This window comes from Pseudomonas soli (genome assembly GCF_900110655.1).
Classification (GTDB): Bacteria; Pseudomonadota; Gammaproteobacteria; order Pseudomonadales; family Pseudomonadaceae; genus Aquipseudomonas; species Aquipseudomonas soli.
The window spans coordinates 679,021-734,716 of sequence record NZ_FOEQ01000001.1 but is presented as its reverse complement, the minus strand read 5'-3'; the positions used below and the strand labels follow the sequence as shown (position 1 = coordinate 734,716).

Annotated in this window: 55 protein-coding genes and 1 other RNA gene (2 of these 56 running past the window's edge); 42 read left to right on the top strand and 14 right to left on the bottom strand. The window is 63.9% G+C overall.

What is annotated here, in order from left to right; all coding sequences use genetic code 11:
• Positions 1 to 426, bottom strand: the 5' end (the start) of a protein-coding gene (selD, locus tag BMY03_RS03420; RefSeq protein ID WP_038707400.1) for a selenide, water dikinase SelD. 609 nt of this gene lie to the left of the window's left edge; only the first 426 of its 1,035 coding nucleotides appear in the window; it begins with the start codon at positions 424 to 426; the stop codon falls past the left edge of the window.
• Positions 427 to 595: 169 nt separating this feature from the next.
• Between selD and BMY03_RS03415 the strand changes: the two genes are divergently transcribed.
• The 8 genes from BMY03_RS03415 to moaE all read left to right on the top strand — a co-directional run bounded on the left by BMY03_RS03415 (position 596) and on the right by moaE (position 6,804).
• A complete protein-coding gene (locus BMY03_RS03415) occupies positions 596 to 1,450 on the top strand; it encodes a putative selenate ABC transporter substrate-binding protein (RefSeq protein WP_094010237.1) in 855 nt (284 codons plus the stop codon).
• Positions 1,447 to 2,241, top strand: a complete 795-nt coding sequence (locus BMY03_RS03410) for a phosphonate ABC transporter ATP-binding protein (protein WP_094010236.1) — start codon at positions 1,447 to 1,449, stop codon at positions 2,239 to 2,241. The genes BMY03_RS03415 and BMY03_RS03410 overlap by 4 nt, the downstream gene beginning before the upstream one ends.
• Positions 2,235 to 3,062: a PhnE/PtxC family ABC transporter permease gene (locus BMY03_RS03405; protein WP_094010235.1), complete on the top strand. Its 828-nt coding sequence runs from the start codon at positions 2,235 to 2,237 to the stop codon at positions 3,060 to 3,062. The genes BMY03_RS03410 and BMY03_RS03405 overlap by 7 nt, the downstream gene beginning before the upstream one ends.
• Positions 3,059 to 3,826: a phosphonate ABC transporter, permease protein PhnE gene (phnE, locus tag BMY03_RS03400; RefSeq protein WP_094010234.1), complete on the top strand. Its 768-nt coding sequence runs from the start codon at positions 3,059 to 3,061 to the stop codon at positions 3,824 to 3,826. The genes BMY03_RS03405 and phnE overlap by 4 nt, the downstream gene beginning before the upstream one ends.
• A 292-nt stretch (positions 3,827 to 4,118) precedes the next feature.
• A complete protein-coding gene (locus BMY03_RS03395) occupies positions 4,119 to 5,513 on the top strand; it encodes a PhoH family protein (protein WP_023629387.1) in 1,395 nt (464 codons plus the stop codon).
• Positions 5,514 to 5,636: 123 nt separating this feature from the next.
• Positions 5,637 to 6,107 (top strand): cyclic pyranopterin monophosphate synthase MoaC, encoded by a 471-nt coding sequence (gene moaC, locus BMY03_RS03390; RefSeq protein WP_023629386.1) that lies wholly within the window; start codon positions 5,637 to 5,639, stop codon positions 6,105 to 6,107.
• On the top strand, positions 6,107 to 6,352 hold the full coding sequence (moaD, locus tag BMY03_RS03385; RefSeq protein WP_023629385.1) for a molybdopterin converting factor subunit 1: 246 nt from the start codon (positions 6,107 to 6,109) through the stop codon (positions 6,350 to 6,352). Before moaC ends, moaD begins: the two co-directional genes overlap by 1 nt.
• A gap of 2 nt (positions 6,353 to 6,354) precedes the next feature.
• The gene (gene moaE / locus BMY03_RS03380) at positions 6,355 to 6,804 is read left to right on the top strand and encodes a molybdopterin synthase catalytic subunit MoaE (protein WP_023629384.1); all 450 of its coding nucleotides are present in this window, start codon (positions 6,355 to 6,357) and stop codon (positions 6,802 to 6,804) included.
• A 49-nt stretch (positions 6,805 to 6,853) separates the two neighbouring features.
• Here the strand turns inward: moaE and rhlB are convergent, their stop codons facing one another.
• Both rhlB and BMY03_RS03370 read right to left on the bottom strand, forming a co-directional pair.
• Positions 6,854 to 8,326, bottom strand: coding sequence for an ATP-dependent RNA helicase RhlB (gene rhlB / locus BMY03_RS03375; RefSeq protein ID WP_038707404.1), 1,473 nt, complete (start codon positions 8,324 to 8,326; stop codon positions 6,854 to 6,856).
• 92 nt (positions 8,327 to 8,418) lie between these two features.
• Positions 8,419 to 9,075 (bottom strand): alpha/beta hydrolase, encoded by a 657-nt coding sequence (locus BMY03_RS03370; RefSeq protein ID WP_038707405.1) that lies wholly within the window; start codon positions 9,073 to 9,075, stop codon positions 8,419 to 8,421.
• A gap of 335 nt (positions 9,076 to 9,410) precedes the next feature.
• Between BMY03_RS03370 and BMY03_RS03365 the strand changes: the two genes are divergently transcribed.
• From BMY03_RS03365 to BMY03_RS03350, 4 genes are all read left to right on the top strand, one after another.
• The gene (locus BMY03_RS03365; protein WP_023629381.1) at positions 9,411 to 10,439 is read left to right on the top strand and encodes an amino acid ABC transporter substrate-binding protein; all 1,029 of its coding nucleotides are present in this window, start codon (positions 9,411 to 9,413) and stop codon (positions 10,437 to 10,439) included.
• Positions 10,440 to 10,506: 67 nt separating this feature from the next.
• A complete protein-coding gene (locus tag BMY03_RS03360) occupies positions 10,507 to 11,685 on the top strand; it encodes an amino acid ABC transporter permease (protein ID WP_094010233.1) in 1,179 nt (392 codons plus the stop codon).
• Positions 11,686 to 11,695: 10 nt separating this feature from the next.
• The gene (locus tag BMY03_RS03355) at positions 11,696 to 12,793 is read left to right on the top strand and encodes an amino acid ABC transporter permease (protein ID WP_023629379.1); all 1,098 of its coding nucleotides are present in this window, start codon (positions 11,696 to 11,698) and stop codon (positions 12,791 to 12,793) included.
• Between the two features lie 10 nt (positions 12,794 to 12,803).
• Positions 12,804 to 13,568, top strand: coding sequence for an amino acid ABC transporter ATP-binding protein (locus BMY03_RS03350; RefSeq protein ID WP_023629378.1), 765 nt, complete (start codon positions 12,804 to 12,806; stop codon positions 13,566 to 13,568).
• Positions 13,569 to 13,611: 43 nt separating this feature from the next.
• Here the strand turns inward: BMY03_RS03350 and BMY03_RS03345 are convergent, their stop codons facing one another.
• Both BMY03_RS03345 and algW read right to left on the bottom strand, forming a co-directional pair.
• A complete protein-coding gene (locus BMY03_RS03345; protein ID WP_094010232.1) occupies positions 13,612 to 15,282 on the bottom strand; it encodes a S8 family serine peptidase in 1,671 nt (556 codons plus the stop codon).
• A 157-nt stretch (positions 15,283 to 15,439) separates the two neighbouring features.
• Entirely contained in the window at positions 15,440 to 16,603 is a 1,164-nt protein-coding gene (gene algW / locus BMY03_RS03340; RefSeq protein WP_094010231.1) for a Do family serine endopeptidase AlgW, read from the bottom strand.
• 206 nt (positions 16,604 to 16,809) lie between these two features.
• Between algW and BMY03_RS03335 the strand changes: the two genes are divergently transcribed.
• The 3 genes from BMY03_RS03335 (at position 16,810) to cysN (ending at position 20,557) form a co-directional block, all read left to right on the top strand.
• The gene (locus tag BMY03_RS03335; RefSeq protein ID WP_094010230.1) at positions 16,810 to 17,568 is read left to right on the top strand and encodes a Nif3-like dinuclear metal center hexameric protein; all 759 of its coding nucleotides are present in this window, start codon (positions 16,810 to 16,812) and stop codon (positions 17,566 to 17,568) included.
• Between the two features lie 154 nt (positions 17,569 to 17,722).
• A complete protein-coding gene (gene cysD / locus BMY03_RS03330; RefSeq protein ID WP_094010229.1) occupies positions 17,723 to 18,640 on the top strand; it encodes a sulfate adenylyltransferase subunit CysD in 918 nt (305 codons plus the stop codon).
• Between the two features lie 15 nt (positions 18,641 to 18,655).
• Entirely contained in the window at positions 18,656 to 20,557 is a 1,902-nt protein-coding gene (gene cysN, locus BMY03_RS03325; protein WP_038707407.1) for a sulfate adenylyltransferase subunit CysN, read from the top strand.
• 89 nt (positions 20,558 to 20,646) lie between these two features.
• Here the strand turns inward: cysN and BMY03_RS03320 are convergent, their stop codons facing one another.
• Positions 20,647 to 21,126, bottom strand: coding sequence for an Lrp/AsnC family transcriptional regulator (locus BMY03_RS03320; RefSeq protein ID WP_094010228.1), 480 nt, complete (start codon positions 21,124 to 21,126; stop codon positions 20,647 to 20,649).
• 127 nt (positions 21,127 to 21,253) lie between these two features.
• Here BMY03_RS03320 and BMY03_RS03315 point away from each other — a divergent pair, with 127 nt between their 5' ends.
• The gene (locus BMY03_RS03315; protein ID WP_023632306.1) at positions 21,254 to 22,450 is read left to right on the top strand and encodes a methionine gamma-lyase; all 1,197 of its coding nucleotides are present in this window, start codon (positions 21,254 to 21,256) and stop codon (positions 22,448 to 22,450) included.
• Between the two features lie 24 nt (positions 22,451 to 22,474).
• Positions 22,475 to 25,165: an alpha-ketoglutarate dehydrogenase gene (mdeB, locus tag BMY03_RS03310; protein WP_094010227.1), complete on the top strand. Its 2,691-nt coding sequence runs from the start codon at positions 22,475 to 22,477 to the stop codon at positions 25,163 to 25,165.
• Positions 25,166 to 25,277: 112 nt separating this feature from the next.
• Here the strand turns inward: mdeB and BMY03_RS03305 are convergent, their stop codons facing one another.
• On the bottom strand, positions 25,278 to 25,715 hold the full coding sequence (locus BMY03_RS03305) for a Z-ring associated ZapG family protein (protein WP_023630140.1): 438 nt from the start codon (positions 25,713 to 25,715) through the stop codon (positions 25,278 to 25,280).
• Positions 25,716 to 25,850: 135 nt separating this feature from the next.
• Here BMY03_RS03305 and BMY03_RS03300 point away from each other — a divergent pair, with 135 nt between their 5' ends.
• From BMY03_RS03300 to zapE, 3 genes are all read left to right on the top strand, one after another.
• Positions 25,851 to 26,486: an alpha/beta hydrolase gene (locus BMY03_RS03300; protein WP_094010226.1), complete on the top strand. Its 636-nt coding sequence runs from the start codon at positions 25,851 to 25,853 to the stop codon at positions 26,484 to 26,486.
• A gap of 25 nt (positions 26,487 to 26,511) precedes the next feature.
• Positions 26,512 to 27,861: a tryptophan--tRNA ligase gene (locus BMY03_RS03295; protein ID WP_094010225.1), complete on the top strand. Its 1,350-nt coding sequence runs from the start codon at positions 26,512 to 26,514 to the stop codon at positions 27,859 to 27,861.
• Positions 27,862 to 27,946: 85 nt separating this feature from the next.
• Positions 27,947 to 29,041: a cell division protein ZapE gene (gene zapE / locus BMY03_RS03290; RefSeq protein WP_023630138.1), complete on the top strand. Its 1,095-nt coding sequence runs from the start codon at positions 27,947 to 27,949 to the stop codon at positions 29,039 to 29,041.
• A 49-nt stretch (positions 29,042 to 29,090) separates the two neighbouring features.
• Here the strand turns inward: zapE and BMY03_RS03285 are convergent, their stop codons facing one another.
• Positions 29,091 to 29,987: a GlxA family transcriptional regulator gene (locus BMY03_RS03285; protein WP_177182880.1), complete on the bottom strand. Its 897-nt coding sequence runs from the start codon at positions 29,985 to 29,987 to the stop codon at positions 29,091 to 29,093.
• A gap of 207 nt (positions 29,988 to 30,194) precedes the next feature.
• Positions 30,195 to 31,235, bottom strand: a complete 1,041-nt coding sequence (locus BMY03_RS03280) for an NADP(H)-dependent aldo-keto reductase (protein WP_094010224.1) — start codon at positions 31,233 to 31,235, stop codon at positions 30,195 to 30,197.
• A 256-nt stretch (positions 31,236 to 31,491) separates the two neighbouring features.
• On the opposite strand from BMY03_RS03280, the gene rplM reads away from it, so the two are divergent.
• The 7 genes from rplM (at position 31,492) to BMY03_RS03245 (ending at position 36,350) form a co-directional block, all read left to right on the top strand.
• Positions 31,492 to 31,920, top strand: a complete 429-nt coding sequence (gene rplM, locus BMY03_RS03275; RefSeq protein ID WP_008097538.1) for a 50S ribosomal protein L13 — start codon at positions 31,492 to 31,494, stop codon at positions 31,918 to 31,920.
• A 14-nt stretch (positions 31,921 to 31,934) separates the two neighbouring features.
• Entirely contained in the window at positions 31,935 to 32,327 is a 393-nt protein-coding gene (rpsI, locus tag BMY03_RS03270) for a 30S ribosomal protein S9 (RefSeq protein ID WP_003260797.1), read from the top strand.
• 265 nt (positions 32,328 to 32,592) lie between these two features.
• A complete protein-coding gene (petA, locus tag BMY03_RS03265; RefSeq protein ID WP_023628711.1) occupies positions 32,593 to 33,186 on the top strand; it encodes a ubiquinol-cytochrome c reductase iron-sulfur subunit in 594 nt (197 codons plus the stop codon).
• Positions 33,186 to 34,397 (top strand): cytochrome b, encoded by a 1,212-nt coding sequence (locus BMY03_RS03260; protein WP_023628712.1) that lies wholly within the window; start codon positions 33,186 to 33,188, stop codon positions 34,395 to 34,397. The genes petA and BMY03_RS03260 overlap by 1 nt, the downstream gene beginning before the upstream one ends.
• Positions 34,397 to 35,176, top strand: a complete 780-nt coding sequence (locus BMY03_RS03255; RefSeq protein WP_023628713.1) for a cytochrome c1 — start codon at positions 34,397 to 34,399, stop codon at positions 35,174 to 35,176. Before BMY03_RS03260 ends, BMY03_RS03255 begins: the two co-directional genes overlap by 1 nt.
• Positions 35,177 to 35,293: 117 nt before the next feature.
• Positions 35,294 to 35,917 carry a glutathione S-transferase N-terminal domain-containing protein gene (locus tag BMY03_RS03250; RefSeq protein ID WP_023630220.1) on the top strand — a complete coding sequence of 208 codons (624 nt, stop codon included), beginning with the start codon at positions 35,294 to 35,296 and terminating at the stop codon, positions 35,915 to 35,917.
• Positions 35,918 to 35,930: 13 nt separating this feature from the next.
• The gene (locus tag BMY03_RS03245) at positions 35,931 to 36,350 is read left to right on the top strand and encodes a ClpXP protease specificity-enhancing factor (protein ID WP_094010223.1); all 420 of its coding nucleotides are present in this window, start codon (positions 35,931 to 35,933) and stop codon (positions 36,348 to 36,350) included.
• A gap of 56 nt (positions 36,351 to 36,406) precedes the next feature.
• On the opposite strand, the gene BMY03_RS03240 is transcribed toward BMY03_RS03245, so the two are convergent.
• The 5 genes from BMY03_RS03240 to BMY03_RS03220 all read right to left on the bottom strand — a co-directional run bounded on the left by BMY03_RS03240 (position 36,407) and on the right by BMY03_RS03220 (position 40,129).
• Positions 36,407 to 36,625 (bottom strand): YgdI/YgdR family lipoprotein, encoded by a 219-nt coding sequence (locus BMY03_RS03240; protein WP_023630218.1) that lies wholly within the window; start codon positions 36,623 to 36,625, stop codon positions 36,407 to 36,409.
• Between the two features lie 59 nt (positions 36,626 to 36,684).
• The gene (locus BMY03_RS03235; RefSeq protein WP_023630217.1) at positions 36,685 to 37,263 is read right to left on the bottom strand and encodes a BON domain-containing protein; all 579 of its coding nucleotides are present in this window, start codon (positions 37,261 to 37,263) and stop codon (positions 36,685 to 36,687) included.
• On the bottom strand, positions 37,260 to 37,853 hold the full coding sequence (locus BMY03_RS03230; RefSeq protein WP_023630216.1) for a phosphoheptose isomerase: 594 nt from the start codon (positions 37,851 to 37,853) through the stop codon (positions 37,260 to 37,262). Before BMY03_RS03230 ends, BMY03_RS03235 begins: the two co-directional genes overlap by 4 nt.
• An 87-nt stretch (positions 37,854 to 37,940) precedes the next feature.
• Positions 37,941 to 38,312 carry a YraN family protein gene (locus BMY03_RS03225; RefSeq protein ID WP_094010222.1) on the bottom strand — a complete coding sequence of 124 codons (372 nt, stop codon included), beginning with the start codon at positions 38,310 to 38,312 and terminating at the stop codon, positions 37,941 to 37,943.
• Entirely contained in the window at positions 38,312 to 40,129 is a 1,818-nt protein-coding gene (locus tag BMY03_RS03220) for a penicillin-binding protein activator (protein WP_094010221.1), read from the bottom strand. Before BMY03_RS03220 ends, BMY03_RS03225 begins: the two co-directional genes overlap by 1 nt.
• 188 nt (positions 40,130 to 40,317) lie before the next feature.
• Here BMY03_RS03220 and rsmI point away from each other — a divergent pair, with 188 nt between their 5' ends.
• The 15 genes from rsmI to BMY03_RS03145 all read left to right on the top strand — a co-directional run.
• Entirely contained in the window at positions 40,318 to 41,193 is an 876-nt protein-coding gene (gene rsmI, locus BMY03_RS03215; protein ID WP_094010220.1) for a 16S rRNA (cytidine(1402)-2'-O)-methyltransferase, read from the top strand.
• 67 nt (positions 41,194 to 41,260) lie between these two features.
• Positions 41,261 to 41,620, top strand: an RNA gene (rnpB, locus tag BMY03_RS03210) — RNase P RNA component class A.
• A 309-nt stretch (positions 41,621 to 41,929) separates the two neighbouring features.
• Positions 41,930 to 42,385: a division/cell wall cluster transcriptional repressor MraZ gene (mraZ, locus tag BMY03_RS03205; RefSeq protein WP_011535546.1), complete on the top strand. Its 456-nt coding sequence runs from the start codon at positions 41,930 to 41,932 to the stop codon at positions 42,383 to 42,385.
• Positions 42,382 to 43,329, top strand: a complete 948-nt coding sequence (gene rsmH / locus BMY03_RS03200) for a 16S rRNA (cytosine(1402)-N(4))-methyltransferase RsmH (protein WP_371041614.1) — start codon at positions 42,382 to 42,384, stop codon at positions 43,327 to 43,329. Before mraZ ends, rsmH begins: the two co-directional genes overlap by 4 nt.
• Positions 43,326 to 43,619, top strand: a complete 294-nt coding sequence (gene ftsL, locus BMY03_RS03195) for a cell division protein FtsL (RefSeq protein WP_023630124.1) — start codon at positions 43,326 to 43,328, stop codon at positions 43,617 to 43,619. Before rsmH ends, ftsL begins: the two co-directional genes overlap by 4 nt.
• Positions 43,619 to 45,346: a peptidoglycan D,D-transpeptidase FtsI family protein gene (locus tag BMY03_RS03190; protein WP_172670937.1), complete on the top strand. Its 1,728-nt coding sequence runs from the start codon at positions 43,619 to 43,621 to the stop codon at positions 45,344 to 45,346. Before ftsL ends, BMY03_RS03190 begins: the two co-directional genes overlap by 1 nt.
• On the top strand, positions 45,346 to 46,833 hold the full coding sequence (murE, locus tag BMY03_RS03185; RefSeq protein WP_094010219.1) for a UDP-N-acetylmuramoyl-L-alanyl-D-glutamate--2,6-diaminopimelate ligase: 1,488 nt from the start codon (positions 45,346 to 45,348) through the stop codon (positions 46,831 to 46,833). Before BMY03_RS03190 ends, murE begins: the two co-directional genes overlap by 1 nt.
• Positions 46,826 to 48,193: a UDP-N-acetylmuramoyl-tripeptide--D-alanyl-D-alanine ligase gene (locus BMY03_RS03180; RefSeq protein ID WP_094010218.1), complete on the top strand. Its 1,368-nt coding sequence runs from the start codon at positions 46,826 to 46,828 to the stop codon at positions 48,191 to 48,193. Before murE ends, BMY03_RS03180 begins: the two co-directional genes overlap by 8 nt.
• Positions 48,193 to 49,275: a phospho-N-acetylmuramoyl-pentapeptide-transferase gene (gene mraY / locus BMY03_RS03175; protein ID WP_011535540.1), complete on the top strand. Its 1,083-nt coding sequence runs from the start codon at positions 48,193 to 48,195 to the stop codon at positions 49,273 to 49,275. Before BMY03_RS03180 ends, mraY begins: the two co-directional genes overlap by 1 nt.
• A gap of 6 nt (positions 49,276 to 49,281) precedes the next feature.
• Positions 49,282 to 50,628, top strand: coding sequence for a UDP-N-acetylmuramoyl-L-alanine--D-glutamate ligase (gene murD / locus BMY03_RS03170; RefSeq protein WP_038707414.1), 1,347 nt, complete (start codon positions 49,282 to 49,284; stop codon positions 50,626 to 50,628).
• Positions 50,625 to 51,839, top strand: a complete 1,215-nt coding sequence (gene ftsW, locus BMY03_RS03165) for a putative lipid II flippase FtsW (protein WP_023632511.1) — start codon at positions 50,625 to 50,627, stop codon at positions 51,837 to 51,839. The genes murD and ftsW overlap by 4 nt, the downstream gene beginning before the upstream one ends.
• On the top strand, positions 51,829 to 52,908 hold the full coding sequence (gene murG / locus BMY03_RS03160) for an undecaprenyldiphospho-muramoylpentapeptide beta-N-acetylglucosaminyltransferase (protein ID WP_094010217.1): 1,080 nt from the start codon (positions 51,829 to 51,831) through the stop codon (positions 52,906 to 52,908). Before ftsW ends, murG begins: the two co-directional genes overlap by 11 nt.
• Positions 52,901 to 54,349 carry a UDP-N-acetylmuramate--L-alanine ligase gene (gene murC / locus BMY03_RS03155; protein ID WP_038707416.1) on the top strand — a complete coding sequence of 483 codons (1,449 nt, stop codon included), beginning with the start codon at positions 52,901 to 52,903 and terminating at the stop codon, positions 54,347 to 54,349. The genes murG and murC overlap by 8 nt, the downstream gene beginning before the upstream one ends.
• Positions 54,346 to 55,302: a D-alanine--D-alanine ligase gene (locus tag BMY03_RS03150; protein WP_094010216.1), complete on the top strand. Its 957-nt coding sequence runs from the start codon at positions 54,346 to 54,348 to the stop codon at positions 55,300 to 55,302. Before murC ends, BMY03_RS03150 begins: the two co-directional genes overlap by 4 nt.
• 5 nt (positions 55,303 to 55,307) lie before the next feature.
• Positions 55,308 to 55,696, top strand: partial view of a cell division protein FtsQ/DivIB gene (locus tag BMY03_RS03145; protein WP_023629819.1) — the start only. The gene runs 481 nt beyond the window's last position; 389 of the gene's 870 nt are visible here — the first part of the coding sequence; it begins with the start codon at positions 55,308 to 55,310; its stop codon lies off the right edge, out of view.

Genomic DNA, 55,696 nt, shown 5'->3' with positions numbered 1-55,696 from the left:
GTCGATGGAGTGGCCACCGGCCAATGGGATGCCGGCCTCTGCGCAGACCGCGCGGCCACCGCGGATCACTTCGCGGGCGACCTCCGGCGGCAATACGTTGATCGGCCAGCCGAGGATGGCGATGGCCATCAGCGGGTCGCCGCCCATGGCGTAGATGTCGCTGATGGCGTTGGTGGCGGCGATGCGGCCGAAGTCGTACGGGTCGTCGACGATGGGCATGAAGAAGTCGGTGGTCGAGACCACGCCACGTTCGTCGTCCAGGGCGTAGACGGCAGCGTCGTCGCGCGAGGCGTTGCCGACCCAGAGGTTCGGGTCCAGCGCCTGGGTGCCGCTCTCGGCGAGGATTACATCCAGCACCTTGGGAGAAATCTTGCAGCCACAACCAGCGCCGTGGCTGTACTGTGTCAGACGAATCGGCTCGCTCATGTGCACCTCGACTTTTCGTGATGCGCGATTGTAGCAAAGCTGGCCTTTGTGCCTGCGGCTCTTATACTTCCCTCGTTTGCCAGCATCGCGGGGCAAGCCCGCTCCCACGCCGGGAAAACCCCGCGATGCGACATCGAACCATGTCCCGCTATCGAACCGGAGAATCCCCATGCTCAAACGCCCCCTGGCACTGTTTGCCGGTCTCGCGCTGTCCTGCTGCGCCGTGGTCGCCCAGGCCGCCGATGTGCTGCGCGTCAGCGCCATCCCCGACGAGGCGCCGACCGAACTGCTGCGCAAGTTCAAGCCACTGGGCGAATACCTCGAGCAGCAACTGGGCATAAAGGTGCAGTTCGTACCGGTGGCCGACTACCCGGCGGTGGTCGAGTCGCTGGCCAGCGATCGCCTGGACCTGGCCTGGCTGGGGGGCTTCACCTTCGTCCAGGTGCACCTGAAGGACCCCAAGGCCACGCCGCTGGTGCAGCGTGAGCAGGATGCCAAGTTCACCAGCAAGTTCATCACCGCCAACCCGGACGTGAAGAGTCTCAAGGACCTCAAGGGCAAGACCTTCGCCTTCGGTTCGATTTCGTCCACCTCGGGCAGCCTGATGCCGCGTTACTTCATGCTCAAGAACGACAACATCAAGCCTGAGGAATACTTCAGCCGCGTCGCCTATTCCGGCGCCCACGATGCCACCGCCGCCTGGGTCCAGGCCGGCAAGGCCGATGCCGGCGTGCTCAACGCCAGTGTCTGGGACAAGCTGGTCGCCGCCGGCAAGGTCGACACCAGCAAAGTGCGGGTGTTCGACACCACGCCGGAGTACTTCGACTACAACTGGACCGTGCGCGGCAACATGGACCCGGCGCTGAAAGAGAAGATCAAGCAGGCCTTCCTCGCCCTGGATCCGGCCAAGCCTGCGGACAAGGCGATCCTCGACCTGCAGGCCGCCAGCCGCTTCATCGAAACCAGGCCCGAGAATTACCAGGGCACCGAACAAGCCGCGCGCGAGGCCGGCCTGCTCAAGTGAGTATCCGTGTTCAGGGCGCCAGCGTGCGCCATGGCCAGGTCCAGGCCTTGAGCGCGCTGGACCTGCAGATCGGCCAGGGCGAGCGGGTGGCGATCATCGGTCCGTCCGGAGCCGGCAAGTCCAGCCTGCTGCACCTGATGGCCACTGCCGTGCCGCCCAGTGGCGGGCGCCTGGAGTTGTTGGGCGAGCAGCCCTGGGTTCTGTCTGCCCGCGCCCGCCAGCGCTTGCGTGCACGGGTCGGCCTGGTGCACCAGGCACCGCCCCTGCCGCCGCGCCAGCGGGTGGTAACCGCCGTGCTGGCGGGGCGCCTGGGACAGTGGGGCACCTTGCGCGGGCTGCTCAACCTGATTCACCCCGGAGATATTCCCGGTGCCCGCGCGGCACTGGCCGAGCTGGGCATGGCTGACAAGCTGTTTGCCCAGTGCGGGCAGTTGTCGGGGGGACAATTGCAACGGGTCGGCATCGCCCGCGCCTTGTACCAGCGACCTGAAGTGCTGCTGACCGACGAGCCTGTTTCGGCCATGGACCCGGTGCTCGCCGATCACAGCCTGGCGTTGCTCAATCGTCATGCCCAGGCCCATGGCGTGACGCTGGTCGCCAGCCTGCACGCGGTGGAGCTCGCCCTCGCGCACTTTCCGCGCATCGTCGGCATTCGCGCCGGGCAGGTGGCGTTCGACTGCCCGGCAGCGGCGGTCAGCGAAGCGATGCTCGATGCCTTGTACGCCAACGAGCAACTGGCCCCGCCTGTTGCCTCGACGGCCAGCCCGCAGGTGCAGATCCCGCGATGCTGAGCACTGACCAGCGAGATCCTGCTGCCATCCCACGTGTGCTGTTGACCCTGTTGTGCCTGGCGTTGCTGTGGCCGGGCCTGCGCCTGAGCGAGCTGGACCCCGGCGTGCTGTTACAGGCCGAGAACCGCCAACAGATGGCCGGCTTCGTCAGCGCGTTCTGGCCCCCGGCCTACGACGCCGGGTTTCTCGATTTGCTGCTCACCGCCACGGTGCAGACCCTGGCCGTGGCCACCGCGGGCATGAGCCTGGCACTGCTGCTGGCGGTACCGGCCAGCCTGTTGGCCAGCCGGGCGTTGTCGTTGCGGGCAGCCTCCAGCGCCGGGCGCCTGGGGCCATGGTCCCGGGCTTCGCGCCTGCCGGTGCGCGGCCTGCTGATTTTCCTGCGCAGCGTGCCCGAGATCGTCTGGGCGCTGCTGTTCGTCCGCGCCGTGGGCCTGGGCCCGACTGCCGGCGTGCTGGCCATCGCCATCACCTACAGCGGCATGCTCGGCAAGGTCTACGCGGAGATCTTCGAGTCGGTGGACCAGCGCCCGGCCCATGCCTTGCTGCAGGCCGGCAGTAGCCGCCTGTCGGCGTTTCTCTACGGCACTCTGCCCGAGGCCGCGAGCGAAGTGGTGTCCTACACCGTGTACCGCTGGGAGTGCGCGGTGCGCGCTTCGGTGGTGATGGGCTTCGTCGGTGCCGGTGGGCTGGGCCAGCAGATCGATCTGTCGATGCGCATGTTCGCCGGTGCCGAGGTGGCGAGCATGCTGCTGACTTTCCTGCTGCTGGTCGTGCTGGCCGACTTGCTCAGCCGTTTCCTGCGCGGGAGGCTGGCATGAACCGGGTGATCAATGGGCTGGTGATCGCCGCGATCCTGGCGGCGGTGCTGGCATCGTTCGCTTATCTGGAGCTGGACCTGGCAGCGGTCGTCGGCAGTGGCGGGCCGGCGCAGATGGGCGAATACGCGGCGCGTTTCCTGCACCCGGACCTGTCTGTGGCGCACCTGCGAGCGGTGGGGCAGGGGGCCTTGGAAACGCTGGCGATGTCAGGAATAGGGACAATCCTGGCGATGCTGCTCGGCCTGTTGCTGGCGCTGCCGGCCGCCGGGCGTTTCGGCTTGCCGTTGCAGGGCGCGGCGCGCCTGCTGCTCAATGCGCTGCGGGCGATTCCGGAGCTGGTCTGGGCGGCGCTGACCGTGTTGGCTGCGGGCCTGGGACCGAATGCCGGCACCCTGGCGTTGGCGCTGCATACCGCCGGGGTGTTGGGACGGTTGTTTGCAGAGGCACTGGAGAATGCACCGCCCGAGCCTGCGGCGGCGATCCGCCTGCAGGGCGGCAGCCAGGTGGCGGCCTTCTGCTTCGGCACCTTGCCCAACCTGTGGCCACAACTGCTGGCGTACAGCCTGTATCGCTGGGAGAACAACATCCGCATGGCCAGCGTGCTGGGCTTCGTGGGGGCGGGTGGGCTGGGGCAGATGCTCTACGCGACCCTGAGCCTGTTCCAGGAGGCCCAGGCCAGCACGGTGATCATCGCCATGCTGGTGCTGGTGTTGCTGGTGGATGCCCTGAGCGATGTGTTGCGCCAGCGTTTCGTACGCGCCTGAGGGCATTTCGCGGCACCTGATCCTTGACTGTAGTCCTGCTCCGGGCCCGCGCCAAGCCCTGTTCGTCAATCCGAAAAATAAACTTCACCAGAGCGTAAAAAGACTTTTTTCGGTCATGGTTTTTGCGGTATCAAGGAACCAGACAGCCGAACCCTGCAGCACAGGTGGCGTCATCCACGCCCTCCTTGCCAGGTGAGCTTCCCGCCCGTAACGACGCGGATACGGGGAGAACGGCAGTCACTTTGCGGCGCAGCCGTTCGCGCCGTGTGGCTTTCACATAAGGTGAACGAGTATGGATGACCAAGGACGCAACCCTTCCTCCAACCAGCCAATCCTGTATGTGCTCGATACCAACGTCCTGATTCACGACCCCAACGCCCTGCTCAACTTCGAGGAGCACCACGTCGCCATACCGATGACGGTGCTGGAGGAACTCGACAAGCTCAAGACCGGTAAACAGACCATCGCCGCAGAATGCCGCCAGGCCATCCGCCTGATCGACCAGACCCTCGGCGACGCCTCGCCCAGCGATGTCGAGCAGGGCGTACCGATCCAGCGCGGCAAGAGCGGGCCCAAGGGCTTCCTGTCCATCCTCATGAGCACGCGCAACGAGCCCAACCGCCTGCTCCCCGAGAACCTCGCCGACAACATCATCATCAACCAGCTGCTGGACCTGCGCGCCAAGCGCAAGGACCTCGACGTGGTGCTGGTGACCAAGGACATCAACATGCGCCTGAAGGCGCGTGCGTGCGGGATCGCCGCCGAGGACTACAGCACCGACCAGTTGGTCGACGATGTGTCCTTGCTGTCCAAGGGCTACCACTCGGTCACAGGGTCGTTCTGGGACCGCGTGAGCAAGGTCGACACGCGTCAGGAGCGTGGCCGTACCTGGCATCGGGTGCAATTGACGGACAACTTGCCCGCCGTGCACGTCAACGAGTTCATCATTGACGAACAGGGCTTCGTCGGCTGGATCAAGGGCATCCGCAACGACGAGCTGCTGCTGCTCGACCTGCACCAGGAACCGCTGCTGCACCAGGAAGCCTGGGGCCTCAAGCCACGGGACATCCACCAGAGCCTGGCGCTGTTCGCCTTGCTCGACCCGGATATCCACCTGGTCAACCTGACCGGCGCGGCGGGCTCGGGCAAGACCATCCTGGCGCTGGCCGCGGCCATCGAACAGACCATGGTCAGCAAGCGCTACCGGCGCATCATCGCCACCCGCAGCGTGCAGGGGCTGGACCAGGAGATCGGCTTCCTGCCGGGCACCGAGGCGGAGAAGATGGAGCCTTGGCTGGGTGCCATCACCGACAACCTCGAAGCCTTGCACATGGATGACGAGAGCACCCACGGCAGTGTCGAGTACATCCTCGAGCGGGTGCCGCTGCAGTTCAAATCGCTGAACTACATCCGTGGGCGCAGCTTCCAGCAGAGCCTGATCCTCATCGACGAGTGCCAGAACCTCACGCCGCACCAGATCAAGACCATCATCACCCGTGCCGGGACCGGCTCGAAGGTGGTCTGCCTGGGCAACCTGGCGCAGATCGACACCCCCTACCTGTCGGCCACCAGTTCCGGCCTGACCTACCTCACCGAGCGCTTCAAGGACTTCCCCCACGGCGTTCATATCACCCTGCAGGGCGTGCCACGCTCGGTACTGGCCGAGTACGCCGAGTCGCACCTGTAACCTGTCGCCGGCCATCCCGTTCCCACCGTGGGAGCGGGATGGCCCCGCGATGCGCTGTTCTGCCCTCTGCTCAAAGCTGACCGGCAGGTTTACACTCTGTTATCCCTTCCCAGGAGCAGAGCAGTGCTGACTCATCTTGATTCCCAGGGGCGCGCCAACATGGTCGACGTCACTGAAAAGGCCGTGACCGCCCGCGAGGCGATTGCCGAGGCACGTGTGCGCATGTTGCCGGACACCTTGCGCATGATCGTCGATGGCCAACACCCCAAGGGCGACGTGTTCGCGGTGGCGCGCATCGCCGGCATCCAGGCGGCGAAGAAGACCAGCGACCTGATCCCGCTGTGCCATCCGCTGATGCTCACCGGCGTCAAGGTCGAGCTGGCCTCCGAGGGCGAGAACGTGGTGCATATCGTCGCCCGCTGCAAGTTGGCCGGACAGACCGGCGTTGAAATGGAGGCGCTCACCGCCGCCAGCGTTGCCGCGCTGACGATCTACGACATGTGCAAGGCAGTGGACAAAGGCATGGTCATCGAGCACGTGCGCCTGCTGGAGAAGACCGGTGGCAAGAGCGGGCACTACAAGGTGGAGGGGTGATGAAGGTCAAGGTCATGTATTTCGCCCGCTACCGTGAGTTGCTGGGCATCGACGCCGAGCGCCTGGAAGGCGACTTCAAGGTGCTGGACGATGTGCGCCAGGCTTTGGCGGGCAAGGGTGGGCACTACGCGGTGCTGGCCGAGCAGAACCTGATGTGTGCCCGCAACGAAGAGCTGTGCCGGCTCGATGAACCATTGGAAGAGGGTGACGAGATCGCGTTCTTCCCACCCGTCACCGGAGGTTGACCATGGCCGTGCGCGTTCAGGAGGCGGCCTTCGACCCGGGCGCCGAAGTCAACGCCATGCACGCCGCCAATGTCGGCGTGGGCGCGGTGGTCGGGTTTGTCGGCTATGTGCGTGACTTCAACGATGGCCGGGAGGTGGCGGGGATGTTCCTCGAGCACTACCCAGGCATGACCGAGAAGGCCCTGGCCAAGATCGTGGTCGAGGCCGAGGGGCGCTGGCCGCTGCTCAAGGTCGAGGTGCTGCACCGTATCGGCGCCCTGGAACCGGGCGAGCCGATTGTCTTTGTCGGCGTGGCCAGCGCGCATCGGCAGGCGGCGTTCGATGCCTGCAACTTCATCATGGACTACCTGAAGACCCGGGCGCCGTTCTGGAAGAAGGAGAATACCCAGCAAGGGCCGCGCTGGGTGGAAGGCAAGCAGAGCGACCAGGATGCGGCAGGGCGCTGGGACTGAATGAGAGGGTGATCGTGGGAGCGGGCAAGCCCGCTCCTACAGAGGCCTGTCAGTGATGCTTGCGCGGCACGGGCTTTAACAGCTCGTCCGGCGGCATCTCGCACTTGATCTTGCGCCCCAGCAACTCTTCGATCGCCGGCAACTGGTACGAATCGTCCTCGCCGGCAAAGCTGATCGACACGCCGCTGGTGCCAGCGCGACCGGTGCGGCCGATGCGGTGCACGTAGTCGTCCGGGTCTTCCGGCAGGGTGAAGTTGATCACATGGCTGATGCCGTCGATGTGGATGCCACGGCCGGCCACGTCGGTGGCCACCAGCACGGTGATGCGCCCTTCACGGAAGCTCTCCAGGGTGCGGATACGCTTGTGCTGCGGCACGTCGCCCGAGAGCTGGGCGGCGTTGATGCCGTCACGCACCAGTTTTTCCTCGATGCGCCGCACCTCGTCCTTGCGGTTGGCGAACACCATCACCCGTTCCCACTTGTTCTGCGTGACCAGGTTGTACAGCAGCTTGTACTTGTCGCTGCCGGCCACGGCGTAGACGTGCTGTTCGACGGTTTCGCTGGCGACGTTCTCCGGCTCGATCTCGACAATGGCCGGGTTGGTGGTCCACTGCTTGGCCAGGTTCATCACATCGTCGGTGAAGGTGGCGGAGAACAGCAGGGTCTGGCGCTCGCTCTTGGGCGGAGTCTGGCGGATGATCTGGCGGACCTGGGGGATGAAGCCCATGTCGAGCATGCGGTCGGCCTCGTCCAGCACCATCACCTCGACCATGTCCAGGTGCACCTCGCCGCGCTGGTTGAAGTCCAGCAGGCGGCCCGGGGTGGCCACCAGGATGTCGCAATGGCGTGCTTCCAGCGACTTGAGCTGCTTGTCGAAGTCCATGCCGCCGACAAAGCTCATCACGTTCAGGCCGGTGTACTTGGTCAGTGCCTGGGCATCCTTGGCGATCTGCACCACCAGCTCGCGAGTCGGGGCGATGATCAGCGCCCGCGGCTCGCCCATGTAGCGTTCCTTGGGCGGTGGGGTCTGCTGCAGTTGCGAGATGATCGAGATCAGGAACGCGGCGGTCTTGCCGGTGCCGGTCTGGGCCCGGCCGATGGCGTCCTGGCCGCGCAGGGTGTAACCCAGGACCTGCGCCTGGATCGGCGTGCAATAGGGGAAGCCGAGGTCGTGGATGGCATGCATCAGCTCATTGGAGAGCTTGAAGTCGTGGAAACGCGTCTTGCCTTCCTGCGGCTCGACGACGAAATCCTCCGGCTTCCACAGGCTCGCCTGCGGCTTGGGCTTGCGTTCGCGGCGTGGTTTGTCCTTGGCGGGCGACTCGGCGCGCGGCGGTTGGGCGACCTGGACGGCGGCTTGTGGCTCGGCCTTGGCCTTGGGCGCAGGCTTTGGCCTGGGTTTGCCCGCCTGGCGCTCTGGCGCCTGGGCGGCGGCCGGCTGAGGAGCCGGCTCGGGTTGGGACGCGGCGATGGGCGGTGCGGCGTCACCTTTGGCGAATATTTTCTTGAGTGCCTTGAGCACGGTCGTCTCGTCAACTGGTTAAGGAATGTACGCCGGGCAGTGTAATGCAAGAATCGGGCGCGGCGTAGTGCAATGCGGGCTGGGCTACAGAATCACTGCAACTGGCGGCTCAGCCAGTCGTGGATGTCCTTCAGCTCCTCGACCACCACTTCGTGCTCCATCGGGTACTCATGCCACTGGGCGGCCACGCCCCAGGTATTGAGGTACTCGAACGCCGTGCGGCCCATCGAGGGGATCACCACCGGGTCGTGCACACCATGCAGGCACAGCGCCGGCGTGCGTTGCTGGCAGGCACTCAGTTGCTGCGCGTCGCTGAAAGTCGGCGCGTAGGTGGAGAGGGCGATCACCCCGCCCAGCGCTTCCTGCCACTTTATATAGGCAGTGTGCAGCACCACCGCACCGCCCTGGGAAAACCCGGCGAGGAAGATGCGCGACAGGTTGATGCCCTTGGCCTGTTCGGCCTTGATCAGGGCGATCACCTGGTCGGCCGACTCTTCCAGTTGCGCCTCGTCGATGGCCCGCGCCGGGGTCATGGCCTTGATGTCGTACCAGCTGGGCATCTGGTAGCCGCCGTTGATGGTCACCGGACGCGTCGGTGCCTGGGGCATGATGAAGCGGGTGCTCAGCAGGCGTTCCTGCATGAATTCCGCTACCGGTAGGAAGTCGTAACGGTCGGCCCCCAGGCCGTGCAACCAGATCACACAGGCGTCGGCGGTTTTCTGCGGTTCGAGAATCAGCGGTTGGGTCATGACTGCTCCGAAAGAGTGCTGGCGTACTGATGTAGTGCTTAAAAAGAAGGCATTGCAGGCTAATGCCAGAAAAAGATGTCGCAACTCTACAACTTTTCCCACTTGACTACCGCTTAATCGCTTAAGCCTTCGACTGTGGTACGCCCTTTGCTATGTCCTTGTCATGCGAAGAGGTGGACCGGTCCCGGTAACACCCCTCGTGTGGATCGAAGGCTGTCATAGAACAGCCCATTGCGCCAATTGACCCAAAAACAAGCCAACAAGGGGTCGGATGCGCCTCATAAGGGTGCGGTGCAATTCCGGCTCATACAACAAGAGCGATTTGGAGGTTGTTGATGAAGATGTTGAAAACCACCCTGGCAGTCCTGACCGCCGCCGCCGCGCTAGGCGCCACCAGTTTCGCCCAGGCCGGCGCCACCCTCGACGCGGTGAAGAAGAAGGGCTTCGTCCAGTGTGGCGTGAGCGATGGTCTTCCCGGCTTCTCCGTGCCTGACGCACAGGGCAAGATCGTCGGCATCGACGCCGATGTGTGCCGCGCCGTGGCCGCCGCCGTGTTCGGCGATGCGACCAAGGTCAAGTTCAGCCAGCTCAACGCCAAGGAGCGCTTCACCGCGCTGCAGTCCGGCGAAGTCGACGTGCTGTCGCGCAACACCACCTGGACCAGCTCTCGCGATGCCGGCATGGGCCTGGTGTTCGCCGGCGTCACCTATTATGACGGCGTCGGTTTCCTCGCCAACAAGAAGCTCGGTGTCTCCAGCGCCAAGGAGCTCGATGGCGCCACCATCTGCATCCAGGCCGGTACCACCACTGAACTGAACGTCTCCGACTACTTCCGTGCCAATGGCTTGAAATATACCCCGATCACCTTCGACACCTCCGACGAGAGCGCCAAGTCGCTGGAGTCTGGCCGTTGCGACGTGCTGACCTCGGACAAGTCGCAGCTGTTCGCCCAGCGCTCCAAGCTGGCCGCGCCGACCGAGTACGTGGTGCTGCCGGAAACCATCTCCAAGGAGCCCCTGGGCCCTGTGGTGCGCAAGGGCGACGAGGAATGGTTCAGCATCGTCAAGTGGACCCTGTTCGCCATGCTCAACGCGGAAGAAGCAGGGGTCACTTCGAAGAACGTCGAGGCCGAGGCCAAGTCCACCAAGAACCCTGACGTCGCCCGTCTGCTGGGCGCCGATGGCGAGTACGGCAAGGACCTCAAGCTGCCCAAGGACTGGGTAGTGCAGATCGTCAAGCAAGTCGGCAACTATGGCGAAGTGTTCGAGAAGAACCTGGGCCAGAGCACCGACCTGAAGATCGACCGTGGCATGAATGCCCTGTGGAACAACGGCGGCATCCAGTACGCGCCACCTGTGCGCTGATGGCTGCACCCCGCGGCGGCATCCTGCCGCCGCGGGTCGTTCGAATCCCTTCTTTTCGGGGCACTTCATGCAAAATCAAATCGGCGCACGGAAAGGGTTTTCCCTTAGTGATCCACGTGTGCGCGCGTGGCTGTTCCAGATCCTCACCGTAGTCTTCGTGGTGGGCCTGGGCTGGTACCTGTTCCATAACACCCAGACCAACCTGCAGCACCGGGGCATCACCTCCGGTTTCGATTTCCTCGAGCGCAGTGCCGGCTTCGGCATTGCCCAGCACCTGATTCCCTACGTGGAATCGGACAGCTACGCCCGGGTGTTCGTCATCGGCCTGCTCAACACCCTGCTGGTGACCTTCATCGGCATCATCCTGGCTACCTTGCTGGGCTTCGTCATCGGCGTGGCGCGGCTGTCGCCGAACTGGATGATCAACAAGCTGGCGACGGTGTACGTGGAGACCTTCCGCAACATTCCACCGCTGCTGCAGATCCTGTTCTGGTACTTCGCCGTGTTCCTGACCCTGCCGGGGCCGCGGGGCAGCATCAATATCGATGACACCTTCTTCATCAGCAACCGTGGCCTGAACATGCCCGGCGCCTCGATGGCCGAAGGCTTCTGGCCGTTCTTGATCGCGTTGGTGCTGGCGATCGTCGCCATCGTGTTGATGGTGCGCCTGGCCAACAAGCGTTTCGATGAAACCGGCCAGCCATTCCACAAGTTCTGGGTGGGCCTGCTGCTGTTGATCGGCATCCCCGGCGTGTGCGCGTTGCTGTTCGGCAGCCCGGTGCACTGGGAAGCGCCGCAGCTCAAGGGCTTCAATTTCGTCGGTGGCTGGGTGCTGATCCCCGAGCTGCTGGCGCTGACCCTGGCGCTGACCATCTACACCGCGGCGTTCATCGCCGAGATCGTGCGCTCGGGTATTCGTTCGGTCAGCCACGGCCAGACCGAGGCAGCTCGTTCGCTGGGCCTGCGCGAAGGCCCGACGCTGCGCAAGGTGATCATTCCCCAGGCGTTGCGGGTGATCATCCCGCCGCTGACCAGCCAGTACCTCAATCTGGCGAAGAACTCGTCGCTGGCCGCCGGTATCGGCTACCCGGAGATGGTCTCGCTGTTCGCCGGTACCGTGCTCAACCAGACCGGCCAGGCCATCGAGGTGATCGCCATCACCATGAGCGTCTATCTCGCCATCAGCATCAGCATTTCGCTGTTGATGAACTGGTACAACAAGCGCATTGCGCTGATCGAACGGTGAGGGTCCTTCCGTGACAGCCCATGTTTTCAAACCCGACATGCCGCCACCGGTGAAGACCGTTGGCGTGCTCGCCTGGATGCGGGCCAACCTGTTCTCCAGCTGGCTCAACACCTTGCTGACACTGTTCGCCCTATACCTGGTATGGCTGATCGTGCCGCCGCTGGTGCAGTGGGCGTTCATCGACGCCAACTGGGTCGGCACCACCCGCGCCGACTGCACCAAGGAGGGCGCCTGCTGGGTGTTCATCCAGCAGCGCTTTGGCCAGTTCATGTATGGCTACTACCCGACGGAACTGCGCTGGCGCGTCGACCTGACGGTGTGGCTCGCCGTGCTCGGCGCGGCCCCGCTGTTCATCAAGCGCTTCCCGCGCAAAGCGGTGTACGGCCTGGGCTTCCTGGTGCTGTATCCGATCCTGGCCTACATCCTTCTGCACGGTGGCACGCTGGGCCTGGACACAGTGCCCACCAGCCAATGGGGCGGCCTGATGCTGACCCTGGTGATCGCCACGGTCGGTATTGTCGGTGCGTTGCCGCTGGGCATCCTCCTGGCGTTGGGGCGACGCTCGAACATGCCGGCGGTGAAGGTGGTCTGCGTGACCTTCATCGAGTTCTGGCGCGGCGTACCGCTGATCACCGTGCTGTTCATGTCATCGGTGATGCTGCCGCTGTTCCTGCCCGAAGGCATGAGCTTCGACAAGCTGCTGCGGGCGATGATCGGCGTGATCCTGTTCCAGTCGGCGTACATCGCCGAGGTGGTGCGTGGGGGCCTGCAGGCCATCCCCAAGGGTCAGTACGAAGCCGCCGCGGCCATGGGCCTGGGCTACTGGCGCGCAATGGGCCTGGTGATCCTGCCCCAGGCGCTCAAGCTGGTGATCCCCGGCATCGTCAACACCTTCATTGCCCTGTTCAAGGACACCAGCCTTGTGATCATCATCGGCCTGTTCGACCTGCTCAATAGCGTCAAGCAGGCCGCGGCCGACCCGGCCTGGCTGGGCATGGCGACCGAGGGCTATGTGTTCGCTGCCCTGGTGTTCTGGATTTTCTGTTTCGGTATGTCCCGCTACTCCATGCATTTGGAGCGCAAGCTGGACACTGGCCACAAGCGTTAGGAGTTTCGAAATGAGTGAAGCGATCAAGCAGCCTGCCGGCCCCGAAGGCATCATCCAGATGCAGGGCGTGAACAAGTGGTACGGCCAGTTCCATGTGCTCAAGGACATCAACCTCAACGTGCGCCAGGGCGAGCGCATCGTGCTGTGCGGGCCGTCGGGCTCGGGCAAGTCCACCACCATCCGCTGCCTCAACCGGCTTGAGGAACACCAGCAGGGACGTATCGTCGTCGACGGTGTCGAGCTGACCAACGACCTCAAGCAGATCGAGGCGATCCGCCGCGAAGTGGGCATGGTGTTCCAGCACTTCAACCTGTTCCCGCACCTGACTATCCTCGAGAACTGCACCCTGGCGCCCATGTGGGTGCGTAAGCTGCCACGGCGCAAGGCCGAGGAAATCGCCATGCATTTCCTCGAGCGTGTGCGCATCCCTGAGCAAGCACACAAGTACCCCGGGCAGTTGTCCGGCGGTCAGCAGCAGCGGGTGGCGATTGCCCGGGCGCTGTGCATGAAACCGAAGATCATGCTGTTTGACGAACCGACTTCGGCGCTGGACCCTGAGATGGTCAAGGAGGTGCTCGACACCATGGTCAGCCTGGCCGAGGATGGCATGACCATGCTCTGCGTGACCCACGAGATGGGCTTTGCCCGCACCGTGGCCAACCGGGTGATCTTCATGGACAAAGGGGAGATCGTCGAGCAGGCGGCGCCGGACGACTTCTTCGACCGGCCGCGCAGTGACCGGACCAGGTTGTTCCTGAGCCAGATCCTGCACTGATGCACTCGGCCAGCCACCTTGCAAGCAAGGGCGGTTGGCCAGTTCAGGCGCGTCTGCCACCTATGATTTGATCAAGCAGGTCAAGCGTTGCCTTGATGTTCGGGCGCGCACCGATCTGCTGTACTTGCGCCTCTTTGTAGCCCGCCTCGGTGACCAGCGCATGCATATGCGCCGTGTCCAGGCACAAGTTGTACCGACGGATGGCGTAGCCCTGGACAACCGCCAATGCCGCGGCCGTGAGTGGGGTAGCGCTCGAGGTACCGCCGAAGTACATGTACCTGGTCTCGGGCGTTCCGCCATCCCACAGGTCTGCGCCGTCCCCGTTTTGCCGCAGCGTGCCGGTTGTCGCGACGTTGTCGCCCCATGAGTTGAGGGTGGCGTGAAGGTTGTAGTTGGAGGTGCTGTGGCGCTTGCCATCGTTATGGTTGCAAGAGCCGACCATGATGCCGCCCGAGTCGCCATAGTTATTGAAGTCGGAATGCGTGGCGAGGTCCAGGCCACCATTGCCTGCGGCGAAGAGCACGATCGCACCTGCATCCACCAGGGCCCGCACCGCATCCCAGTAGCGTTTGTCGTGGACCGCCGGTGCATAGGGCAAACCACCGGAGCCCTGGATGTTGAACGCGATGATATCGCCGGGGCAGTAATCAGCCAGGATGCGTTGCCACGAGGTATTGTCATACATGTACAGGCGGGCCCCCCAGGCAACCCCCGTGACCCCCTTGCCGTTGTTACCGGCGGCAATGCACCCCGCCGACGCGCTGCCGTGGTTCTTGGCGTAGCCTGCGTTGGTGACCACGTCGATGTAGCCCTTCAGGTCCTCATGGTCCTCGAAAACCCCAAAATCCAGGAAGCGCACACTTGCCTGTTCGCCGTTTGCGTCTTGTTCCCAGGCGTTCCGTGCATTCATTCCCAAGTTGTCGTCGAGGTAGTCCTGATGCACGGTGAGGTCGGGTGTTTGTTCCGGGCGCGGTGCGACTTTAGCGGTCTCTAGCGCTTTTTGTAGTGGGTAGACTGGCAGGTCGAATACGACGTATTTGACGATGTCAAGTCGCTCCAGCCTCTGGGCCAAGTCCAGCTTCTGCTGACTATCCTGCATCTGCGTCTTCACGCGGTACAGATTGCAGAAACGGTTGAGGTTGGCGGCCCGGCCAGTGTGGGACCATCGAGTCGCTACCCAGACCGGCTCGAAGGTGATTTGCGGGAAGCCCTCGAGCGTGAGAGGAGGACGGTTCTTTACGGTTTCATTCCCGCAGTCGTGAAACATCACTTGCAAGTCGTAGTCTTTGCCGTTGGGAGGCAACCGCAGGAAGCCTTTCAAATTTTGGCTCGCGCGGGGCGCGGGAGCCTTACTTAAACTTATGCGCTCTTTTAGGTGCTCTTGGAAAGCGCGGCTTGGCCAAGAGTCATCGGAATAGCGGGTGGTGTCGATCTCCAGGTCGCTTATCCTGGATACAGGCCAATCGTTACTGTGCAGTTCCACCTCTAGCTTGTAGCGCCCCGGTTTTTGCTTCGTGAAGGTCTGCCGTTGCGTGGGAGGCTGCGAAGTCAGGGAGTCAAGAATGTAGCCGTCGGCGCTTTTCAGTATGAACGTCGCCTTGTCGACGTGCCGCAGATCTTGCTCGGGGCATATGCACTTCAGATAAACGTGAATTTCCTGGTTGTAGTCGACGCTGGTGAAATAGCCGCTACGGATGGGGGCTTGCGTTGCCATGATTGCCTCCTGCTGATCGACACTTCCGTTTAGCGTCCGCTATCCGGGTAAAGGACAATCTACATCGGTCATGGCATGGCAACACCTGACATAAATGCCAGTGGCGCAGCGGGCTGAGGGAAACCAAAGGAGCCGCAAAGCGGCCCCGGGGATATCGTCAGCGTTCTTCCTTGCCGGCGGGCACCGGCGCAGGCGGCGGTCGCAGCCCTACTTCGGCCACCAGCTTCAGTTGCTTGCCGTTGCGCATTACTTCGATCGCGACCTTGTCGGTGGGCTTGATCCGCGCCACCTGGTTCATCGACTTGCGCCCGTCGCCGGCCGGCTCGCCATTGATGCTCAGGATCACGTCGCCCAGTTGCAGGCCGGCGCGCGCTGCCGGGCCATCGCGGAAGATCCCCGCCACGACGATGCCGGGGCGGCCCTGCATGCCGAACGAGTCGGCCAGCTCCTGGCTCAATGGCTGCACTTCGATGCCCAGCCAGCCACGGATTACCTGGCCATGCTCGACGATCGACTTCATCACCTCCAGCGCCAGCTTGACCGGGATGGCGAAGCCGATGCCCTGGGAACCTCCGGACTTGGAGAAGATTGCGGTGTTGATGCCCACCAGGTTGCCGTTGGCATCCACCAACGCACCGCCGGAGTTACCCGGGTTGATCGCCGCATCGGTCTGGATGAAGTCTTCGTAGTTGTTCAGGCCCAGTTGGTTGCGGCCGGTGGCGCTGATGATGCCCATGGTCACGGTCTGGCCGACACCGAAGGGGTTGCCGATGGCCAGGGTCACGTCACCGATATGGATGTTGTCAGAGCGGCCGATGGTGATCGCCGGCAGGCTCTTGAGGTCGATCTTCAGTACCGCCAGGTCGGTTTCCGGGTCGCTGCCGATCACTCGGGCAAGGGTTTCGCGGCCATCTTTGAGGGCCACGACGATCTGGTCGGCGCCGCTGGTGACGTGGTTGTTGGTCAGCAGGTAGCCTTCCGGGCTCATGATTACCGCCGAGCCCAGGCTCGATTCCCAGCGCCGCTGCTTGGGCAGGTTGTCACCGAAGAAGCGGCGGAACTGCGGATCCTCGAACAGCGGATGCGCGCTCTTGTTCACCACCTTGGTGGTGTAGAGGTTGACCACTGCAGGCGCTGCCAGGGTCACGGCATCGGCATAGGAGACCGGTCCCTGCATGATTTTGGTGGTTTGCGGAGCTTGTTGCAGGTTGACGTCCTGGCTGGGCAGGCCGACCCATTCGGGGAAGCGCTGGATGACCAGCATGGCGATCAGCACACCGGTGAGCAGGGGCCAGCCGAAGTAACGCAGAGCCTTGAACATGAATGGATCCTGGGAGTAGGGCGGGGGCCGTGACAATGTGGCCCGGGGCGCGAGCGGGCGCGATCATACACCTGATAAAACCGAACGGCGATGGCCGGACACCCCGAGCGCCCGCCAGCGGTTTCCCCCACGCCGGCGACGGCCCATAATGGCGGCCATTATAGAGCCTGACGCCCGCCGCAACGCCGAATTCGAGGAGATTTTTCATGGCAGTCGCCCTAAACACCCTGGTCGAGGAAGCCGAGCGCTACCTGGTCAGCGCCAGGATCCAGGATTACTGCCCCAACGGCCTGCAGGTCGAGGGCCGCCCCCAGGTCAGCCGCATCGTCAGTGGCGTAACCGCCAGCCAGGCGTTGCTGGACGCGGCGGTCGAGGCCGAGGCCGACTTGGTGCTGGTGCACCACGGCTACTTCTGGAAGGGCGAAAGCCCCTGCATCACCGGCATCAAACAGCGCAGATTGAAGACCTTGCTCAAGCACGACATCAGCTTGCTGGCCTTCCACCTGCCGCTGGACGTGCACCCGGAGGTGGGCAACAACGTCCAACTGGCGCGCCAGCTGGACATCACTGTCGAAGGCCCGCTGGATCCGAACAATCCCAAGGTGGTGGGCTTGGTCGGTTCGCTGGCCGAACCAGTCTCGGCGCGGGATTTTGCCCGCCGAGTGCAAGAGGCACTGGGGCGCGAACCGCTGGTGGTCGAGGGTGAGCGGATGATCCGTCGAGTCGGTTGGTGTACCGGAGGCGGGCAGGGCTACATCGACACAGCCATTGCCGCCGGAGTCGACCTGTTCCTCAGTGGCGAGGCATCGGAGCAGACCTTTCACAGTGCCCGCGAAAACGGCATCAGCTTCATCGCCGCCGGCCATCACGCCACCGAGCGCTACGGCGTGCAGGCGTTGGGTGATTACCTGGCGCGGCGCTTCGCGGTCGAGCATCTGTTCATTGATTGCCCAAACCCGATCTGATCGGCTTTTCGCCAGGCAAGGCCCAAACCCGCAGTCATATCATTAGACCTTTTCGATCTAGTCGCACGCCTAAATAGAATCAGGCGCTGTGATAAAGTGGCTCGCTCGAACACGGCCCGCAGGCCGTCCATAAGATCGTTTTTCGTGAGTAGCCATGGTCGACAATCTGACGCACTTGAAACAGCTGGAGGCGGAGAGCATCCACATCATCCGCGAGGTGGCCGCCGAGTTCGACAACCCGGTGATGCTGTACTCGATCGGCAAGGATTCCGCGGTCATGCTGCACCTGGCGCGCAAGGCGTTCTTCCCGGGCAAGCTGCCGTTCCCGGTGATGCACGTCGACACCCAGTGGAAGTTCCAGGAGATGTACCGCTTCCGCGACAAGATGGTCGAAGAGATGGGCCTGGAGCTGATCACCCACGTCAACCCCGAGGGTGTGGCGCAGGGCATCAACCCGTTCACCCATGGCAGCTCCAAGCATACCGATATCATGAAGACCCAGGGCCTGAAGCAGGCGCTGGACAAGCACGGCTTCGACGCCGCCTTCGGTGGGGCGCGCCGCGACGAAGAGAAGTCGCGAGCCAAAGAGCGCGTCTACTCGTTCCGTGACTGCAAGCACCGCTGGGACCCGAAGAACCAGCGCCCGGAGCTGTGGAACATCTACAACGGCAAGGTCAACAAGGGCGAGTCGATCCGCGTGTTCCCGCTGTCGAACTGGACCGAGCTGGACATCTGGCAGTACATCTACCTCGAAGGCATCCCGATCGTGCCGCTGTACTTCGCCGCCGAGCGTGAAGTGATCGAGAAGAACGGCACCCTGATCATGATCGACGACGAGCGCATCCTCGAGCACCTCTCCGAGGAAGAGAAGGCGCGCATCGTCAAGAAGAAGGTGCGTTTCCGTACCCTGGGCTGCTACCCGTTGACGGGTGCGGTCGAGTCCGAAGCCGAGACCCTGACGGACATCATCCAGGAAATGCTCCTGACCCGGACGTCCGAACGCCAGGGCCGTGTCATCGACCACGATGGCGCCGGTTCCATGGAAGACAAAAAACGCCAAGGCTACTTCTAATTTCAGGGTTCCAGCATGTCGCACCAATCTGATCTGATCAGCGAGGACATCCTCGCCTACCTGGCCCAGCACGAGCGCAAGGAACTGCTGCGCTTCCTCACCTGCGGCAACGTGGACGACGGCAAGAGCACCCTGATCGGGCGCCTGCTGCACGATTCGAAGATGATCTACGAGGACCACCTCGAGGCCATCACCCGTGACTCGAAGAAGTCCGGCACCACTGGCGAGGAAGTCGACCTGGCGCTGCTGGTCGACGGCCTGCAGGCCGAGCGCGAGCAGGGCATCACCATTGATGTCGCCTACCGCTACTTCTCCACCGCCAAGCGCAAGTTCATCATCGCCGACACCCCGGGCCACGAGCAGTACACCCGCAACATGGCCACCGGCGCCTCGACCTGCGACCTGGCCATCATCCTGGTCGATGCCCGCTACGGCGTGCAGACCCAGACCCGCCGGCACAGCTATATCGCATCCCTGCTGGGCATCAAGCACATCGTCGTTGCGGTCAACAAGATGGACCTCAAGGGCTTCGACGAGCAGGTCTTCGAGTCGATCAAGGCCGACTACCTGAAGTTCGCCGAGGGCATCGACCTCAAGCCGAGCAGCCTGCACTTCGTGCCGATGTCGGCGCTCAAGGGTGACAACGTGGTCAACCGCAGCGAGCGTTCGCCGTGGTACACGGGCCCTGCGTTGATGGAGATCCTCGAGACTGTCGAGATCGCCGCCGACCGCAATGTCACCGACCTGCGTTTCCCGGTGCAGTACGTCAACCGCCCGAACCTCAACTTCCGCGGCTTCGCCGGCACCATCGCCGGTGGCGTGGTGCACAAGGGCGACGAGATCGTCGTGCTGCCGTCGGGCAAGAGCAGCCGGGTCAAGTCCATCGTCACCTATGAAGGTGAACTGGAGAACGCCGGGCCTGGCCAGGCGGTGACCCTGACCATGGAAGACGAGATCGACATCTCCCGTGGCGACCTGCTGGTGCATGCCGACAATGTTCCAACGGTGGCCGACCAGTTCGACGCCATGCTGGTGTGGATGGCCGAGGAGCCGATGCTCCCGGGCAAGAAGTACGACATCAAGCGCGCCACCAGCTATGTGCCGGGCTCGATCGCCAGCATCACCCACAAGGTCGATGTGAATACCCTGGAGCAGGGCGCCGCCAGCGCGCTGCAACTCAACGAGATCGGCCGGGTCAAGGTCGCCCTGGACAGCGCCATCGCCCTGGACGGTTACGAGAGCAACCGCACCACCGGCGCATTCATCGTCATCGACCGCCTGACCAACGGCACCGTCGGCGCCGGCATGATCATCGCCCCGCCGGTCCTGCCACACGGCGGCACTGGCCAGCACGGCAAGCTGGCCCATGTGTCCACCGAAGAGCGCGCCCTGCGCTTCGGCCAGCAGCCAGCCACCGTGCTGTTCAGTGGCCTGTCGGGCGCCGGCAAGAGCACCCTGGCCTATGCCGTGGAGCGCAAGCTGTTCGACATGGGCCGTGCAGTCTACGTGCTCGACGGCCAGAACCTGCGTCACGACCTGAACAAAGGCCTGCCGCAGGACCGCGCCGGGCGCACCGAGAACTGGCGCCGCGCCGCCCATGTGGCGCGCCAGTTCAACGAAGCCGGCCTGCTGACCCTGGCCGCCTTCGTCGCCCCTGATGCCGAGGGCCGCGAGCAGGCCAAGGCGCTGATCGGCAAGGAGCGTCTGGTTACGGTGTATGTCCAGGCCTCGCCTATGGTGTGCCGCGAGCGTGACCCGCAGGGCCTGTATGCCGCCGGTGGCGACAACATCCCGGGCGAGAGCTTCCCATTCGATGTGCCGCTGGATGCGGACCTGGTGATCGACACCCAGTCGGTCAGCGTCGATGAAGGCGTTAAGCTGGTGCTGGATGTGCTGCGTCAGCGTGGGGCGATCTGATTGATTGCCTGATGTGAAAAACCCCGCTTCGGCGGGGTTTTTCATTTGTACGGCGTTTGTTGGCAGGATTTTGGGTCTGCTTTGCGACCCTAGATATGCTTCTCCGACACCGGAATCACCCGTCGCTCTTTCACCGCCTTGTACGAAAAGCTCGAATAGATCTCCTTCACCCCCGGCAACCGCTGCAGCACCTCCCGGGTGAATTCGCCAAACGATTCCAGGTCCCGTGCCAGGATCTCCAGCAAAAAATCATAGCGCCCGGAGATATTGTGGCAGGCGACGATCTCGGGGATCTCCATCAGCCGTTTCTCGAACGCCAGGGCCATTTCCTTGGTGTGCGAGTCCATCATGATGCTGACGAACGCGGTCACCCCGAAGCCCAGCGACTTGGGCGAAAGAATGGCCTGGTAGCCGGTGATGTAGCCGTTGTCCTCGAGCAATTTGACCCGCCGCCAGCAGGGCGAGGTGGTCAGGGCGACCTGGTCGGCGAGTTCGGAAACGGTCAGGCGGGCGTTGTCCTGCAGGGCGGCGAGCAGGGCGCGGTCGGTACGGTCGAGCGTTGAAGGCATATCTTGCCCTCCTGGTTCTATTTTTGTTGTTTTTCTTTCAAAACATGCCCGATTGCGTGGGCAAGTTTGGAAAAAGCGCGGCAGCTTGGTGGCATAAGCTTATAACAAACCACAAGAGACTGTTGCCATGCGCGACTCCAACAACAACACCGGTTTCTCCACGCGGGCCATCCACCATGGCTATGACCCGATGTCCCATGGCGGCGCCCTGGTGCCGCCGGTCTACCAGACCGCCACCTACGCTTTCCCGACTGTCGAGTATGGCGCCGCCTGCTTCGCCGGCGAAGAGCCGGGGCACTTCTACAGCCGTATTTCCAACCCGACGCTGGCCCTGCTGGAGCAACGCATGGCGTCGCTCGAAGGCGGCGAGGCAGGGCTGGCGCTGGCCTCCGGGATGGGCGCCATCACCGCCACGCTATGGACCCTGCTACGCCCGGGTGACGAGCTGATCGTCGGCAGCACCCTGTATGGCTGCACCTTCGCCTACCTGCACCACGGCATCGGCGAGTTCGGCGTGAAGATCCGCCATGTGGACCTCAACGACATCCCGGCACTCAAGGCCGCGATCACCGCAAAGACGCGGATGATCTACTTCGAGTCGCCGGCTAACCCCAACATGCAGTTGGTGGATATCGTTGCCGTCGTCGAGGCTGCAAAGGGCCATGACCTGAGCATCGTGGTCGACAACACCTACTGCACGCCCTACCTGCAGCGCCCGCTGGAACTGGGCGTCGACCTGGTGGTGCATTCGGCCACCAAGTACCTGTCCGGACATGGCGATATCACCGCCGGGCTGGTAGTCGGGCGCAAGGCGCTGGTCGACCGCATCCGCCTGGAAGGGCTCAAGGACATGACCGGCGCCGTGCTCTCGCCCCACGACGCCTCGCTGTTGATGCGCGGCATCAAGACCCTGGCCCTGCGCATGGACCGCCACTGCGCCAATGCCCAGCAGGTGGCCGAGTTTCTCGCCGAACAACCTCAGGTTGAGCTGCTGCACTACCCGGGCCTGCCATCCTTCCCGCAGTACGCGCTGGCCCAACGGCAGATGCGCCTGCCGGGCGGGATGATCGCCTTCGAGCTGAAGGGCGGGATCGAAGCCGGGCGCCGTTTCATGAACGCCCTGCAGCTGTTCAGCCGCGCGGTGAGCCTGGGCGATGCCGAGTCGCTGGCCCAGCACCCGGCGAGCATGACTCACTCCAGCTATACCCAGCAGGAGCGTGCCGAGCATGGCATCTCGGAAGGGCTGGTGCGTCTGTCGGTGGGGCTGGAAGACATCGACGACCTGCTTGCCGACATTGCCCAGGCCCTGAAGGCCTGCGCCTGAATCGCCACGGACGAGGCCTGCGCGATGGTAGCGATGATGAACCCGAACGAGCCGTTGACGGCCCTTGATGCCGCCCTGGACAGCGACCCAGCGGAAACCGCCGAGTGGTGCGAGGCGCTGGCCTCGACCCTGGCTCACTGCGGCCCGGCGCGGGCCCGCTACCTGCTGCAGCGCCTGCAGGCCCATGCCCTCGAGCTGGGCCTGGAGCGCGAGGCCCAGGCCTTCTCGGCCTACCGCAACACTGTGCCGGTGGAACAGCAGGGCGCTTACCCCGGTGATCTCGAGCTGGACGAGCGTATTACCGGCATCCTGCGCTGGAACGCCCTGGCCATGGTGGTACGGGCCAACCACGCCTATGGCGAGCTGGGCGGGCATATCGCCAGCTACGCCTCGGCGGCGGAAATCTTCGAGGTCGGCTTCCAGCATTTCTTTCGCGGCGAGGGCGGTGGCGTGCAGCGCAGCGGCGACCTGGTGTTCTTCCAGCCGCACTCGGCGCCTGGCATCTATGCCCGCGCATTTCTTGAAGGGCGCCTGAGCGAGGAACAGCTGGCCAACTACCGGCAGGAGGTCGGCGGCAACGGGCTGTGCTCCTATCCGCACCCTTGGCTGATGCCGGACTTCTGGCAGTTTCCCACAGGTTCCATGGGCATCGGCCCGCTCAATGCGATCTATCAGGCGCGCTTCATGCGCTACCTGCATCATCGCGGGCTGCTCGACACCTCTGCCCGGCATGTCTGGGGAGTGTTTGGCGATGGCGAGATGGACGAGCCGGAGTCGACCGCCGGCCTGACCCTGGCTGCCCGTGAAGGCTTGGACAACCTGACCTTCATCGTCAACTGCAACCTGCAGCGCCTGGACGGCCCGGTACGCGGCAATGGCCAGATCATCCAGGAGCTCGAAGCGTTGTTCAGCGGTGCCGGCTGGAACGTGATCAAGGTGCTGTGGGGTTCGGAGTGGGACGCCCTGTTCGCCCGTGATCACGAACACGCGCTGCTGCGCCAGTTGGCGGCGACGCCCGACGGTCAGTTCCAGACCCTCGGCGCCAAGGACGGCAGCTACAACCTCGAACACTTCTTCAAGCAGAACCCGGCCTTGCAGCGCCTGGTGGCGCACATGAGCACCGAAGAGATCAACGCCCTCAAGCGCGGTGGTCATGATTTTCGCAAGCTGCATGCCGCCTATGCCGCCGCCAGGGCCTGCAAGGGCCGGCCGACGGTGATCCTGGCCAAGACCAAGAAAGGCTATGGCATGAGCAGTGCCGGCGAGTCGCGGATGACCGCGCACCAGGCCAAGAAACTCGACGTGCAGGCACTGCTGGCCTTCCGCGACCGTTTCCATTTGCCGTTGTCGGATGAGGCGGTGGAGCAACTGCGTTTCTATCGCCCGGCCGAAGACAGCCCGGAGATGGTCTATCTGCGCCAGCGCCGCCAGGCACTGGGTGGGCCGCTGCCGCTTCGGCGCAACGACTGTGCCACCTTGCCTGTGCCCGAGCTGGAGGCATTCGGCGGTTTCGCTCTGCACGCCGAGGGCAAGGAGATGTCCACCACCATGGCCGCGGTGCGCTTGCTGGGCAACTGGCTCAAGGCGCCGGGGTTGGGGCCACGAGTGGTGCCGATCGTCGCCGACGAGGCGCGCACCTTCGGCATGGCCAGCCTGTTCCGCCAGATCGGTATCTATTCGCCCCACGGGCAACGCTACGAGCCGGAGGACGCAGGCTCGCTGCTGGTCTACAAGGAGGCGCGGGACGGCCAGCTGCTGGAGGAGGGCATCACCGAGGCCGGGGCGATCTCTTCATGGGTCGCGGCAGCGACCGCCTACGCGGTGCATGGCGAGCCGATGCTGCCGGTGTACATCTACTATTCAATGTTCGGCTTTCAGCGGGTCGGCGACCTGATCTGGGCCGCCGCCGACCAGCGTGCCCGGGGCCTGTTGCTGGGCGCCACGGCGGGGCGCACCACGTTGGGCGGCGAGGGCTTGCAGCACCAGGACGGATCGAGCCTGGTAATGGCATCGATGGTGCCCAACTGCCGGGCCTGGGATCCGTGCTTTGCCGGCGAGCTGGCGGTGATCCTCGACCATGCCGCGCGGCGCATGCTGGTGGAGCAGCAGGATGAGTTCCACTATGTGGCGGTGATGAATGAAAACTACCCGCAGCCGTCGTTGCCCGAAGACATGCACGACGATGTACTGCGAGGCATGTATCGCTTTGCCCGGCATTCCTCGGCCGCACCCCGTGGCCAGGTGCGCTTGTTGGGTTCGGGCACCATCCTGCGCGAGGTGATTGCCGCCGGCGAGTTGCTGGCCAGTGACTGGCAGGTCGACAGCGAGGTGTTCAGCGTCACCAGCTTCAGCGAACTGGCGCGTGGGGCCAGGGATGCGCAACGCTTGGCGATAGCCGGGGAGCAGGCGGATTGCCATGTGCGTCGTTGCCTGCCCGGCGCCGCCCCGGTGATCGCGGCCAGCGACTATGTGCGCGCCTGGCCGCAATTGATCGCCGAGTATGTGCAGGCGCCCTATGCCACCCTGGGCACCGATGGTTTCGGGCGCAGCGATACGCGCCAGCAGTTGCGACGGTTTTTCGAGGTGGACCGGTATGCCGTGGTGCTGGCGGCCTTGCATGGGCTGGTATGCCAGGGCGTATTGCCGAGGGATGTACTGGGGCAGGCGCGGGCGCTTTATGACATCGGCGAGGAGGGCGCGGCCTGGTATCGCTGAGGTGATCCGGGCCGGCTCTATCGCGGCCCAAGCCCGCTCCCACGGAGTGTTAGGGCGAGTAGACAGCGCCCACAAAAAAGGCCTCTTGCGAGGCCTTCTTCATGTCATCGATTCAGCGCTTGAGCCCGTAGCTCTCATCGAGCATGCCCGGCGAGTTCGGCGACTTCGGTGCGTAGTCGCGTGGCACTTCGGCGGTATCCTTCGGCGGCGTCAGGCGATCACGCGGGCCTTGCGCGGCTTCGGAGTGCAGCGCGGCCAGCAGGCGTTGGCGGGTCAGCTCGTCCAGGGCCAGGCGGTTGGCGCCGTCGGCCAGGTGATCCTGCACGTCCTGGTAGCTCTGGGTCAGTTTCTTGACCAGCGATGCAGTGCTGTTGAAGTGGGTTACCACTTCGTTCTGGTAATTGTCGAAGCGCTGCTGGATGTCATCCAGCTGGCGTTGGGTGTTGCTTGGTGCCGCGTTGGGCAGCAGGCGGGCCAGCGCGAAACCGACGACGACACCGACAACCAGGGCCAGGGTCGGCAGCAACCAAACAAGGAGCGAGTGTTCCACGAGTCCTTCCTCTATAAACGGCTTTGCTTTACGTTAACGGCTCAGACCTGCGCTGTATACCGCGAGCGATCGCAAATCAGAACAGAATTCCTTTGCTAGACGAGTCGACCCTTCACGAGGTCACGGAGTAGTACCTTGCTTATCCGCGAAACCCCCTTGTTCATTGATGGCCCGACCGGCCAGCTCGAGGCTTTGTACCTGGACGTGGCCGATGCCCGCGGCGCGGTGCTGATCTGCCACCCCAACCCGGTCCAGGGCGGCACCATGCTCAACAAGGTGGTCTCGACCCTGCAGCGTACCGCCCGTGATGCAGGTTACGTCACCCTGCGCTTCAACTACCGCGGCGTTGGCCAGAGCGCCGGCAGCCATGACATGGGCGCTGGCGAGGTAGCGGATGCCGAGGCTGCCGCAGCCTGGTTGCGCCAGCAGCATCCCGAGCTGCCGTTGGTGCTGATGGGCTTCTCCTTCGGCGGCTTCGTTGCCGCCAGCCTGGCCGGTCGCCTGGAGGCGGCGGATGTCGAGCTGCAACAGCTGTTCATGATCGCCCCGGCGGTGATGCGCCTGAACGCGCAGTTCCCGCTGCCCGAGCGCGTCGCGCTGATCGTCGTGCAGCCGGACACCGACGAAGTGGTCGATCCGCAACTGGTCTACGATTGGTCCGCCGCCCTGTCGCGCCCCCACGAGCTGCTGAAAGTGGCAGAATGCGGACACTTTTTCCATGGCAAGCTGACCGATCTGAAGGATCTGCTGCTGCCGCGCCTTTCGAACTGAGCCAAGCCTGAATAAGCGAACCCCCATGACCACGCGCATCCTCACCGGTATCACCACCACCGGCACCCCGCACCTGGGCAACTACGCCGGCGCCATCCGTCCGGCCATCCTCGCCAGCCAGCAGCCCGGCGTCGACTCGTTCTACTTCCTGGCCGACTACCACGCCCTGATCAAGTGCGACGACCCGCAGCGCATCCAGCGTTCGCGCCTGGAGATCGCCGCCACCTGGCTCGCCGGTGGCCTGGACCCGGCCAAGGTGACCTTCTATCGCCAGTCGGACATCCCCGAGATCCCGGAGCTTACCTGGCTGCTGACCTGCGTCGCCGCCAAGGGCCTGCTCAACCGCGCTCACGCCTACAAGGCGTCGGTGGACAAGAATGTCGAGGCCGGCGAAGACCCGGACGCCGGCGTGACCATGGGCCTGTTCAGCTACCCGGTGCTGATGGCTGCTGACATCCTGATGTTCAATGCCAACAAGGTGCCGGTTGGCCGCGACCAGATCCAGCACGTGGAGATGGCGCGTGACATCGGCCAGCGTTTCAACCACCTGTTCGGCCAGGGCAAGGACTTCTTCGCACTGCCCGAGGCGGTGATCGAGGAGAGCGTGGCCACGCTCCCGGGCCTGGACGGTCGCAAGATGTCCAAGAGCTACGACAACACCATCCCGCTGTTCACCAGCGCCAAGGACATGAAGGATGCGATCTCGCGCATCGTCACCGACTCCAAGGCCCCCGGCGAGGCCAAGGATCCGGACAATTCGCACCTGTTCACCCTGTTCCAGGCCTTCTCCTCGCCGGCGCAATGCGCCGAGTTCCGCGAAGAGCTGCTGCAGGGCCTGGGCTGGGGTGATGCCAAGCAGCGCCTGTTCCAGCTGCTCGACGGCCAGTTGGCCGAAAAGCGCGAGCACTATCACCAGCTGATCGCGCGCCCGTCTGAGCTCGAGGACATCCTTCTGGCCGGCGCCGCCAAGGCCCGCAAGATCGCCACGCCGTTCCTCGAGCAACTGCGCGAGGCAGTTGGCCTGCGTTCGTTCCGCACCACCGTGCAGGCCAGCACCGAGGTGAAGAAGAAGGCCGCCAAGAGCGCCCGCTTCGTCAGCTTCCGTGACGAGGATGGCAGCTTCCGCTTCCGCCTGCTGGCCGCTGATGGCGAGCAATTGCTGCTGTCGCGCAGCTTCGCCGATGGCAAGAGCGCTGGGGCGGTGAGCAAGCAGCTGCAACAGGGCGGCGAGGCCGATGTGCGAGTCGAGGGCCTGGGCTTCTCGCTGTGGCTGAACGGTGAGCAAGTTGCCGACGGGCCGCAGTTCGAGGCCGCCGAGGCCCGTGACGCGGCCATCACCAGCCTGCGCGAGGCCCTGGCGCCACAGGCGGACTGAGTCACTTTGACGCAAGTCTGATTGCCATTAAGCGGGCCGGTCGCTACAGTGACGGCCCGTTTTTTGTTGCCTCGCTAACGAAATCATGACGCCCCTAGAACGATACCAAGCCGATCTGAAACGCCCCGACTTCTTCCATGACGCGGCGCAGGAAACTGCGGTGCGTCACCTGCAGCGCCTGTACGACGACCTGGTACACGCGCAGAACAACAAGCCGGGCGTGTTCGGCAAGCTGTTCGGCAAGAAGGAGCAGACGCCGGTCAAGGGCCTGTACTTCTGGGGCGGCGTGGGCCGGGGCAAGACCTACCTGGTCGACACCTTCTATGAAGCGCTGCCGTTCAAGCAGAAGATGCGCACGCACTTCCACCGCTTCATGAAGCGCGTCCACGAGGAGATGAAGACCCTCAAGGGCGAGAAGAACCCGCTGACCATCATCGCCAAGCGCTTCAGCGACGAAGCCAAGGTGATCTGCTTCGACGAGTTCTTCGTCTCCGATATCACCGATGCCATGATCCTCGGCACCCTGATGGAAGAGCTGTTCAAGAACGGCGTGTCGCTGGTGGCCACTTCCAACATCGTCCCGGACGGCCTGTACAAGGACGGCCTGCAGCGCGCGCGCTTCCTGCCGGCCATCGCCATGATCAAGCAGTACACCGATGTGGTGAACGTCGACAGCGGCGTGGACTACCGTCTGCGCCACCTGGAGCAGGCAGAGCTGTTCCACTTCCCGCTCGACGACGCGGCGCATGAAAGCCTGCGCGCCAGCTTCAAGGCGTTGACCCCAGAGTGCACCCAGGCAGTCGAGAACGACGTGCTGATGATCGAGAACCGCGAGATCCATGCCCTGCGCACCTGCGATGACGTTGCCTGGTTCGACTTCCGCGCCCTGTGCGACGGGCCGCGCAGCCAGAACGACTACATCGAGCTGGGCAAGATCTTCCATGCCGTGCTGCTGAGCAACGTCGAGCAGATGGGCGTGACCACCGACGACATCGCCCGGCGCTTCATCAACATGGTCGACGAGTTCTACGACCGCAACGTGAAGCTGATCATCTCGGCCGAGGTGGAGCTCAAGGACCTGTACACCGGCGGGCGCCTGAGCTTCGAGTTCCAGCGCACGCTCAGCCGCCTGCTGGAGATGCAGTCCCACGAGTTCCTGTCGCGGGCGCACAAGCCGTAAGCCATTCCTTTCGTGGGAGCGGGGCAAGCCCGCTCCCACGATAGAAGATTCATGCCTCTTGCATGAACTGCTGCCGATACTGGTTCGGCGACAACTCCGTGTGCTGGCGGAACAGCCGGGCGAAGAAGCTCGCGTCGTCGTAGCCCACCTCGTAGCTGATGGTCTTGATGCTCTTGCGCGTGCTCGACAGCAGGCCCTTGGCGGTCTCGATGCGCAGGCGCTGCAGGTAGTGTAGGGGCTTGTCGCCGGTGGCGCTCTGGAAGCGGCGCATGAAGTTGCGGATGCTCATGCCGTGGTTTCGCGCCACATCCTCGAAGCGGAACTTGTCGGCGAAGTGCTCTTCTAGCCAGTGCTGGATCTGCAGGATGATCAGGTCCTGGTGCAGCTTCTGGCCGCCGAAGCCCATGCGCCCCGGGGTATAGTTGCGCTGCACCTCGTAGAGGATGTCGCGGGCCACCGCGCGGGCCACGTTGGCGCCACAGAAGCGTTCGATCAGGTAGATGTACAGGTCGCAGGCCGAGGTGGTGCCGCCGGCGCAGTAGAGATTGTCGGCGTCGGTCAGGTGCTTGTCCTGGTTCAGGCGGATCTTCGGGAAGCGCTCGGCGAAGCTGCTGAAGAAGCGCCAGTAGGTGGTTGCCTCCTTGCCGTCGAGCAGCCCCGACTCGGCCAGCCAGAACACGCCGCTGGCCTCGGCGCACAGCACCGCGCCACGGGCATGCTGCGCGCGCAGCCAGGGCAGCACCTGCGGATAGCGTTGCAGCAGGTTGTCGAAGTCATCCCAGAAGGCCGGCAGGATGATCACGTCGGCATCATTGAGGCCGCTGTCGACCGGCAACTGCACGTTGCTGAAGCTGTCCACGGGCAAACCGTCCGGGCTCACCAGGCCGATCTCGAACATCGGTTGCAGGCCCAGGCCCAGCTGCTTGCTGTAGCGCAGGCTGGCCAGGTGGAAGAAGTCCTTGGCCTGCATCAGTGTCGAAGCGAACACTTTATCAACGGCCAGGATGCTGACGCGCCGCAGCGACGCCGGGGGTTGGGTAAACATCATTGTCATTGTTCTTATAGGGTAGAGTGGTCAATCACCGGCTGGATCGTCTTATTTTTTGGCGATTGTGTCTACCCCACGAAAGAGCAGTGCAGCGTCTGTGTTGCATCAAGGCGCGGGGTTCGGCTGCTCCTGATGGACCGCCTCGATCGCCGCCAGCAGTTCATCGCCCAGGTTCAACGCCTGGCTGTCGATGTTGCTGCGCAGTTGCTCGAGGTTCGTCGCGCCGATGATGTTGCTGGTCACGAACGGCTGCCGGGTCACGAACGCCAGCGCCATCTGCGCCGGGTCCAGCCCGTGTTCGCGGGCCAGCTGCACATAGCGGCCGCAGGCGGCCACGGTCTGCGGATTGGAGTAGCGGGCAAAGCGGCTGAACAGGGTCAGGCGAGCGTGTTCGGGGCGGGCGCCGTTTTCGTACTTGCCTGACAGCATGCCGAAGGCCAGCGGCGAATAGGCCAGCAAACCACACTGCTCGCGGATTGCCACCTCCGCCAGGCCCACCTCGAAGCTGCGATTGAGCAGGTTGTAGGGGTTCTGGATCGACACCGCGCGGGGCCAGCCGCGGGTTTCGGCCAGGTGCAGGAATTTCAGGGTGCCCCACGGGGTTTCGTTGGACAGGCCGATGTGGCGGATCTTGCCGGCGCGCACCTGTTCATCGAGCACCTCCAGGGTTTCCTCCAGCGGGGTGAAAATGTCCTGGGGCAGGTGCTGGTAGCCGAGCTTGCCGAAGAAGTTGGTGCTGCGCTCGGGCCAGTGCAACTGGTAGAGGTCGATGCGGTCGGTCTGCAGGCGTTTGAGGCTCTCGTCCAGCGCGGCGACGATGTGCTGGCGGTTGTGCTTGAGCTGGCCGTCGCGGATGTGGCTGATGCCGTTGCCGGGGCCGGCGACCTTGCTGGCAAGGATCCAGTCGTCACGGTCGCCGTTGGCGGCGAACCAGTTGCCGATGATGCGTTCGGTGGCGGCGTAGGTCTCCGGGCGCGGTGGCACTGGGTACATCTCGGCGGTGTCGATGAAGTTGATGCCGCTGGCCTTGGCCAGGGCGATCTGGGCGAAGGCCTGGTCCTGGGTGTTCTGTTCGCCCCAGGTCATGGTGCCCAGGCACAGGGCGCTGACGTCGAGGTCGGTACGGCCGAGCTTACGGTATTCCATCGGGTATACGCTCCATGGCAAAGATGAGCATAAAAGCAGGTTGAAATTTTTCCTGCAATCTGGATAATTCTGCCCCTCTCCGTGTGGCGGAAGTGATGCACCACCATGCAGGGAACCCTTGTCGAACATTGGCGTGCCCGACCCGAGCCCCCAAAAGCGTCAGCGTTCGGCTGCGCGCTTGCCCTTGGCAAGCTGTGCACTATCCAGTAAGATTCGCCGTCTATTTTTCGCTGGGCGGCCTCTGAGGCTTTAGAGAATGAAAACTTTTACTGCTAAACCGGAAACAGTAAAGCGCGAGTGGTTCGTAGTCGACGCCGCTGGTCAGACCCTGGGTCGTCTGGCTACCGAAATCGCTAGCCGCCTGCGTGGCAAGCACAAGCCAGAATACACCCCTCACGTTGACACCGGCGACTACATCGTCGTCATCAACGCCGAGCAAATCCGTGTGACTGGTGCCAAGTCTTCCGACAAGATGTACTACTCCCACTCCGGCTTCCCGGGCGGTATCAAGGAAATCAACTTCGAGAAGTTGATCGCCAAGGCCCCTGAGCGTGTTATCGAAACCGCGGTCAAAGGCATGCTGCCGAAGAACCCGCTGGGTCGCGACATGTACCGCAAGCTGAAAGTGTACGCGGGTGCTGCTCACCCACACACTGCTCAGCAGCCTCAAGAACTGAAGATCTAACGGGATAGTTCATTATGTCGGCGACTCAAAACTACGGCACTGGCCGTCGCAAGACCGCAACCGCTCGCGTTTTCCTGCGTCCAGGTACCGGTAACATCTCCATCAACAACCGTTCTCTGGACGTGTTCTTCGGCCGCGAAACCGCTCGCATGGTTGTTCGCCAGCCGCTGGAACTGACCGAAACCGTTGAGAAGTTCGACATCTACGTCACCGTTTCCGGTGGTGGTGTCAGCGGTCAGGCCGGTGCAATCCGCCACGGCATCACCCGCGCCCTGATGGAATACGACGAAACCCTGCGTGGCGCTCTGCGTCGTGCTGGCTACGTCACCCGCGACGCTCGTGAAGTTGAGCGTAAGAAAGTGGGTCTGCGTAAAGCGCGTAAGCGTCCTCAGTACTCCAAGCGTTAATACCGCTTCGGCAGTCGAAAAAAGCCCGGTTCCTTTTTGGAACCGGGCTTTTTTTATGTCTTCAACTAACCTGTCTGCTAGTCCGTGGCCGTTTGTCGCATAGACGCAGATCAAGCAAAGCGAGGGTAGTGGCCCGACGAGCGGGTAATCACCTTGTCAGCGTGTGGATTTGTTCCTTACCATTGCGGCCAATTTTTAGTGCCACAGACGTACCTAAGTAGATGCCTGTTCAAACAGGCCAAGCAAGCTGATGGGAGAGGACTGAATGAGCAATGACGGCGTCAACGCAGGCCGGCGCCGCTTCCTCGTAGCCGCGACATCCGTGGTCGGGGCAGCGGGGGCAGTGGGGGCAGCGGTACCGTTCGTGGGGTCATGGTTTCCCAGTGCCAAGGCGAAAGCCGCAGGGGCACCGGTGAAGGTCAATATCGCCAAGGTCGAGCCCGGTCAGCAGATGGTAGCTGAATGGCGTGGGCAACCTGTATTCATCGTGCGGCGAACGGAGGAGATCCTCGGTAATCTGAAAAAGATCACCGGCGAGCTGTCCGACCCTGAATCCAAGGCGTCGGTGCAGCCTACCTACGTCGACCCGCAAGTCCGCTCGATCAAGCCCGAGATTCTCATCCTGGTGGGCCTGTGCACACACCTGGGTTGTTCGCCGACCTTCCGCCCTGAGGTCGCCCCGGCTGACCTCGGGCCGAAGTGGGTCGGTGGCTATTTCTGCCCCTGCCACGGTTCGCACTACGACCTTGCCGGGCGTGTCTACAAATCCCAGCCAGCGCCTCTAAACCTGCCAGTGCCACCGCACTCGTACGAGTCGGACGAAATCATCGTCATCGGCGTCGATCAGGAGAACGCATGATGAGCAAGTTCATGGAGTGGATCGATGCGCGCTTCCCCGCGACGAAGATGTGGGAAGACCATCTAAGCAAGTATTACGCGCCCAAGAACTTCAACTTCCTGTACTTCTTCGGCTCGCTGGCGTTGCTGGTGCTGGTCAACCAGATCGTCACCGGCGTGTGGCTGACCATGAGTTTCACCCCCTCGGCGGAAGAGGCCTTCGCCTCGGTCGAGTACATCATGCGCGACGTCGAGTACGGCTGGATCCTGCGCTACCTGCACTCCACCGGCGCCTCGGCGTTCTTCATCGTGGTCTACCTGCACATGTTCCGCGGGCTGCTCTACGGCTCCTACCAGAAGCCCCGCGAGCTGGTCTGGCTGTTCGGCATGCTGATCTACCTGGCGCTGATGGCCGAGGCGTTCATGGGCTACCTGCTGCCCTGGGGGCAGATGTCGTACTGGGGTGCCCAGGTGATCATCTCGCTGTTCGGCGCGATCCCGGTGATCGGTGATGACCTGACCCAGTGGATTCGTGGTGACTACCTGATCTCCGGCATCACCCTGAACCGCTTCTTCGCCCTGCACGTGGTGGCCTTGCCGATCGTGATCCTGGGCCTGGTGGTGCTGCATATCCTGGCGCTGCACGAAGTGGGTTCGAACAATCCCGATGGCGTGGACATCAAGAAGAAGAAGGACGAGAACGGCATTCCGCTGGATGGCATCCCGTTCCACCCGTACTACACCGTCAAGGATATCGCCGGGGTCGTGGTGTTCCTCTTCGTGTTCTGTGCCGTGGTGTTCTTCTTCCCGGAAATGGGTGGCTACTTCCTGGAAAAACCGAACTTCGAGCAGGCCAACGCTTTCAAGACCCCTGAGCACATCGCGCCTGTCTGGTACTTCACACCGTTCTACGCGATCCTGCGCGCGGTGCCCGACAAACTGTTCGGGGTAATTGCCATGGGCGCGGCAATCGCGGTGCTGTTCGTGTTGCCCTGGCTTGACCGCAGTCCGGTGCGCTCGATGCGCTACAAGGGCTGGCTGAGCAAGATCTGGTTGCTGGTGTTCTGCGTGGCCTTCGTCATCCTTGGCGTGCTGGGCGTGCTGGCGCCGACCCCGGGGCGTACCTTGCTGTCGCAGGTGTGCACCGTGTTGTACTTCGCCTACTTCCTGCTGATGCCGTTCTACACAAGGCTCGAGAAGACCAAACCGGTTCCGGAAAGGGTGACTGGCTGATGAAAAAGTTTATTGCAGTATGCTTGCTGGCATTGATGCCTGGCCTTTCGTTCGCCGCCGAGCACGGCCTGGAGCTGGACAAGGTCGATATCGACCTGACCGACAAGGCCGCGATGCAGGATGGGGCGCGTACCTTCGCCAACTATTGCATGGGGTGCCATAGCGCCAAGTTCCAGCGTTACGAGCGTGTCGCCGATGACCTGGGGATTCCCCACGAGCTTATGCTCGAAAACCTGGTGTTCACCGGCGCCAAGATCGGCGATCACATGAAAATCGGCATGCAGCCGAACGATGCCAAGACCTGGTTCGGCGCCGCGCCGCCCGACCTCACCCTGGTTGCCCGGGTGCGTGGCAACGACTGGTTGTACACCTACCTGCGCAGTTTCTATGAGGACAAGGCGCGGCCATATGGGGTGAACAACAAGGTCTTCCCCAACGTCGGCATGCCTAACGTACTGGTTGGTCTGCAGGGCAACCAAGTGATTGGTTGCAAGCAGGTGCAAAGCGTGGTCGATGGCAAGAAGCAATACGACCCGCTGACCGGCAGCCCATTGACCCATGAAGCGTGTGACCAGCTGACCGTCGAAGAGAAATCCGGTACCCTGACGACCGAGCAGTTCGACGAGAAGGTCAAGAACCTGGTGACCTTCCTGGCCTATTCGGCCAACCCGGTCAAACTGGAAAGCCAGCGCATCGGTACCTACGTGTTGCTGTACCTGGCTTTCTTCTTCGTGTTCGCCTACTTGCTCAAGCGCGAATACTGGAAGGACGTGCACTGATCACGCAGTAGTTTCTGGTAGTTGAACGCGCCCGGGGTGCCCCAGCGATGTCGCTGGGGCACCCCGGGCGCGTTTTCATTTGCAGTATTACAAGCATCCCGTACGAGGAGGCGCTACATGGGCGCAACCAACAGGTTAGCCTGCTATTCCGACCCCGCTGACCATTACTCCCACCGGGTACGCCTGGTGCTCGCGGAGAAAGGCGTTACGGTGCAGATTATCGATGTCGACCGCAATCGCCTGCCACCCAAGCTGGTCGAAGTGAACCCTTACGGCAGTCTGCCGACCCTGGTCGATCGCGATCTGGCGCTGTACGAGTCGAGCGTGGTGATGGAGTACCTCGAGGAGCGTTACCCGCACCCGCCGCTGATGCCGGTCTATCCGGTGGCTCGCGGCAACAGCCGCCTGCTGATGCACCGCATCCAGCGCGACTGGTGCAGCCTGGCCGACACCGTGCTGGACCCGCGCAGCAGCGAGCCGGCACGTACCCAGGCGCGCAAGGAGTTGCGCGAGAGCCTGACGGGCGTGGCTCCGCTATTCGCTGAAATGGCCTGCTTCATGAGCGAGGAGCAGAGTCTGGTCGATTGCTGTCTACTGCCCATACTCTGGCGCTTGCCGGTGATGGGTATCGAGTTGCCGCGGCAGGCCAAGCCGCTGCTGGATTACATGGAGCGACAGTTCGCCCGCGAGCCTTTCCAGGCGAGCCTGTCTGCTACTGAACGTGAAATGCGCAAGGTTTAAAGAGGAGCCGTTGATGAACTCCAGTCGCCCCTATCTGGTTCGTGCGCTGTACGAGTGGATCGTCGACAACGATTGCACGCCCCATATGCTGGTCAACGCCGAGTACCCGGCGGTCCAGGTGCCACAAGGTTTCGCCAGCGATGGCCAGATCGTCCTGAACATCTCCCCCAGTGCCGTGCGTAGCCTGCATATGGACAACGAGGCGGTGAGCTTCGAAGGGCGCTTCGGTGGCGTGGCGCATACGCTGTATGTGCCGATTGGTGCCATCCTGGGGATCTACGCCCGGGAGAATGGCCAGGGCATGGTCTTCGAGCTGGAGCCGCCGCTCGCGGACGAGGATGACCTTGAGGACGGCGGTGTCGAACCGGATGATGATGGTCCGCCCGAGCCGCCGCGTCCGAGTGGTCGTCCGAGCCTGAAAGTCGTGAAGTAACAGGCAGAAACGAAAAAGGCGATCCGCAGGGATCGCCTTTTTCATTACTGCCGCAATTACAGGTCCTTGATGCTCTGCACCTGGTCCTTGTTGATGCGGGTCGGCTTGCCATCCAGTTGCTTGAACTCGTAGAAGCCGGAGTTGCGGTCGAAGTGCGGCGTGTCGGTGGTCTGCAGTTCGCGGCCATCGTTGAGGGTGATCACGCTCGGAGTGGAGCAGCCGGCCAGGGTGGCGAAGGTGCCGATCAGCAGAGCGGGCAGCAGCAGCTTTTTCATGGGGTACTTCCTGGATCAGAGTGAAAAAGGCGAGCGTCCCGACGCTCGCCAAGGGGTTGTCAGTCGATGTACTCGAACAGCTTGACGATCTTCTGTACGCCCGACACACCTTGCACCACATTGGTGGCAGCGTTGGCCTCTTGCTGTCTTACCAGGCCGAGCAGGTAGACGATGCCGTTTTCGGTGATCACCTTGATGCGCGAGCTGGGCACGCTCTCGTCGGTCAGCATCTGGGTCTTGATCTTGGTGGTCAGCCAGGCGTCGTTGTTGCGCGCCAGGATCGACGACGGCTGAATGACTTGCAGCTCGTTGTGTACCTTCTTGACTCGCTGCACCTGGCCGGCGGTCTGCTCGGCGAGGGACTTGAGATCGGCGCGTGGGGTCTGGCCGGCAAGCAGCACGACACCGTTGTAGCTGCTGACGACGATGTGCGAGCCTTTGTCCAGCTCCGGGTTGGCCTTGGCGATGTTGACCGAGACCTTGGTCTCGATCAGCGAGTCATCGATCTTGCTGCCGATGGTGCGGGTGCCGCGGTCATCCTCGATAGGCGAGTTGCGCGCCGAGGTGAGTACGGAACTGCAGCCCGATACGCCGAGGCACAGGGTCAGGGCCATCAGGCCGATACGCTTGGAGATCATTCTTCACTCCCGAACAGTTGGCTGTCGATCAGGTCGCACAGACAGTGGATCGTCAGCAGGTGGACTTCCTGGATGCGCGCGGTGACCGTGGCGGGGACGCGGATTTCGACGTCCTCGGGCAGCAGCAGCGAGGCCATGCCGCCGCCATCGCGCCCGGTCAGGGCGACGACAATCATTTCGCGGTCATGGGCGGCCTGGATCGCCTGGATCACGTTGGCCGAATTACCGCTGGTGGAGATCGCCAGCAGCACATCGCCGGGCTGGCCCAGGGCGCGGATCTGCTTGGAGAAGACTTCGTTGTAGCTGTAGTCGTTGGCGATCGAGGTCAGTGTGGAGCTGTCGGTGGTCAGGGCGATGGCCGGCAGGCTCGGACGCTCGCGCTCGAAGCGGTTGAGCAACTCCGAGGAGAAGTGCTGGGCATCGCCGGCCGAGCCGCCGTTGCCGCACGCGAGCATCTTGCCGTCGTTGAGCAGGGCGTTGACCATGACCAGGCTGGCCTGCTCGATGTGGGGTGCCAGGATGTCCATTGCCTGTTGCTTGGTGTCGATGCTGGCCTGAAACAGCCGGCGAATTCGGGATTGCATGTCCATCTGGGTGACCTTAAGAGGGGCGGTGGCCTTTGCTACGCGCAACAGTGACCAGCCCGCGAAACATAGAGCTAGAAAATCGAATTGGGTTCAGCACTCGAAGGCATTTTTCAGCCATTGAAGCGGTTGCCCCGCATGCCCCCGGCCCTGCAGGGCGATAACGTCGAAGCGGCAGGGGCGGGTGGCCCAGCGGGGTTCGTGCTGCAGGAAGAGGTTGGCGGCAAGCGCCAGTCGTTGCTGCTTGCGCCCATCGATACTGGCGAGCGCTCCGCCGAACTCCGCATGCAACCGGTAGCGGACTTCGACGAATACTACTGTATCGGCATCGAGCATGACCAGATCGAGCTCGCCCCCCTTGCATCGCCAGTTGCGCTCCAGTAGCCGCAGACCTTGCCCTTGAAGGTATTCAAGGGCGTGATCTTCGGCTGTCTGGCCGGCAAGGCTGGGCGATGCGCCGGGCATCAGCGAGGGGTGTCCGGCAGGCGCTTGACCTGGCCGCCGGCGAATTCGGCCCATGGCAGCTGGCGTTCGATGCGCTGGCTGGGGTTCATGCTCAGGCTACCGGACAGGCCTTCGACGCGGTTGTCCGGCAGCGCTTTGAGCTGGCCCAGGCGCGGAGCCAGGCTGTAGGCGTCGACGCCCATGGCGTACAGGCGGCCGAGGCTACCGGCGGCCTGGGGCCACTGCTGCACGACTTGCTGGCGCAGGCTGTTGGTGGTGTCCAGCAGCCAAGGCGTTTCGCAGAAGCGGATGCCGTTCATGTCGTTGTACTGGTTCACGTCACCGCTGGCGCTGTACAGGTTGGAGGTGGCGTAGACCGGCACGTCGCCGGCGTACTGGAAGTTCAGTGTCGGCTTGATCTGCTGGGCCTGCTGCGGCGTCGAGGCGAGGAAGATGAAGTCGATGTCCTGGCGGCGCGAAGGCTGCGCGGCGATGGTGCCGCCGACGGTGCTCTGCAGGCTCTTGGCGCGGCCTTCGCTCTGGCGCAACTGGAACAGATCGGCGATCTGCTGGGCAAGGGCGACGGGCTGGGCGATGCGCTGCGCGGTGATCAGGGTGCCGCCATTGCCTTCCCAGTCCTGGCGGAAGGCGGCGAGCACGCGGTCGCCCCATTCACCGCTCGGTACCAGGGCCACGGCGCGAACCATGCCGTCGGCGCGGGCACGGCGTGCCACTTCGCGGGCTTCGTCCTCGGCGGCCAGGCCGAACTGGAACAGCTGTGGCGGCGCTTTTTGGCCGGCGTCGGCGTAGTTCAGGGCCAGGGTGGTGATAGGCAGTTGCGGGTAGGCGGCGAGCTTCTTGACCAGCGGCTTTTCCAGCGGGCCGACCACCAGTTGCACGCCGGCAGCCTGGGCCTGACGGTAGAAGTCGTCGAGCGAGGTGATGCGCGAGCTGTCGAACACTTGTACCGCAGGGGCGGGCTGGCCACCTTGCTGGGCCTGGAAGTGAGCGGCCATGAAGCCGTCACGCAGCGCACGGGCGACACCGGCCAGTGGGCCCTCCTGGGGCAGCAGCAGGGCGATCTTGGTCAGTGGCTGGCTGGCCAGCTCCTTGAGCTTGACCAGGGCTGTCGGCAATTGCTTGGCTGCCGGGTGTTCGGGGTGCTGCTGGCGCCAGGTGTCAATGGCGGCCTGTTGCTGTTCCAGGGTGCCGGCGCGCTTCACGGCCAGGGCCAGGCTGGTCCAGCCGGCCAGGGTCTCGTCGGCGGCCGGCTGCTGCAGTTGTTCGGCGGGCAGCGAGGCGACCAGGGCCCAGATCGCGTCATTGTTGGCGCTGGCGGCCTGGCCGCTGAGCAGGGGGGCCAGCAGCGCGCGCTGCTGGGCGGCGGCCAGGGCCTGGCCGTCGGCTTCGAGGGCTGCGGCATGAACGCTGTAGGTGCGGGCCTGCTGCTCGGTCGGCAGTTCGCCGACGCGCTGCAGGCTCGGGTGGGCGAGGGCGGTCAGGGCGGCCTTGGGCTGGTTGCGGCTCATGGCGAGCTCGGCGGCCAGGGTGGAGGCGAACACCTGCTGGGCGGGCTTGAGCGGCTCCAGCGGGACCTGCTCGAGAATCCGCGCGGCGCGCGGGAAATCCTTTTGCTTGTATGCCAGGTCCGCGGCGCTCAAGCGCAGCAGGGCCGCATCCTCGGCGGACTTGCTGGAGGCCGCCTTCTCGAGCAGTTGCTCGATGCTGGCGTCCGGGGTGCGTGGCAGTTCGCCCAGGCTGGATGAGGGCGAGCTGGCGCAGGCTGCCAGCAGGGCAGCAAGGCAGAGGGCTGTGAGCAGCCGCAGACAAGCGATCATGTAAAGGTCCTGTTACTCGATCAAGTTGGCCGGCAATTGTACCCAAGCGGGGGGCACGGCGCGATCTCGCCGACACTGAACCTTCACTATAGGTGGCCCGTGGTGTGCCCGGGGCGAAGTTCTTTGCGCCCTGTTACCGGTGCTCGGGCTACAATGGCGACCTTTGATCCGGAAAGCAGGTGTGCGCAGTGACTGATGTTGCAGGGGTTTCGAAATCCACGTTGGGCAAGCTTTACGTCGTTGCCACGCCCATCGGCAACCTCGACGACATGAGCGCCCGGGCGCTGAAGGTGCTGGCGGATGTCAGCCTGATCGCCGCCGAGGACACCCGCCACTCGGTGCGTCTGCTGCAGCATTTCGGCATCGACACGCCGCTGGCCGCTTGCCATGAGCACAACGAGCGTGACGAGGGCGGGCGCTTCATCACTCGCCTGCTGGCCGGCGACGATGTGGCGCTGGTGTCCGATGCCGGCACGCCGCTGATTTCCGATCCGGGCTATCACCTGGTACGCCAGGCGCGTGCTGCGGGCGTGCAGGTGGTGCCGGTGCCGGGTGCCTGTGCGTTGATCGCCGCGCTGTCGGCGGCGGGGTTGCCGTCGGACCGCTTCATCTTCGAAGGCTTCCTGCCGGCCAAGGCCGCCGGGCGCCGTGCGCGTCTGGAGCAGGTCAAGGAAGAGCCGCGCACCCTGATCTTCTACGAGGCGCCACACCGGATCCTCGAGTGTCTGGAGGACATGGAGGCGGTGTTCGGTGGCGATCGACCGGCGCTGCTGGCGCGTGAGATCACCAAGACTTTCGAGACCCTCAAAGGCTTGCCGTTGGCCGAGTTGCGCGCATTCGTCCAGGGTGACAGCAATCAGCAGCGTGGCGAGTGTGTGGTGCTGGTGGCCGGTTGGAGCGCGCCGGAGGGCGAGCAGGCGATCAGCGCCGAGGCGCAGCGGGTGCTGGATCTGCTGCTGGCCGAACTGCCGCTGAAGAAAGCAGCGGCGCTGGCGGCCGAGATCACCGGGGTGCGCAAGAACCTGCTCTATCAGTTGGCCCTGGAAAAGCAGAAAGCCCATTAGTGGCATAATGGTATTAATGGTCGCGCCGCTTGTTCTTGAGCGCTGCTACCGGTAACCTTGGCGGCGGAGAGTCGATCGGACAGTCGCTGCCGTCTTTTGTTCCGCAAAAGGCGGGGGAGGAAAGTCCGGGCTCCATAGGGCAGAGTGCCAGGTAACGCCTGGGAGGCGCGAGCCTACGGAAAGTGCCACAGAAAACAACCGCCTAAGCACTTCGGTGCCGGTAAGGGTGAAAAGGTGCGGTAAGAGCGCACCGCACGGCTGGCAACAGTCCGTGGCTAGGTAAACCCCACTCGGAGCAAGACCAAATAGGGTTCCATACGGCGTGGCCCGCGTCGGAACCGGGTAGGTTGCTAGAGGCGTCCAGTGATGGCCGTCGTAGAGGAATGACTGTCCTCGACAAAACCCGGCTTACAGATCGACTCTCCACCTCTTCCTTTCCTGCTTGAATCGATAGCAGATGCGTCCTGGTAATACCGAAAAAATCTTACTCTTAATAAATTACTTTAACTTCTCACTCTATCCGCTTGAGTGTGTTTGATTTTTCCCGTCAGTTTTTCCCGCCTGTAATCCTTCTCCCTTCCTTTGTTGCGCTAAATCGCCGTCCTGTAAGGGATTTCCTTATGAACGTGCCTTGACGGTGTGGCGGGCGGATTCCTATAGTGTGCGCAAGTGGCAGAAAGTGGGATGAAGTGGGTTTTCTGGCACAAAAAAGCTAACATTGTGGGGAATCGCAGCCGTGTTTCGCGGAGCCAACGCCGTCAGCCTCGATGCAAAGGGCCGTCTCGCCATGCCGAGCCGGTACCGTGACGAGCTCGATTCGCGTTGCAATGGTCAATTGATCGTGACCATCGACGCCGTTGACCCCTGCTTGTGTGTTTATCCCCTCGATGAGTGGGAACAGATAGAAGCTAAGTTGCGTGCCTTGCCGTCGTTGCGTGAGGAAAACCGTCGCCTGCAGCGTTTGCTGATTGGCAATGCGGTGGACCTGGAGCTCGATGGCAGTGGGCGTTTCCTGGTGCCGCCCCGTCTGCGTGAGTACGCCAAGCTGGACAAGAAGGCGATGCTGGTGGGGCAGCTGAACAAATTCCAGCTGTGGGATGAGGATGCCTGGAACGCAGTTTCGGCAGCTGACCTTGCAGCTATTCAACAACCGGGCGCCATGCCCGATGATTTGCGTGACCTGATCCTGTGACCATAGATAGCGGCTTCAACCACATCACCGTCCTCCTCGACGAAGCCGTCGAGGCATTGGCCCTGCGCGCCGACGGTTGCTATCTGGACGGCACCTTCGGGCGTGGCGGCCACAGCCGCCTGATCCTCAGCAAGCTCGGGCCGCAAGGGCGGTTGCTGGGCTTCGACAAGGATCCTCAGGCGATTGCCACCGGGCAAGCGCTGGCGGCCGAAGACGGCCGCTTTGTCATTGTGCAGCGCAGCTTTGCCGAACTCGGCGACGAAGTGCGCGCCCGCGGCCTGGACGGCAAGGTCAGCGGCATCCTGCTCGACCTGGGCGTATCCTCGCCGCAACTGGACGACCCCGAGCGCGGCTTCAGCTTCCTCAACGACGGCCCGTTGGACATGCGCATGAACCCGGGCCAGGGCATCAGCGCCGCCGAGTTCGTCGCCACCGCCCCCGTCGAAGAAATTGCCCGGGTGTTCAAGGAGTACGGCGAGGAGCGCTTCGCCGGCCGCATGGCGCGCGCCGTGGTCGAGCGCCGCGAGAAGCAGCCGTTCACCCGTACCGCCGACCTGGCGGAAGTGCTCAAGGTCGCCAACCCGGCCTGGGAAAAGGGCAAGAACCCTGCGACCCGCGCTTTCCAGGGCCTGCGCATCCATGTCAACAACGAGCTTGGCGACCTCGAGACCGGCCTTGAAGCCGCGCTCGACGCCCTTGAGGTGGGTGGCCGCCTGGCAGTGATCAGCTTCCACTCGTTGGAAGACCGTATCGTCAAACTGTTCATGCGCAAGCTGGTCAAGGGCGAGGCAGACAATTTGCCGCGCAACCTGCCGGTCCAGCACAAGGCCTTCGAGCCGAAGATCAAATTGATCGGCAAGGCGCAGTTCGCCTCCGAAACCGAACTCAAGGCCAACCCTCGGTCGCGCAGCGCCGTCATGCGGGTCGCGGAGAAGTTGCGGTGAGCAGGCTGTTTGCCAAGCCGCTGCCAGGCGGAAGCTTCCTGATGCTTCTGCTGTTCGTCGCCGTGCTGATTTCGGCGATCGCCGTTTCCTACAGCGCCCACTGGAACCGTCAGTTGCTCAACACCCTGTACGGTGAACTGAACGAGCGCGACAAGGCCCAGGCCGAGTGGGGCCGGTTGATCCTTGAGCAAAGCACCTGGACTGCCTCCAGCCGTATCGAGAGCCTGGCCTCGGAGCAGCTCAGGATGCGCGTGCCCGCCGCTGACGAAGTGCGAATGGTGGCGCCATGATGAAGCTCGAAGGCGCACTCTACCCCTGGCGCTTCCGGGTGGTGATCGGTTTGCTGGCGCTGATGGTCGGTGCCATTTGCTGGCGCATCATCGACTTGCAGGTCGTCGACCGCGACTTCCTCAAGGGCCAGGGCGATGCTCGCAGCCTGCGCCATATTCCCATCCCCGCGCACCGCGGCCTGATCACCGATCGCAACGGCGAGCCGCTGGCTGTCAGTACGCCCGTCACCACCTTGTGGGCCAACCCCAAGGAAATGCAAGCGGCCAAGGATCGCTGGCCACAGCTGGCCGCCGCGCTCGGGCAAAATCCGCAGCAATTGAGCGAACGTCTCACCCAGCAGGCCAGCAAGGAGTTCATCTACCTGGTCCGCGGCCTGACCCCGGAGCAGGGCCAGCACGTCCTCGACCTGAAGGTTCCGGGCGTCTACGGCCTCGAAGAGTTCCGCCGCTTCTATCCGGCCGGCGACGTCACCGCACACATGGTCGGCTTCACCGACCTGGATGACCATGGTCGTGAAGGCGTCGAACTCGCCTACGACGAATGGCTCGCCGGGGTGCCCGGCAAGCGGCAGGTGATCAAGGACCGGCGTGGCCGGCTGATCAAGGACATCCAGGTAACCAAGAACGCCAAGGCCGGCAAGACCTTGGCGTTGTCGATAGACCTGCGTCTGCAGTACCTGGCCACCCGCGAGCTGCGCAACGCCATTGCCGAACAGGAAGCCAAGGCCGGCAGCCTGGTGATCATGGACGTCAAGACCGGCGAGGTCCTGGCCATGGTCAACCAGCCGACCTACAACCCGAACAACCGCCGCAGCATGTTCCCGGCCGCGATGCGCAACCGGGCGATCATCGATGTGTTCGAGCCTGGCTCGACGGTCAAGCCGATTTCGATGAGCGCCGCCTTGCAGAGTGGCCGCTGGAAGGTCACCGACAAGGTCGAGGTCTATCCGGGCAGCCTGCAAATCGGCCGCTACACCATCAAGGACGTGTCGCGCAGCGAGGGCCCGATTCTCGACCTGACCGGCATCCTGATCAACTCGTCCAACGTCGGCATGAGCAAGATCGCCTTCGATATCGGTGGCGAGGCCATCTACCGGGTCATGTCCCAGGTAGGCCTGGGCCAGTACACCGGCCTCGGCTTCCCCGGCGAGCGTGTCGGCAACCTGCCCAACCACCGCGAGTGGCGCAAGGCCGAGACCGCGACCTTGTCGTATGGCTACGGCGTGTCGGTGACCGCCCTGCAGCTGGTGCATGCCTACGCCGCACTGGCCAACGACGGCAAGATGGTGCCGCTGTCGATCCTCAAGGTCGACAAGGCCCCGGAATCGGTCCAGGCGATCCCCAAGGAAACCGCCGAAACCGTGCAGGGCATGCTGCAGCAGGTAATCGAAGCGCCGCGCGGGGTATTCCGTGCCCAGGTGCCGTTCTACCACGTGGGTGGCAAGTCCGGTACGGCGCGTAAAGCCACCGTCGGTTCCAAGGGCTACACCGAGAACGCCTACCGTTCGCTGTTCGCCGGCTTCGGCCCGATGAGCGACCCGCGCTATGCCATCGTCGTGGTCATCGACGAACCGAGCAAGGGCGGCTACTTCGGCGGCCTGGTCTCGGCACCCGTATTCAGCAAAGTGATGTCGGGCACCCTGCGCCTGATGAATGTACCGCCGGACAACCTGCCGCCCTCGACGCAGCAAGCCAGCGCAGTACCCGCCAAGGGAGGGCGAGGTTGATGACGATGCCATTGAGCAAACTGTTCGCCCATGCCAGCCGCGATCCGTTGATCCGCGAGCTGACCCTGGACAGCCGCCAGGTGCGCCAGGGCGATCTGTTCCTCGCTGTGCCGGGCGCCAAGGTCGACGGCCGTGAGCATATTGCCGACGCGCTGGCCCGTGGCGCCGCCGCGGTCGCCTATGAAGAGCAGGGCACCTGCGTGTTGCCGCTTACCGACGTGCCGCTGATCCCGGTCAAAGGGCTGATCGGCCAGCTGTCGCAGATCGCCGGGCGCTTCTATGGCGAGCCCAGCCGCCAGTTGAACCTGGTGGGTGTCACCGGTACCAATGGCAAGACCAGCGTCACCCAGCTGGTGGCTCAGGCGCTCGACGCCCTTGGTCAGCGTTGCGGGCTGATCGGCACCCTGGGCACCGGCTTCTACGGTGAATTGCAGAGCGGCCGCCTGACCACGCCGGACCCGATTGCCGTGCAATCGACCTTGAACGACCTGAAAAAGAGCGGCGCCAAGGCCGTGGCCATGGAAGTGTCCTCTCACGCCCTCGAGCAAGGGCGCGTCGCCGCGCTGGAGTTCGATATCGCGGTGATGACCAACCTGTCGCGCGATCACCTGGACTATCACGGCAGCATGGAGGCCTATGAGGCCGCCAAGGCCAAGCTGTTCGCCTGGCCGAGCCTGCGTTGCCAGGTGGTCAACCTGGATGATGAGTTCGGACGCCGCCTGGCTGCCGACTTCGCCCGCCGCCCGAGTACCGATCATATCGAGACCCGGTTGCTCAGCTACAGCCTGGAGAACCCCGACGCTTCGCTGTTCTGCCGCGAGGCCACGTTCGACGATGATGGCGTACGAGCCACCCTCGTTACCGCACAGGGCGAACGCAGCCTGTGCAGCCAGCTGCTGGGGCGCTTCAACCTGAGCAACATACTGGCGGCGGTGGCTACCCTGCTGGCGCTGGACTATTCGCTGGACGAAATTCTCAAAGTCACTCCGCAGCTGCAGGGCCCGGTCGGCCGCATGCAGCGCCTGGGTGGCGGTAAAAAGCCGTTGGTGGTGGTCGACTACGCCCACACCCCGGATGCCCTGGAAAAGGTGCTCGAGGCATTGCGCCCGCACGCCCACGGCAAGCTGCTGTGCCTGTTCGGCTGTGGTGGTGATCGTGACGCCGGCAAGCGTCCGCTGATGGCGGCAGTCGCCGAGCGCCTGGCCGATCGTGTGCTGGTGACTGATGACAACCCGCGTACCGAGGATCCGCAGCGCATCTTCGATGACATTCGCCCCGGCTTTGCCCAGCCCGACAGCGTGGAGTTCGTCGCTGGCCGTGGCCTGGCCATTGCCCATCTGGTCGCCACTGCTGCTGCCGAGGATGTGATCGTCCTGGCCGGCAAGGGCCACGAGGATTACCAGGAGATCAATGGCGAGCGCCATGACTTCTCCGATCTGGTCGAAGCCGAGAAGGCCCTAGCCGCCTGGGAGGCTCCACATGCTTAAGCCCATGATGCTCAGCCAGCTGACTGCTGCTTTGAACGCACGCCTGGCAGGCGCCGACGCCAGTTTCACCGGCGTCAGCATCGACAGCCGCAGCGTCGCTGCCGGTCAACTGTTCGTCGCCCTCAGCGGGCCGCGCTTCGATGGCCATGACTACCTGGTCGATGTGAAGGCCAAGGGGGCGGTTGCCGCGCTGGTCGAGCGCGAAATCACCGATGTCGATCTGCCGCAACTGGTGGTTGCCGACTGCCGTGTAGCGCTTGGCCAGCTCGGCGCGCTGAATCGTGCTGCCTTCGACAAGCCGGTGGTGGCCATTACTGGCTCCAGCGGCAAGACCACGGTCAAGGAAATGCTCGCCGCGATCCTGCGTACCCGCGGGCCGGTGCATGCCACCCGCGGCAATCTCAACAACGACCTCGGCGCACCGCTGACCCTGCTGGAGATCGCCCCGGAGCACAGCGCCGCGGTGATCGAGCTGGGGGCCTCGCGCATCGGCGAGATCCGCTACACCGTCGGCCTGACCCGGCCACAGGTAGTCATCATCAACAACGCCGGTACCGCCCACGTCGGCGAGTTCGGCGGCCCGGAGAAGATCGTCGAGGCCAAGGGCGAGATCCTCGAAGGCCTGGGCGAGGGTGGCACGGCCATCCTCAACCTGGCCGACAAGGCGTTCGATATCTGGCGTCGGCGCGCGGGCAATCACCGCGTCGTCAGCTTTGCGCTGGACAACCCGCAGGCCGACTTCCACGCCAGCGATATCGGCCGCGACGCCCGTGGCTGCCCCTCGTTCACCCTGCATGGCCCGGACGGCAGCGTCCCGGTGCAATTGAACCTGCTCGGCATCCATAACGTCAGCAACGCCCTGGCTGCAGCAGCAGCAGCCCATGCCGTTGGTCTGAGCCTGAGCGGCATCGCCGCCGGCCTTGGCGCCGTGCAACCGGTCAAGGGCCGTACCGTTGCGCAGATTGCGCCCAGCGGCGCGCGGGTGATCGACGACAGCTACAACGCAAATCCCACCTCGATGTGTGCCGCCATTGATATACTCGCCGGCTTTTCCGGCCGCACCGTCCTGGTGCTCGGGGATATCGGCGAACTGGGGCAATGGGCCGAGGAAGGTCACCGCCAGGTGGGTGACTATGCACGTGGCAAGGTCGATGCGCTGTACGCGGTGGGCACCAACATGGCCCATGCCGTTCAGGCATTCGGTACCAATGGTCGCCATTTCGCCACTCAAGCTGAGCTGATCGAAGCCGTCAAGGCCGAGGCCGCCAGCGACACCACTATCTTGATCAAGGGCTCGCGCAGCGCTGCGATGGAAAACGTCGTGGCCGCACTGTGCGGCGCCAGCGGGGAGAAACATTAATGCTGCTGCTGTTGGCTGAGTATCTGCAACAGTTCCACAAGGGCTTCGCAGTCTTCCAGTACCTGACCCTGCGCGGGATCCTGGGTGTACTGACCGCGCTGTCCCTGGCCCTGTGGCTGGGCCCGTGGATGATCCGTACCCTGCAGATCCGCCAGATCGGTCAGGCCGTGCGTAACGACGGCCCACAATCGCACCTGTCCAAGTCCGGCACCCCGACCATGGGCGGTGCGCTGATCCTTTCCGCCATCGCCATCAGCACCCTGCTGTGGGCCGACCTGACCAACCGCTATGTGTGGGTGGTGCTGATCGTCACCCTGGCGTTCGGCGCCATCGGCTGGGTCGACGACTACCGCAAGGTCATCGAGAAGAACTCCCGCGGCCTGCCGAGCCGCTGGAAGTATTTCTGGCAGTCGGTATTCGGCCTGGCTGCGGCGATCTTCCTGTACAAGACCGCGCCGACCAGCGTCGAGACCACGCTGATCATCCCGATGCTCAAGGACCTGGCCATCCCGCTGGGCGCCGGGTTCATCGTGCTCACTTATTTCGTCATTGTCGGCTCGAGCAACGCGGTCAACCTGACCGACGGCCTCGATGGCCTGGCGATCATGCCGACGGTGATGGTCGGCGGCGCGCTGGGCATCTTCTGCTACCTGTCGGGCAACGTGAAGTTTGCCGAATACCTGTTGATCCCCTACGTGCCTGGCGCAGGCGAGCTGATCGTGTTCTGCGGCGCGCTGATCGGCGCGGGCCTGGGCTTCCTGTGGTTCAACACCTACCCGGCCCAGGTATTCATGGGCGACGTCGGCGCGCTGGCCCTGGGCGCTGCGCTGGGCACCATCGCGGTGATCGTGCGCCAGGAAGTCGTCCTGTTCATCATGGGCGGCGTGTTCGTGATGGAAACCCTGTCGGTGGTCATCCAGGTGGCCTCGTTCAAGCTCACCGGCAAGCGCGTGTTCCGCATGGCGCCGATCCACCACCACTTTGAACTCAAGGGTTGGCCCGAGCCACGGGTGATCGTCCGCTTCTGGATCATCACCGTGATTCTCGTGCTGATTGGCCTTGCCACCCTGAAACTGAGGTAAACGAGCGTGTCACTGATCGCTTCCGACCAATTCCGCATCGTTGTCGGCCTCGGCAAGAGCGGCATGTCCCTGGTTCGCTTCCTGGCGAGCCGGGGCATTGCCTTTGCGGTCGCCGACACCCGCGAGCAACCGCCGGAACTGGACACCCTGCGCCGTGAATACCCGCAGGTGGAAGTGCGCTGTGGCGAGCTGGACGTGGACTTCCTGTGCCGGGCCAGCGAGCTGTATGTCAGCCCGGGCCTGGCCCTGGCCACGCCTGCGCTGCAACAGGCCGCGGCGCGTGGCGTCAAGCTGTCCGGGGACATCGAGCTGTTCGCCCATCACGCCAAGGCGCCGATCGTGGCCATCAGCGGCTCCAACGCCAAGAGCACCGTGACCACCCTGGTCGGCGAGATGGCCGCCAAGGCAGGCAAACGTGTGGCAGTCGGCGGCAATCTCGGCACCCCGGCCCTGGACTTGCTGGCGGACGACGTCGAGCTGTACGTGCTGGAGCTGTCGAGCTTCCAGCTGGAGACCACCGACCAGCTCAACGCCGAAGTGGCCACCGTGCTGAACATCAGCGAAGACCACATGGACCGCTACAGCGGCCTGCCGGCCTATCACCTGGCCAAGCACCGGATCTTCCGCGGCGCCCGCCAGGTGGTGGTCAACCGCCAGGATGCCCTGAGCCGTCCGTTGCCGGTCGAAGGCCGTCCGTGCTGGACCTTTGGCCTCAACGCACCGGACTTCAAGGCCTTCGGCCTGCGTGAAGTGGACGGCGAGAAATACCTGGCGTTCGAGTTCCAGACCCTCATGCCAGTGCGGGAGCTGAAGATCCGTGGCGCTCACAATCACAGTAACGCCCTGGCTGCCCTGGCCCTCGGCCACGCCGTCGGCCTGCCGTTCGCGCCTATGCTCGACGCGCTGCGCGAATTCAAGGGCCTGGCCCATCGTTGTCAGTGGGTGCGCGAGCGCAACGGCGTGAACTGGTACGACGATTCCAAGGCCACCAACGTCGGTGCCGCGCTGGCGGCCATCGAAGGCCTGGGCGCCGATATCGAGGGCAAACTGGTGCTGATCGCCGGCGGCGATGGCAAGGGTGCCGATTTTGCGGCCTTGCGCACCCCGGTGGCGCAGCATTGTCGCGCCGTGGTGCTGATCGGCCGCGATGCCGCACGCCTGGCCGAAACCCTGAAGGATGCCGTGCAACTGGTGCCCGTGCAGACCCTCGATGAGGCCGTGCAGCGTTGCGCCGAGCTGGCTCGCGCCGGTGACGCGGTGCTGCTGTCGCCGGCCTGCGCCAGCCTCGACATGTTCAAGAACTTTGAAGAGCGCGGGCGTCTGTTCGCCCAGGCAGCGGAGGGGCTGGCATGATCTTCGGCATCCTCAAGCCGTACCCGTCGCCGCTGATCAGCGGCCGTGGCATCGACCTCGACTTCCCGCTGCTGGCCGGTTGCCTGGCGCTGCTCGGCCTGGGCCTGGTGATGATCACCTCGGCTTCCTCCGAAGTGGCCGCGGTGCAGTCCGGCAACCCGCTGTACCACATGTTCCGCCACCTGGTGTACGTCACCCTGGGCCTGGGCGCCGGGTTGATGACCATGCTGGTGCCGATCGCCACCTGGCAGCGCATGGGCTTCATGATGCTGATCGGTGCCTTCGGCCTGTTGGTGCTGGTGCTGGTGCCCGGTATCGGCCGTGAGGTGAACGGTTCGATGCGCTGGATCGGCTTCAGCTTCTTCAACGTCCAGCCGTCGGAGATCGCCAAGGTCTTCGTGGTCATTTATCTCGCCGGCTACCTGGTGCGTCGCCAGACCGAGGTGCGCGAAAGCTGGATGGGCTTCTTCAAACCGTTCATCGTGCTGCTGCCAATGGCCGGCCTGCTGCTGATGGAGCCGGACTTCGGCGCCACGGTGGTGATGATGGGCGCTGCGGCGGCCATGCTGTTCCTCGGCGGGGTGGGGCTGTTCCGCTTCTCGCTGATGGTGGTGCTGGCGGTCATATCGGTGGTGGTACTGGTCCAGGCCCAGCCTTACCGGATGGCGCGCCTGATCACCTTCACCGACCCCTGGAGCGACCAGTTCGGCTCCGGCTACCAGCTGACCCAGGCGCTGATCGCCTTCGGCCGCGGCGAATGGTTGGGCGTGGGCCTGGGCAATAGCGTGCAGAAGCAGTTCTACCTGCCCGAGGCGCACACCGACTTCGTGTTCTCGGTACTGGCCGAAGAGCTGGGGGTGGTCGGCTCGTTGCTGACCATCGCGCTGTTCGTGTTCATCACCGTGCGTGCCCTGTACATCGGCCTGTGGGCCGAGAAGGCCAAGCAGTTCTTCGCCGCCTACATGGCCTTTGGTTTGTCATTCCTGTGGATCGGCCAGTTCCTGATCAACATCGGCGTGAATGTCGGCCTGTTGCCGACCAAGGGCCTGACTCTGCCGTTCCTCAGCTACGGGGGCAGCTCGCTGGTGATCTGTTGCGCCTGTGTCGGGCTGCTTTTACGCATCGAGTGGGAGAGCCGCACCCATCTTGGCAGCGAGGAACACGAATTCAAGGAAAGCGATTTTGCCGAGGAGACCAGTCATGGCCGCTGACGGCAAGAACGTCCTGATCATGGCCGGTGGCACTGGGGGCCACGTGTTCCCGGCCCTGGCCTGTGCCCGCGAGTTCCAGGCACGCGGCTACAGTGTGCATTGGCTGGGTACCCCGCGTGGCATCGAGAACGAACTGGTGCCCCAGGCCGGCCTGCCGCTGCACCTGATCCAGGTCAGCGGCCTGCGCGGCAAGGGCAAGCTGTCGCTGCTCAAGGCGCCGTTCACCCTGGTCAAAGCCGTGATGCAGGCGCGGCGCATCGTCCGTGAGCTCAAGCCGGTCTGCGTGGTCGGCTTCGGTGGCTATGTGACCGGCCCCGGTGGCGTAGCCGCGCGGTTGTGTGGCGTGCCACTGGTGATCCACGAGCAGAATGCTCGCGCCGGTACCACCAATCGGTTGCTGCTGCCGCTGGCCGCGCGTGTCTGCGAAGCATTCCCGGACACCTTTGCCGCCAGTGACAAGCTGCGCACTACCGGCAATCCGGTGCGCCCGGAGCTGTTCATGGACGCCCTGCGCGCGCCCCTGGCCGAGCGCCGTGCGCGCCTGTTGGTCATGGGCGGCAGCCTGGGTGCGGAACCATTGAACAAATTGTTGCCTAAGGCCCTGTCCGAGGTGCCGGCGAACCTGCGCCCCGAAGTTTTCCACCAGGCGGGCAGGAACCACGCGCCCGTCACCGCCGAGCGTTATCACGAGGCGGGGGTCGAGGCCCAGGTCGAACCGTTCATCAAGGACATGGCCCATGCCTATGGCTGGGCCGATATGGTGGTGTGCCGGGCCGGCGCCCTGACCGTCAGCGAACTCGCGGCGGCGGGCCTGCCCTCGATGCTGGTGCCCTTGCCCCATGCCATCGACGACCACCAGACTCACAACGCCCAATACCTGGCACGTGAAGGCGCCGCCTTCCTGATGCCACAAGCGACTACTGGCGCAGCGCAGCTCGCTGAACGCCTGAACGAGGTGCTGATGCAACCCGAGAAACTCAACGCCATGGCCGGCACCGCCCGCCGCCTGGCCAAACCTGCCGCAACCAGCACCGTGGTGGATATCTGCCTGGAGGTGGCCCATGGTTGAGAGCCAGAAAGCCATGCCGCATCCGAAGATGGGCCGTATCCGTCGCATCCACTTCGTCGGTATCGGCGGCGTCGGCATGTGCGGCATCGCCGAAGTGCTGCTGAACCTCGGCTATGAAGTGTCCGGCTCCGACCTCAAGGTGTCGCCGGTCACCGAGCGCCTTGAGTCGTTCGGCGCCGAGATCTTCGTCGGCCACCGCGCCGAGAACGCCGCCAATGCCGATGTGCTGGTGGTGTCCAGCGCGATCAATCCGGCCAACCCGGAAGTCGCCACCGCACTGGAGCGCCGCATCCCCGTGGTGCCGCGTGCCGAGATGCTCGCCGAGCTGATGCGCTATCGCCATGGCGTGGCGGTGGCCGGCACCCACGGCAAGACCACCACCACCAGCCTGCTGGCCTCGGTGTTCGCCGCCGGTGGCCTGGACCCGACCTTCGTCATCGGTGGTCGCCTGACCGCGGCCGGGACCAACGCGCAGTTGGGCACCAGCCGCTACCTGATCGCCGAAGCCGACGAGAGCGACGCCAGCTTCCTGCACCTGCAGCCCATGGTCGCGGTGGTCACCAACATCGACGCCGACCACATGGCCACCTACGAAGGCGACTTCAACAAGCTGAAGAAGACCTTTGTCGAGTTCCTCCACAACCTGCCGTTCTATGGCCTGGCGGTGATGTGCCTGGACGACCCGGTGGTGCGCGAGATCCTGCCGCAGGTCAAGCGCCCGACGGTTACCTACGGCTTCAGCGAAGAGGCCGACATCCGCGCCATCAATGTGCGTCAGCAGGGCATGCAGACCCACTTCACCGTGCTGCGCCGTGACTGTGAGCCGCTGGAAGTGTCGGTGAACATGCCGGGTAACCACAACGTGCTCAACGCGTTGGCGACCATCGCCATCGCCACCGACGAAGGCATCAGCGACGAGGCCATCGTCCAGGGCCTGTCGGGCTTCCAGGGCGTCGGTCGACGCTTCCAGGTCTACGGCGAGCTGCCGGTCGACGGTGGCAGCGTGATGCTGGTCGACGACTATGGCCACCACCCGACCGAGGTCGCCGCGGTGATCAAGGCCGTGCGTGGCGGCTGGCCGAGCCGCCGCCTGGTAATTGTCTACCAGCCGCACCGCTATAGCCGCACCCGCGATCTGTACGACGATTTCGTGCAGGTGCTGGGCGATGCCAACGTGCTGCTGCTGATGGAGGTCTACCCGGCCGGCGAAGAGCCGATCCCCGGCGCCGACAGCCGCCAGCTGTGCCACAGCATCCGCCAGCGCGGCAAGCTCGATCCGATCTACATCGAACGCGGCGCCGAGCTCGCGCCGCTGGTCAAGCCGCTGCTGCGCGCCGGCGACATCCTGATCTGCCAGGGTGCCGGCGATGTCGGCGGCCTGGCCCCGCAATTGATGAAAAGCCCGCTGTTCGCAGGCGCCAAGCAGGAGAAGTCGAAATGACCAGCGCCTACGACAAGTTGCACTCGACCCTGGACGTCAAGGCCTTTGGCCGCGTCGCCGTGCTGTACGGTGGCAAGAGTGCCGAGCGTGAGGTTTCCCTGAAGTCGGGCAAGGCAGTGATCGAGGCGCTGACCAGCGCTGGTGTCGACGTAGTCGCCATCGACGTCGGCGACGACCTGCTGACCCGCCTGCAGAGCGAGAAGATCGACCGCGCCTTCATCATCCTCCACGGCCGTGGCGGTGAGGACGGCAGCATGCAGGGCCTGCTCGAATGCCTGGGGATTCCCTACACCGGCAGCGGCATCCTCGCCTCGGCGCTGGCCATGGACAAGCTGCGCACCAAGCAGGTGTGGCAGAGCCTGGGTATCCCCACGCCGCGTCACGCCGTGCTGGCCAGCGAGCAGGATTGCGTGGCCGCCAGTGCGGAACTGGGCTTCCCGTTGATCGTCAAACCCGCCCATGAAGGTTCGAGCATCGGCATGGCCAAGGTGAACAGCGAGCAAGAGCTGGTCACCGCCTGGAAAGACGCCGCCAACTACGATTCGCAAGTGCTGGTCGAGCAGTGGATCCACGGTCCGGAGTTCACCATCGCCGTGCTGCGTGGCCAGGTGCTGCCGCCGATCGCGCTGGGCACCCCTCACGTGTTCTACGACTACGACGCCAAGTACATCGCCAATGACACCCAGTACCGCATCCCGTGCGGCCTGGACAGCGTCAAGGAGCAGGAGCTGATCGACCTTACCGCGCGCGCCTGCGATGCCGTTGGTATCGAGGGCTGGGGCCGTCTGGACGTGATGCAGGACGAGCAGGGCCGTTTCTGGCTGCTCGAGGTCAACACCGCACCGGGCATGACCGACCATAGCCTGGTGCCCATGGCGGCCCGTGCCGCCGGCCTGGACTTCCAGCAGCTGGTGCTGGCGATCCTGGCCGACAGCGTAGCGACGAGAGGTTAATAGCCATGCAAGGCGCGATGATACGTCAGCAGCCACCCGTCACCGGCCGTAGCAAGCCGGTGCCGCGTGGTGCCAGCCGACTGGTGGCTGACGAGCCCGTATCGGCGCGCCTGCCGCGGCCAAGCTTCGGCGGCCTCAAGCGTCTGCTGTGGCCGGTATTGCTGGTGGCCGCCGGTTTTGGCGCCTATGAGGGTGCCATTCGCCTGATGCCCTACGCCGACCGGCCGATCACCAAGATTGCCGTGCAGGGCGACCTCAGCTACATCAGTCAGCAGGCGGTGCAGCAGCGGATCGCGCCCTACGTGGCGGCGAGCTTCTTCACCGTCGACCTCGCGGCGATGCGCGTCGAGCTCGAGCAGATGCCCTGGATCGCCCACGCCGAAGTGCGCAGGGT

Bases quoted from the DNA above. Each gene is read 5' to 3' on its own strand.
- BMY03_RS03415 (WP_094010237.1), top strand. From the start codon at position 596: ATGCTCAAACGCCCCCTGGCACTGTTTGCCGGTCTCGCGCTGTCCTGC.
- BMY03_RS03405 (WP_094010235.1), top strand. From the start codon at position 2,235: ATGCTGAGCACTGACCAGCGAGATCCTGCTGCCATCCCACGTGTGCTG.
- phnE (WP_094010234.1), top strand. From the start codon at position 3,059: ATGAACCGGGTGATCAATGGGCTGGTGATCGCCGCGATCCTGGCGGCG.
- BMY03_RS03395 (WP_023629387.1), top strand. From the start codon at position 4,119: ATGGATGACCAAGGACGCAACCCTTCCTCCAACCAGCCAATCCTGTAT.
- moaD (WP_023629385.1), top strand. From the start codon at position 6,107: ATGAAGGTCAAGGTCATGTATTTCGCCCGCTACCGTGAGTTGCTGGGC.
- moaE (WP_023629384.1), top strand. From the start codon at position 6,355: ATGGCCGTGCGCGTTCAGGAGGCGGCCTTCGACCCGGGCGCCGAAGTC.
- BMY03_RS03370 (WP_038707405.1), bottom strand. From the start codon at position 9,075: ATGACCCAACCGCTGATTCTCGAACCGCAGAAAACCGCCGACGCCTGT.
- BMY03_RS03365 (WP_023629381.1), top strand. From the start codon at position 9,411: ATGAAGATGTTGAAAACCACCCTGGCAGTCCTGACCGCCGCCGCCGCG.
- BMY03_RS03360 (WP_094010233.1), top strand. From the start codon at position 10,507: ATGCAAAATCAAATCGGCGCACGGAAAGGGTTTTCCCTTAGTGATCCA.
- BMY03_RS03350 (WP_023629378.1), top strand. From the start codon at position 12,804: ATGAGTGAAGCGATCAAGCAGCCTGCCGGCCCCGAAGGCATCATCCAG.
- BMY03_RS03345 (WP_094010232.1), bottom strand. From the start codon at position 15,282: ATGGCAACGCAAGCCCCCATCCGTAGCGGCTATTTCACCAGCGTCGAC.
- algW (WP_094010231.1), bottom strand. From the start codon at position 16,603: ATGTTCAAGGCTCTGCGTTACTTCGGCTGGCCCCTGCTCACCGGTGTG.
- BMY03_RS03335 (WP_094010230.1), top strand. From the start codon at position 16,810: ATGGCAGTCGCCCTAAACACCCTGGTCGAGGAAGCCGAGCGCTACCTG.
- cysD (WP_094010229.1), top strand. From the start codon at position 17,723: ATGGTCGACAATCTGACGCACTTGAAACAGCTGGAGGCGGAGAGCATC.
- cysN (WP_038707407.1), top strand. From the start codon at position 18,656: ATGTCGCACCAATCTGATCTGATCAGCGAGGACATCCTCGCCTACCTG.
- BMY03_RS03320 (WP_094010228.1), bottom strand. From the start codon at position 21,126: ATGCCTTCAACGCTCGACCGTACCGACCGCGCCCTGCTCGCCGCCCTG.
- BMY03_RS03315 (WP_023632306.1), top strand. From the start codon at position 21,254: ATGCGCGACTCCAACAACAACACCGGTTTCTCCACGCGGGCCATCCAC.
- mdeB (WP_094010227.1), top strand. From the start codon at position 22,475: ATGGTAGCGATGATGAACCCGAACGAGCCGTTGACGGCCCTTGATGCC.
- BMY03_RS03295 (WP_094010225.1), top strand. From the start codon at position 26,512: ATGACCACGCGCATCCTCACCGGTATCACCACCACCGGCACCCCGCAC.
- zapE (WP_023630138.1), top strand. From the start codon at position 27,947: ATGACGCCCCTAGAACGATACCAAGCCGATCTGAAACGCCCCGACTTC.
- BMY03_RS03280 (WP_094010224.1), bottom strand. From the start codon at position 31,235: ATGGAATACCGTAAGCTCGGCCGTACCGACCTCGACGTCAGCGCCCTG.
- rplM (WP_008097538.1), top strand. From the start codon at position 31,492: ATGAAAACTTTTACTGCTAAACCGGAAACAGTAAAGCGCGAGTGGTTC.
- rpsI (WP_003260797.1), top strand. From the start codon at position 31,935: ATGTCGGCGACTCAAAACTACGGCACTGGCCGTCGCAAGACCGCAACC.
- petA (WP_023628711.1), top strand. From the start codon at position 32,593: ATGAGCAATGACGGCGTCAACGCAGGCCGGCGCCGCTTCCTCGTAGCC.
- BMY03_RS03260 (WP_023628712.1), top strand. From the start codon at position 33,186: ATGAGCAAGTTCATGGAGTGGATCGATGCGCGCTTCCCCGCGACGAAG.
- BMY03_RS03255 (WP_023628713.1), top strand. From the start codon at position 34,397: ATGAAAAAGTTTATTGCAGTATGCTTGCTGGCATTGATGCCTGGCCTT.
- BMY03_RS03250 (WP_023630220.1), top strand. From the start codon at position 35,294: ATGGGCGCAACCAACAGGTTAGCCTGCTATTCCGACCCCGCTGACCAT.
- BMY03_RS03245 (WP_094010223.1), top strand. From the start codon at position 35,931: ATGAACTCCAGTCGCCCCTATCTGGTTCGTGCGCTGTACGAGTGGATC.
- BMY03_RS03240 (WP_023630218.1), bottom strand. From the start codon at position 36,625: ATGAAAAAGCTGCTGCTGCCCGCTCTGCTGATCGGCACCTTCGCCACC.
- BMY03_RS03235 (WP_023630217.1), bottom strand. From the start codon at position 37,263: ATGATCTCCAAGCGTATCGGCCTGATGGCCCTGACCCTGTGCCTCGGC.
- BMY03_RS03230 (WP_023630216.1), bottom strand. From the start codon at position 37,853: ATGGACATGCAATCCCGAATTCGCCGGCTGTTTCAGGCCAGCATCGAC.
- BMY03_RS03225 (WP_094010222.1), bottom strand. From the start codon at position 38,312: ATGCCCGGCGCATCGCCCAGCCTTGCCGGCCAGACAGCCGAAGATCAC.
- BMY03_RS03220 (WP_094010221.1), bottom strand. From the start codon at position 40,129: ATGATCGCTTGTCTGCGGCTGCTCACAGCCCTCTGCCTTGCTGCCCTG.
- BMY03_RS03190 (WP_172670937.1), top strand. From the start codon at position 43,619: ATGAAGCTCGAAGGCGCACTCTACCCCTGGCGCTTCCGGGTGGTGATC.
- murE (WP_094010219.1), top strand. From the start codon at position 45,346: ATGACGATGCCATTGAGCAAACTGTTCGCCCATGCCAGCCGCGATCCG.
- BMY03_RS03180 (WP_094010218.1), top strand. From the start codon at position 46,826: ATGCTTAAGCCCATGATGCTCAGCCAGCTGACTGCTGCTTTGAACGCA.
- mraY (WP_011535540.1), top strand. From the start codon at position 48,193: ATGCTGCTGCTGTTGGCTGAGTATCTGCAACAGTTCCACAAGGGCTTC.
- ftsW (WP_023632511.1), top strand. From the start codon at position 50,625: ATGATCTTCGGCATCCTCAAGCCGTACCCGTCGCCGCTGATCAGCGGC.
- murG (WP_094010217.1), top strand. From the start codon at position 51,829: ATGGCCGCTGACGGCAAGAACGTCCTGATCATGGCCGGTGGCACTGGG.
- murC (WP_038707416.1), top strand. From the start codon at position 52,901: ATGGTTGAGAGCCAGAAAGCCATGCCGCATCCGAAGATGGGCCGTATC.
- BMY03_RS03150 (WP_094010216.1), top strand. From the start codon at position 54,346: ATGACCAGCGCCTACGACAAGTTGCACTCGACCCTGGACGTCAAGGCC.